The sequence below is a fragment of the Limnohabitans sp. Rim8 genome (assembly GCF_945901735.1).
GTDB lineage: Bacteria > Pseudomonadota > Gammaproteobacteria > Burkholderiales > Burkholderiaceae_C > Limnohabitans_A.
In genome coordinates, this window is record NZ_CAMDLM010000028.1 from 1 (window position 1) to 55,188 (window position 55,188).

The 55,188-nt window shown below is 59.9% G+C and carries 54 protein-coding genes and 2 tRNA genes (1 of these 56 only partly in view); 27 read left to right on the forward strand and 29 right to left on the reverse strand.

Annotation, left to right across the window (positions count from 1 at the left end):
- Nucleotides 1-50: 50 nt before the first annotated feature.
- From lspA to Q0O99_RS13315, 3 genes are all read right to left on the reverse strand, one after another.
- On the reverse strand, nt 51-551 hold the full coding sequence (gene lspA, locus Q0O99_RS13305; protein WP_293752326.1) for a signal peptidase II: 501 nt from the start codon (nt 549-551) through the stop codon (nt 51-53).
- Nucleotides 552-579: 28 nt separating this feature from the next.
- On the reverse strand, nt 580-3,459 hold the full coding sequence (ileS, locus tag Q0O99_RS13310) for an isoleucine--tRNA ligase (protein ID WP_293752328.1): 2,880 nt from the start codon (nt 3,457-3,459) through the stop codon (nt 580-582).
- 131 nt (nt 3,460-3,590) lie between these two features.
- Nucleotides 3,591-4,628, reverse strand: coding sequence for a bifunctional riboflavin kinase/FAD synthetase (locus tag Q0O99_RS13315; protein WP_293752330.1), 1,038 nt, complete (start codon nt 4,626-4,628; stop codon nt 3,591-3,593).
- 181 nt (nt 4,629-4,809) lie between these two features.
- Here Q0O99_RS13315 and Q0O99_RS13320 point away from each other — a divergent pair, with 181 nt between their 5' ends.
- Complete coding sequence (locus Q0O99_RS13320) at nt 4,810-5,367, forward strand: HNH endonuclease (protein ID WP_293752332.1); 558 nt, start codon at nt 4,810-4,812, stop codon at nt 5,365-5,367.
- Nucleotides 5,368-5,477: 110 nt separating this feature from the next.
- Nucleotides 5,478-6,446 carry a DNA ligase gene (locus tag Q0O99_RS13325; protein WP_293752334.1) on the forward strand — a complete coding sequence of 323 codons (969 nt, stop codon included), beginning with the start codon at nt 5,478-5,480 and terminating at the stop codon, nt 6,444-6,446.
- Nucleotides 6,447-6,491: 45 nt separating this feature from the next.
- Here the strand turns inward: Q0O99_RS13325 and Q0O99_RS13330 are convergent, their stop codons facing one another.
- Both Q0O99_RS13330 and Q0O99_RS13335 read right to left on the reverse strand, forming a co-directional pair.
- Nucleotides 6,492-7,607 (reverse strand): acyl-CoA dehydrogenase family protein, encoded by a 1,116-nt coding sequence (locus Q0O99_RS13330; RefSeq protein ID WP_293752336.1) that lies wholly within the window; start codon nt 7,605-7,607, stop codon nt 6,492-6,494.
- 10 nt (nt 7,608-7,617) lie between these two features.
- Nucleotides 7,618-8,799: an acyl-CoA dehydrogenase family protein gene (locus Q0O99_RS13335; protein WP_293752338.1), complete on the reverse strand. Its 1,182-nt coding sequence runs from the start codon at nt 8,797-8,799 to the stop codon at nt 7,618-7,620.
- Between the two features lie 119 nt (nt 8,800-8,918).
- Here Q0O99_RS13335 and purN point away from each other — a divergent pair, with 119 nt between their 5' ends.
- Nucleotides 8,919-9,503, forward strand: a complete 585-nt coding sequence (purN, locus tag Q0O99_RS13340) for a phosphoribosylglycinamide formyltransferase (protein ID WP_293752340.1) — start codon at nt 8,919-8,921, stop codon at nt 9,501-9,503.
- Nucleotides 9,504-9,586: 83 nt separating this feature from the next.
- Here the strand turns inward: purN and Q0O99_RS13345 are convergent, their stop codons facing one another.
- On the reverse strand, nt 9,587-9,823 hold the full coding sequence (locus Q0O99_RS13345) for a DUF1653 domain-containing protein (RefSeq protein WP_293752342.1): 237 nt from the start codon (nt 9,821-9,823) through the stop codon (nt 9,587-9,589).
- Between the two features lie 54 nt (nt 9,824-9,877).
- Between Q0O99_RS13345 and Q0O99_RS13350 the strand changes: the two genes are divergently transcribed.
- Nucleotides 9,878-11,176: an RsmB/NOP family class I SAM-dependent RNA methyltransferase gene (locus Q0O99_RS13350; RefSeq protein ID WP_293752344.1), complete on the forward strand. Its 1,299-nt coding sequence runs from the start codon at nt 9,878-9,880 to the stop codon at nt 11,174-11,176.
- Nucleotides 11,177-11,288: 112 nt separating this feature from the next.
- Nucleotides 11,289-12,500: a fatty acid desaturase gene (locus Q0O99_RS13355; protein WP_293752346.1), complete on the forward strand. Its 1,212-nt coding sequence runs from the start codon at nt 11,289-11,291 to the stop codon at nt 12,498-12,500.
- 121 nt (nt 12,501-12,621) lie between these two features.
- Here Q0O99_RS13355 and rpmG read toward each other — a convergent pair whose 3' ends face one another.
- From rpmG to trxB, 3 genes are all read right to left on the reverse strand, one after another.
- Nucleotides 12,622-12,792, reverse strand: a complete 171-nt coding sequence (gene rpmG, locus Q0O99_RS13360; protein WP_293752348.1) for a 50S ribosomal protein L33 — start codon at nt 12,790-12,792, stop codon at nt 12,622-12,624.
- A gap of 26 nt (nt 12,793-12,818) precedes the next feature.
- Nucleotides 12,819-13,052, reverse strand: coding sequence for a 50S ribosomal protein L28 (gene rpmB, locus Q0O99_RS13365; RefSeq protein ID WP_026039317.1), 234 nt, complete (start codon nt 13,050-13,052; stop codon nt 12,819-12,821).
- Nucleotides 13,053-13,434: 382 nt separating this feature from the next.
- Complete coding sequence (gene trxB, locus Q0O99_RS13370) at nt 13,435-14,394, reverse strand: thioredoxin-disulfide reductase (RefSeq protein WP_293752352.1); 960 nt, start codon at nt 14,392-14,394, stop codon at nt 13,435-13,437.
- A 194-nt stretch (nt 14,395-14,588) separates the two neighbouring features.
- Between trxB and Q0O99_RS13375 the strand changes: the two genes are divergently transcribed.
- From Q0O99_RS13375 to Q0O99_RS13405, 7 genes are all read left to right on the forward strand, one after another.
- Nucleotides 14,589-16,988, forward strand: coding sequence for a DNA translocase FtsK (locus Q0O99_RS13375; RefSeq protein WP_293752354.1), 2,400 nt, complete (start codon nt 14,589-14,591; stop codon nt 16,986-16,988).
- A 5-nt stretch (nt 16,989-16,993) separates the two neighbouring features.
- Complete coding sequence (gene lolA, locus Q0O99_RS13380; protein ID WP_293752356.1) at nt 16,994-17,680, forward strand: outer membrane lipoprotein chaperone LolA; 687 nt, start codon at nt 16,994-16,996, stop codon at nt 17,678-17,680.
- A 19-nt stretch (nt 17,681-17,699) separates the two neighbouring features.
- Nucleotides 17,700-18,998, forward strand: coding sequence for a replication-associated recombination protein A (locus Q0O99_RS13385; RefSeq protein WP_293752358.1), 1,299 nt, complete (start codon nt 17,700-17,702; stop codon nt 18,996-18,998).
- A 185-nt stretch (nt 18,999-19,183) separates the two neighbouring features.
- Entirely contained in the window at nt 19,184-20,113 is a 930-nt protein-coding gene (locus Q0O99_RS13390; protein WP_293752360.1) for a branched-chain amino acid ABC transporter permease, read from the forward strand.
- A gap of 11 nt (nt 20,114-20,124) precedes the next feature.
- A complete protein-coding gene (locus tag Q0O99_RS13395; protein WP_293752361.1) occupies nt 20,125-21,201 on the forward strand; it encodes an ABC transporter ATP-binding protein in 1,077 nt (358 codons plus the stop codon).
- Between the two features lie 11 nt (nt 21,202-21,212).
- Complete coding sequence (locus Q0O99_RS13400) at nt 21,213-21,998, forward strand: ABC transporter ATP-binding protein (protein WP_293752362.1); 786 nt, start codon at nt 21,213-21,215, stop codon at nt 21,996-21,998.
- Between the two features lies 1 nt (nt 21,999).
- Nucleotides 22,000-22,716 (forward strand): ABC transporter ATP-binding protein, encoded by a 717-nt coding sequence (locus Q0O99_RS13405; protein WP_293752363.1) that lies wholly within the window; start codon nt 22,000-22,002, stop codon nt 22,714-22,716.
- On the opposite strand, the gene Q0O99_RS13410 is transcribed toward Q0O99_RS13405, so the two are convergent.
- Both Q0O99_RS13410 and Q0O99_RS13415 read right to left on the reverse strand, forming a co-directional pair.
- Nucleotides 22,717-23,682 carry a tripartite tricarboxylate transporter substrate binding protein gene (locus Q0O99_RS13410; RefSeq protein ID WP_293752364.1) on the reverse strand — a complete coding sequence of 322 codons (966 nt, stop codon included), beginning with the start codon at nt 23,680-23,682 and terminating at the stop codon, nt 22,717-22,719.
- A 23-nt stretch (nt 23,683-23,705) separates the two neighbouring features.
- A complete protein-coding gene (locus Q0O99_RS13415) occupies nt 23,706-24,746 on the reverse strand; it encodes a CDP-6-deoxy-delta-3,4-glucoseen reductase (protein WP_293752365.1) in 1,041 nt (346 codons plus the stop codon).
- Between the two features lie 47 nt (nt 24,747-24,793).
- Here Q0O99_RS13415 and Q0O99_RS13420 point away from each other — a divergent pair, with 47 nt between their 5' ends.
- On the forward strand, nt 24,794-25,744 hold the full coding sequence (locus Q0O99_RS13420; protein WP_293752367.1) for an SDR family oxidoreductase: 951 nt from the start codon (nt 24,794-24,796) through the stop codon (nt 25,742-25,744).
- Nucleotides 25,745-25,764: 20 nt separating this feature from the next.
- Nucleotides 25,765-26,166: an RNA-binding S4 domain-containing protein gene (locus Q0O99_RS13425; RefSeq protein WP_293752369.1), complete on the forward strand. Its 402-nt coding sequence runs from the start codon at nt 25,765-25,767 to the stop codon at nt 26,164-26,166.
- A 67-nt stretch (nt 26,167-26,233) separates the two neighbouring features.
- On the opposite strand, the gene Q0O99_RS13430 is transcribed toward Q0O99_RS13425, so the two are convergent.
- Nucleotides 26,234-26,318: transfer RNA gene (locus tag Q0O99_RS13430), tRNA-Leu, on the reverse strand.
- Between the two features lie 38 nt (nt 26,319-26,356).
- Between Q0O99_RS13430 and cysM the strand changes: the two genes are divergently transcribed.
- Genes cysM through Q0O99_RS13445 form a run of 3 tightly spaced genes read left to right on the forward strand, consistent with a single transcriptional unit; the run spans nt 26,357 to nt 28,058 of the window.
- Entirely contained in the window at nt 26,357-27,259 is a 903-nt protein-coding gene (gene cysM / locus Q0O99_RS13435; protein ID WP_293752371.1) for a cysteine synthase CysM, read from the forward strand.
- Between the two features lie 14 nt (nt 27,260-27,273).
- Complete coding sequence (locus Q0O99_RS13440; protein ID WP_293752372.1) at nt 27,274-27,831, forward strand: NUDIX domain-containing protein; 558 nt, start codon at nt 27,274-27,276, stop codon at nt 27,829-27,831.
- Complete coding sequence (locus tag Q0O99_RS13445; RefSeq protein ID WP_293752419.1) at nt 27,831-28,058, forward strand: sulfurtransferase TusA family protein; 228 nt, start codon at nt 27,831-27,833, stop codon at nt 28,056-28,058. The genes Q0O99_RS13440 and Q0O99_RS13445 overlap by 1 nt, the downstream gene beginning before the upstream one ends.
- Before the next feature lie 6 nt (nt 28,059-28,064).
- On the opposite strand, the gene galU is transcribed toward Q0O99_RS13445, so the two are convergent.
- Both galU and Q0O99_RS13455 read right to left on the reverse strand, forming a co-directional pair.
- Complete coding sequence (galU, locus tag Q0O99_RS13450) at nt 28,065-28,943, reverse strand: UTP--glucose-1-phosphate uridylyltransferase GalU (protein WP_293752374.1); 879 nt, start codon at nt 28,941-28,943, stop codon at nt 28,065-28,067.
- 26 nt (nt 28,944-28,969) lie between these two features.
- Nucleotides 28,970-31,900, reverse strand: coding sequence for a valine--tRNA ligase (locus Q0O99_RS13455; RefSeq protein WP_293752376.1), 2,931 nt, complete (start codon nt 31,898-31,900; stop codon nt 28,970-28,972).
- Nucleotides 31,901-32,225: 325 nt separating this feature from the next.
- Between Q0O99_RS13455 and Q0O99_RS13460 the strand changes: the two genes are divergently transcribed.
- From Q0O99_RS13460 to Q0O99_RS13470, 3 genes are all read left to right on the forward strand, one after another.
- Nucleotides 32,226-32,648, forward strand: coding sequence for a rubrerythrin family protein (locus Q0O99_RS13460; RefSeq protein ID WP_108351487.1), 423 nt, complete (start codon nt 32,226-32,228; stop codon nt 32,646-32,648).
- 110 nt (nt 32,649-32,758) lie between these two features.
- The gene (locus Q0O99_RS13465) at nt 32,759-34,108 is read left to right on the forward strand and encodes a heterodisulfide reductase-related iron-sulfur binding cluster (protein ID WP_293752421.1); all 1,350 of its coding nucleotides are present in this window, start codon (nt 32,759-32,761) and stop codon (nt 34,106-34,108) included.
- Nucleotides 34,109-34,119: 11 nt separating this feature from the next.
- Entirely contained in the window at nt 34,120-34,710 is a 591-nt protein-coding gene (locus Q0O99_RS13470) for a DUF3501 family protein (protein WP_293752379.1), read from the forward strand.
- Between the two features lie 139 nt (nt 34,711-34,849).
- On the opposite strand, the gene Q0O99_RS13475 is transcribed toward Q0O99_RS13470, so the two are convergent.
- The 3 genes from Q0O99_RS13475 to Q0O99_RS13485 all read right to left on the reverse strand — a co-directional run bounded on the left by Q0O99_RS13475 (nt 34,850) and on the right by Q0O99_RS13485 (nt 37,301).
- Nucleotides 34,850-35,473, reverse strand: coding sequence for an L-threonylcarbamoyladenylate synthase (locus Q0O99_RS13475; RefSeq protein ID WP_293752381.1), 624 nt, complete (start codon nt 35,471-35,473; stop codon nt 34,850-34,852).
- 80 nt (nt 35,474-35,553) lie between these two features.
- Nucleotides 35,554-36,450 carry a DMT family transporter gene (locus Q0O99_RS13480; RefSeq protein ID WP_293752383.1) on the reverse strand — a complete coding sequence of 299 codons (897 nt, stop codon included), beginning with the start codon at nt 36,448-36,450 and terminating at the stop codon, nt 35,554-35,556.
- Nucleotides 36,447-37,301: a 3',5'-nucleoside bisphosphate phosphatase gene (locus Q0O99_RS13485; RefSeq protein ID WP_293752423.1), complete on the reverse strand. Its 855-nt coding sequence runs from the start codon at nt 37,299-37,301 to the stop codon at nt 36,447-36,449. The genes Q0O99_RS13480 and Q0O99_RS13485 overlap by 4 nt, the downstream gene beginning before the upstream one ends.
- 152 nt (nt 37,302-37,453) lie before the next feature.
- Here Q0O99_RS13485 and Q0O99_RS13490 point away from each other — a divergent pair, with 152 nt between their 5' ends.
- Nucleotides 37,454-37,702, forward strand: coding sequence for a YfhL family 4Fe-4S dicluster ferredoxin (locus tag Q0O99_RS13490; RefSeq protein WP_293752385.1), 249 nt, complete (start codon nt 37,454-37,456; stop codon nt 37,700-37,702).
- Nucleotides 37,703-37,712: 10 nt separating this feature from the next.
- On the opposite strand, the gene pth is transcribed toward Q0O99_RS13490, so the two are convergent.
- From pth to Q0O99_RS13525, 7 genes are all read right to left on the reverse strand, one after another.
- Nucleotides 37,713-38,357, reverse strand: a complete 645-nt coding sequence (gene pth / locus Q0O99_RS13495; protein ID WP_293752387.1) for an aminoacyl-tRNA hydrolase — start codon at nt 38,355-38,357, stop codon at nt 37,713-37,715.
- 113 nt (nt 38,358-38,470) lie between these two features.
- Nucleotides 38,471-39,097, reverse strand: coding sequence for a 50S ribosomal protein L25/general stress protein Ctc (locus Q0O99_RS13500; RefSeq protein ID WP_293752389.1), 627 nt, complete (start codon nt 39,095-39,097; stop codon nt 38,471-38,473).
- A 99-nt stretch (nt 39,098-39,196) separates the two neighbouring features.
- Nucleotides 39,197-40,174, reverse strand: a complete 978-nt coding sequence (locus Q0O99_RS13505) for a ribose-phosphate pyrophosphokinase (RefSeq protein ID WP_293752391.1) — start codon at nt 40,172-40,174, stop codon at nt 39,197-39,199.
- Nucleotides 40,175-40,215: 41 nt separating this feature from the next.
- A tRNA-Gln gene (locus tag Q0O99_RS13510) sits at nt 40,216-40,292 on the reverse strand.
- Between the two features lie 34 nt (nt 40,293-40,326).
- Nucleotides 40,327-41,172, reverse strand: a complete 846-nt coding sequence (gene ispE / locus Q0O99_RS13515; protein WP_293752393.1) for a 4-(cytidine 5'-diphospho)-2-C-methyl-D-erythritol kinase — start codon at nt 41,170-41,172, stop codon at nt 40,327-40,329.
- A 45-nt stretch (nt 41,173-41,217) separates the two neighbouring features.
- Nucleotides 41,218-41,739, reverse strand: coding sequence for an outer membrane lipoprotein LolB (locus tag Q0O99_RS13520; protein WP_293752395.1), 522 nt, complete (start codon nt 41,737-41,739; stop codon nt 41,218-41,220).
- Nucleotides 41,736-43,481 (reverse strand): tetratricopeptide repeat protein, encoded by a 1,746-nt coding sequence (locus Q0O99_RS13525; RefSeq protein ID WP_293752397.1) that lies wholly within the window; start codon nt 43,479-43,481, stop codon nt 41,736-41,738. The genes Q0O99_RS13520 and Q0O99_RS13525 overlap by 4 nt, the downstream gene beginning before the upstream one ends.
- A 70-nt stretch (nt 43,482-43,551) precedes the next feature.
- Here Q0O99_RS13525 and mutM point away from each other — a divergent pair, with 70 nt between their 5' ends.
- From mutM to Q0O99_RS13540, 3 genes are all read left to right on the forward strand, one after another.
- Entirely contained in the window at nt 43,552-44,367 is an 816-nt protein-coding gene (mutM, locus tag Q0O99_RS13530; protein WP_293752399.1) for a bifunctional DNA-formamidopyrimidine glycosylase/DNA-(apurinic or apyrimidinic site) lyase, read from the forward strand.
- Nucleotides 44,352-45,392 (forward strand): A/G-specific adenine glycosylase, encoded by a 1,041-nt coding sequence (mutY, locus tag Q0O99_RS13535; protein WP_293752401.1) that lies wholly within the window; start codon nt 44,352-44,354, stop codon nt 45,390-45,392. The genes mutM and mutY overlap by 16 nt, the downstream gene beginning before the upstream one ends.
- 91 nt (nt 45,393-45,483) lie before the next feature.
- Nucleotides 45,484-46,497, forward strand: a complete 1,014-nt coding sequence (locus tag Q0O99_RS13540; RefSeq protein ID WP_293752403.1) for an MBL fold metallo-hydrolase — start codon at nt 45,484-45,486, stop codon at nt 46,495-46,497.
- A gap of 27 nt (nt 46,498-46,524) precedes the next feature.
- Here Q0O99_RS13540 and Q0O99_RS13545 read toward each other — a convergent pair whose 3' ends face one another.
- Nucleotides 46,525-47,376: a DUF6279 family lipoprotein gene (locus Q0O99_RS13545; protein WP_293752405.1), complete on the reverse strand. Its 852-nt coding sequence runs from the start codon at nt 47,374-47,376 to the stop codon at nt 46,525-46,527.
- Entirely contained in the window at nt 47,373-47,846 is a 474-nt protein-coding gene (locus tag Q0O99_RS13550) for a proprotein convertase P-domain-containing protein (RefSeq protein ID WP_293752407.1), read from the reverse strand. Before Q0O99_RS13550 ends, Q0O99_RS13545 begins: the two co-directional genes overlap by 4 nt.
- 224 nt (nt 47,847-48,070) lie before the next feature.
- Between Q0O99_RS13550 and glmU the strand changes: the two genes are divergently transcribed.
- Nucleotides 48,071-49,474, forward strand: a complete 1,404-nt coding sequence (gene glmU, locus Q0O99_RS13555; protein WP_293752425.1) for a bifunctional UDP-N-acetylglucosamine diphosphorylase/glucosamine-1-phosphate N-acetyltransferase GlmU — start codon at nt 48,071-48,073, stop codon at nt 49,472-49,474.
- Nucleotides 49,475-49,495: 21 nt separating this feature from the next.
- Here the strand turns inward: glmU and Q0O99_RS13560 are convergent, their stop codons facing one another.
- Together Q0O99_RS13560 and Q0O99_RS13565 are read right to left on the reverse strand one after the other, a co-directional pair.
- Nucleotides 49,496-50,308: an SDR family oxidoreductase gene (locus Q0O99_RS13560; protein WP_293752409.1), complete on the reverse strand. Its 813-nt coding sequence runs from the start codon at nt 50,306-50,308 to the stop codon at nt 49,496-49,498.
- Between the two features lie 90 nt (nt 50,309-50,398).
- Nucleotides 50,399-50,884 (reverse strand): Lrp/AsnC family transcriptional regulator, encoded by a 486-nt coding sequence (locus Q0O99_RS13565; RefSeq protein WP_293752411.1) that lies wholly within the window; start codon nt 50,882-50,884, stop codon nt 50,399-50,401.
- Between the two features lie 148 nt (nt 50,885-51,032).
- Between Q0O99_RS13565 and glmS the strand changes: the two genes are divergently transcribed.
- The gene (gene glmS / locus Q0O99_RS13570; RefSeq protein ID WP_293752413.1) at nt 51,033-52,895 is read left to right on the forward strand and encodes a glutamine--fructose-6-phosphate transaminase (isomerizing); all 1,863 of its coding nucleotides are present in this window, start codon (nt 51,033-51,035) and stop codon (nt 52,893-52,895) included.
- Nucleotides 52,896-53,286: 391 nt separating this feature from the next.
- Here glmS and Q0O99_RS13575 read toward each other — a convergent pair whose 3' ends face one another.
- Nucleotides 53,287-53,721: a hypothetical protein gene (locus tag Q0O99_RS13575; protein WP_293752415.1), complete on the reverse strand. Its 435-nt coding sequence runs from the start codon at nt 53,719-53,721 to the stop codon at nt 53,287-53,289.
- A gap of 426 nt (nt 53,722-54,147) precedes the next feature.
- On the opposite strand from Q0O99_RS13575, the gene Q0O99_RS13580 reads away from it, so the two are divergent.
- Nucleotides 54,148-55,188 carry the 5' portion of a J domain-containing protein gene (locus Q0O99_RS13580; protein ID WP_293752417.1) on the forward strand. 312 nt of this gene lie beyond the right edge of the window, so only the first 1,041 of its 1,353 coding nucleotides appear in the window; its start codon is at nt 54,148-54,150; its stop codon lies off the right edge, out of view.

A 55,188-nucleotide genomic window follows, 5' to 3' on the forward strand; every position in this document is an offset into this window, starting at 1 on the left:
TACAAAAAGAAATCGTTTCATGGTCGACCCTGTTTTTAAAACCGTTAGCCTCAACGCCCGCGCCGCACGCGCAGGATTTCGTCCAGGATCAGCAGGGCCGCGCCCACGCTGATGCCGGCATCGGCCACGTTGAAGGCCGGGAAGTGCCAAGTGCCCCAGTAAAAGTCCAGAAAGTCGACCACATAGCCGTGCAGCAGGCGGTCGATCACGTTGCCAATCGCGCCGCCCAAAATCAGCGAGATGGCCAGACTGAACAGTTTTTGGCCCGCGTGTGAACGCAGCATCCAGACCATGAAGATGGCCGCTGCCACGCCAATGCCGGTAAAAAACCAGCGTTGCCAGCCACCTGCACCTGCCAGAAACGAAAATGCCGCGCCGTGGTTGTGCACCCGCACCAAGTTAAAAAACGAGGTGATGGGCGTGCTGTCGCCCAACTGGAAAGCACCCAGCACCAGCACCTTGGTGAACTGGTCGAGCAGCAGCACCAAGAGGGCAATGCCCAGCCAGACCCACAGGCTGGAGCGGTGGCTGTCTTTGAATTTGTTGGCCATGCTTGTGCGTCCTGTGGGTGCGGTGGGTTCAGGCCACTTGGCGGGTTTCGCCAGCGCCATGCAGGTTGCTCACGCAGCGCCCGCAAATGGTGGGGTGGTTGGCGTGGTGGCCCACGTCGTCGGCATAGTGCCAGCAGCGCTCGCATTTGGTGGCTTGGCTGACCGCCACTTGCACTGCAAGGCTGTCGCCCGCCTGCAAAGTCACTTTGGAGGTGATGAACACGAATTTGATGTCTGCGCCCAAACTGGCCAGCAGGGCGTGGTCGGCCGCAGGCGCCTGAAGCGATATCTCGGCTTGCAGCGATGCGCCCACTTGGCCATCGGCACGCAGGTTTTCGATGTCTTTGTTCACCAGGTCGCGGATCTCGCGGATGCGCGCCCACTTGGCCAGAAGCGTTGCATCGGCCGAACCGAAGTTGCTGAAGGTTTCCAGAAAAATGGATTCCGAGGTGCCGAAAGTTGTCCAAGCTTCTTCGGCCGTGAACGACAGGAACGGCGCCATCCAGCGCAGCATGCCGTGGGTGATGCGCCACAAAGCGGTTTGTGCGCTGCGGCGCGCCAGCGACTTGGGGGCGGTGGTGTACAGGCGGTCCTTGAGCACGTCCAGATAAAACGCGCCCAAGTCTTCCGAGCAATAAATTTGCAGCTTGCTGACGACAGGGTGGAATTCGTACATGTCGAAGTGGGCGCGGATGTCGGCTTGCAGCTGCGCGGCGCGGGCCAGCGCAAAGCGGTCGATCTCGAGCAATTGGTCTTCGGACACCGAGTCGGTTGCCGGGTCGAAGTCGCTCACGTTGGCCATCAAGAAGCGCAGCGTGTTGCGGATGCGGCGGTAGCTGTCCACCACGCGGGCCAGGATTTTGTCGTCGATGTTGAGGTCGCCCGAGTAGTCGGTGCTGGCCACCCACAGGCGCACAATTTCTGCGCCCATTTTGGAAGTGATGGTTTGCGGGTCCACCGTGTTGCCCAAGCTTTTGCTCATCTTGCGGCCTTGGCCATCGGTGGCAAAGCCGTGGGTCAAGAGGCCCCGGTAAGGCGCACGGCCATAAAGGGCGCAGCCCAACAGCAGCGAGCTGTGGAACCAGCCGCGGTGCTGGTCGTGACCTTCCAGATACAGGTCCGCCTCAGGGCCTTCGGTGTGGAAGGGCGGCACACCGTAAGCATCTTTGTGGCTGCCGCGCAGCACATGCTGGAAGGTGGAGCCGGAGTCGAACCAGACTTCCAGAATGTCGGTGCTCTTGGTGTAGTGCGGCGCGTCGGCCGCACCCAAAATCTCTTCCACCGTCACGCGGCTCCAGGCTTCGATGCCGCCTTTTTCGACGATGTCAGCGGCTTGGTCCAGGATGGCCATGGTGTTGGGGTGCAGTTCGCCCGAGTCTTTGTGCAGAAAGAACGGCACAGGCACGCCCCAGCTGCGCTGGCGCGAGATGCACCAGTCGGGGCGGTTGGCGATCATGTCGCGCAGGCGGGTCTTGCCGTTCTCGGGGTAGAACTGCGTTTGCTCGATCGCGTCGAGCGCCAGCTGGCGCAGGGTCTTGGGCGCTTTGTCTTGGGTGAAGACGCCCTCGCCCTCGTCCATGCGCACAAACCATTGGGCGGCAGCGCGGTAGATGACGGGCGTTTTGTGACGCCAGCAGTGCGGGTAGCTGTGGGTGATTTCCACCGTGGCCATCAGGCGGTCGCTTTGGCCCAGCACCTCAATTACGCGGGCGCAGGCTTTCCAGATGTGCTGGCCGCCGAAGAAAGGCAACTCTTCGGCATACACGCCATTGCCTTGCACCGGGTTGAGGATGTCGTCGTAGGCCAGACCGTTGGTGATACAGGAGTTGAAGTCGTCCACGCCGTAGGCGGGGGACGAGTGCACGATGCCGGTGCCGTCGGTGGCGGTCACGTACTCGGCCAGGTACAGCGGGGATGGGCGGCGGTAGCTGTATGGGCCACCTTCGTCAGCGCTCACGGTGTCGTGCAGTGGGTGGCGGAAAACCAAGCCGCGCAACTTTTCGCCTACCGCGGTGGCGATCACGGTGCCTTGCAGCTGGTAGCGCTCCAGGCATTTTTCGACCAGGCTGGCGGCCAGCAGCAGCACGCCGCGTGGTGTGTCCACCAAGGCATATTCCAGCTCGGGGTGGGCGTTGAGCGCTTGGTTGGCGGGAATCGTCCAGGCGGTGGTGGTCCAGATGACGGCGAAGGCTTTTTTACTGCCCTCGCCTGGCAGCTTGGGCAGGCCAAAGGCGGCAGCCAGCGCGGCGGTGTTGTCGGCTTCAAAGGCCACGTCCAGCGTGTCGCTCTTTTTGTCGGCGTATTCGATCTCGAATTCGGCGAGCGACGAGCCGCAGTCAAAGCACCAGTAAACGGGCTTGAGGCCACGGTAAACAAAGCCACGCTCGATCACGCGTTTGAAGGCGCGGATTTCACCGGCTTCGTTGGCGAAGTCCATGGTGCGGTAAGGGCGCTCCCAGTCGCCGAGCACGCCCAGGCGCTTGAAGTCTTCGCGTTGCTGGCCGATCTGCTCGGTGGCAAAAGCGCGGCTCTTGGCTTGCATGTCGTCTCTGGACAGCTTGCGGCCGTGCAGTTTTTCAATCGCGTTTTCGATCGGCAGGCCGTGGCAGTCCCAGCCGGGAATGTATTGCGCGTCAAAGCCCGCGAGTTGCTTGGATTTGACGATCATGTCTTTTAGCACCTTGTTCAGCGCATGGCCGATGTGCAGCTTACCGTTGGCATAAGGCGGGCCGTCGTGCAGCACGAACAGCGGGGCACCCTGGCGGGCGGCGCGCAGTTTTTTGTAGAGGCCGCCGTCGTTCCAGTCGCCCACCCAGCCCGGCTCGCGCTTGGGCAAGTCGCCGCGCATCGGGAACGGGGTGTCCATCATGTTGATGCGGGTGTCGGGGTTCTGGGTATTGTCGGTCATGGTGCGTCAAGTCGAGAGGGCTTCGACAAGCTCAGCCCGAGCGGCGGGCCGTTCGGAGAGATCAAGAGGGGGTGGGCCGTTGAGGTCGTTTGCCCTGAGCCTGTCGGAGGCGGCAAACGAGGGCCAGAGCGTTAAATTCGGTCGCGGGTGGTTTGGCGGCTGGTTTCACCATGACGCGAAGCAAACCACGCAAGTGCGTCGTCACAGTCTTTGGCAATGCCCTTGGTCAGGGCGTCCAGACCGTCGTATTTGAGCTCGTCGTGTAATTTATGCAGCAAGTCCACCCGGATGATTTTACCGTAGCCCCCCTCGGCCCCCAGATGGGCAGGCCAGTCGAAGGCATGCGTCTCCAGCAGCACGCGCCCGCCGTTGACATCATGAGGGTCCAAAGAGGGGCGGTTGCCCAGATTGGCCACGCCCCGCAAGGGCTGATCGGCCAGGCCCTGCACTTGGACGACAAAGATGCCACTGGCGGCCGGCCTGAGGTGGGTAAAGCGTAAATTCAGCGTGCGAAAGCCGTCGCTTGCGCCTTGGGTTGTTGCAGCCAATTCGCGACCCAGCTTGCGCCCGTGCACCACATGGCCACTGATGCTGTAAGGGCGGCCCAGCAGGGCCTGCACCGCGGGCAGGTCGCCTTTGGCCAGCGCCTCGCGCACGGCCGAGCTGGACACGCGCAGGCCGCGCACCTCGTAGCTGTTCATGCGGGCCACGTCAAAGCCCAGGGTTTGTCCGGCAGCGTCGAGCATGGCGTAGTCGCCCGCGCGCTTGGCACCAAAGCGGAAATCGTCACCTACCAACACATAGCGTACGCCCAGACCTTGCACCAGCACCTGCTCAATGAAGTCTTGGGGTGATTGGCTGGCCAGCCGGGCGTCAAAGGGCAGCACCACCACTTGGTCCACGCCGCAGCGCTCAAGTTCTTCCAGTTTGTCGCGCATCGTGGCGATGCGGGCCGGGGCCAGGTCGGGCTGGTGGAGGGCCTTGGCAAAATAGTCGCGCGGGTGGGGCTCGAAGGTCATCACGCAGCTGGGCACGCCCCGATGGGCCGCTTCGCTGCGCAGCAGGGCCAACATGGCCTGATGACCCCGGTGCACGCCGTCAAAGTTGCCGATGGTCAAGGCGCAAGCGGGGGCCAGATCGGGATGGTGGAAGCCTCGGTAAACCTTCATGTCGCTTGTGGTGTCTTGCCGTTGATCTGGACCCAGCGCCAGCTTTCACGGTGTTGTCAATGTAAGAGGGTATATTGTGACTGAGCCCGATCATCCCGGCCGCGGCACCCAGTCGCAGGGAACCCGATCGAGACGGGACTTTTCGTGTCAGTGGTCTTTGAACTGTTGGATGGAGGCGTCTGTGAAGGTTTTGAAACTCTCGGCCCAAGGCTTGCCGCAATCGTGGATCACGCTGGAGCAAGCCGTCACCCATTACGCCGCCCACGAGGTGCGTTGGGAGGCGGGTCAGCAGTTGGCGGTTTTTCACGGGGGTCACAACGCGCTCACAGGCCAGCAATCCATCATCACCGTCAACAGCATCATCGGCACCCAGGGCGTGCCGCGCATCAACCCCTTTGATTTGCGATCTGGCTTGACCAACACCAAGTTGTTTGTGCGTGACCGCCAGGTGTGCGCCTATTGCGGTGGGCATTTTCACGAGTCGGAACTGACCCGCGAGCACATCGTCCCGCTGGCGCAGCGGGGCCCTGACCACTGGATGAATGTGGTGACCGCCTGCCGTTCCTGCAACCACCGCAAAAGCAACCGCACGCCCGAGCAGGCGAGCATGCCCCTGTTGTATGCACCCTATGTGCCCAGCCTGTGGGAAGACTTCATCTTGCGCAACCGCCGTATCCTGAGTGACCAAATGGCCTTCTTGATGGCGCATGTGCCTAAGGGATCGCGCTTGACGGCCTGAGGGCAACCACTGCAGGTTTCGCTTGCACAGGTGCTCAAAGCACAGCATCATGGCTTCCTGAATACAAAAGGCCCAGATTCCATGGTCTGGAGCCCAAAGGGAGGCACCGCATGCAGACACAAATTCCAACCCCGTTGCGCGTTCATTTACCAGCCCAGTCGGTGAGGCTCGCCGTGGTGCCAAAACAGGCTTGGGTGATGGCGCAAAGCCGTTTGAAGGCGCCGCCACCTTCACGCCGCCATGTCTTGTTGGCACTGTTTGGGGTGGGTTGGTTGTCTCCCCTTGTGCGTGCCGATCAAGCCGCCACGGCCACCCAGGTTCAGCTGGCCCTGGTTTGGCCCCATGCACAGTCCCCGCAAGGTTTTTTGGTGAGTGAAAAGTTGGACGGCGTGCGGGCGGTCTGGGACGGTCAGGTTTTGCGCTTTCGCAGTGGGCGGGTCATTGCGGCCCCGCCTTGGTTCCTGTTGGCCTTGCCCAAGTTGGCTTTGGACGGTGAGCTTTGGATCGGGCGCGGGACGTTTGACAGGCTGTCGGGCGTGGTGCGTCAGTCTGAGCCTGACGACATGGCCTGGCGAGAGGTGAAGTACCTGGTGTTTGACGCTCCGGGGCATGCCGCCCCGTTTGCCGAGCGGTTGCATTTTTTGGCGTCCACCCTGGCGCAGGCGAATCAGCCTTGGCTGCTGCCCGTGGCGCAACATGAGGTCAAAGACGCCAGGGCTTTGCAAGCCCTGTTGCGCAGCACGGAGCAACAAGGGGGTGAGGGCCTCATGCTGCACCGGGCCGATGCCTTGTGGCGACCGGGGCGCAGCGATGCCCTGTACAAGCTCAAATCCGAGCAGGATGAGGAAGGCTTGGTGGTAGGGCACCAGTCTGGCAAGGGCCGTTTGGCGGGCATGACGGGTGCTTTACTGCTGCAGATGCCGTCCGGTCAGCGTTTTGCGTTGGGCTCGGGCCTGAGTGATGCGCTGCGCCGCAACCCACCCCCAGTGGGGGCATGGGTCACTTACCGCTTCCGTGATCGCACACCATCCGGTTTGCCGCGTTTTGCTTCTTTTTTGCGGGTGCGTGAGGCGGAGTGACCCGCGCCGCCCTCCCACCTTGCTCAGGTTCGAAGACCCTTCCCTTCAGGCGAACACGCCCGCCGTCTCCTGCATGCGGGCCGACACTTCGCCCAGCTGGTGCAAGGTGTCGCCAAACGTCATGTCCAGCTGTGTCAATTTCTTGAAGTAATGGCTCACGATGTACTCGTCCGTGACCGCAATGCCGCCGTGCAGCTGCACCGCTTGCTGGCCGATGAAACGCATGGAGGTGCCCAGCTGGTATTTGGCACGCGCCATGGCGCGGCGGCGTTCTTCGGCCGGGGCGTGCAGTTTGAGGCTGGCGTAGTAGCTCATGGAGCGGCCCAACTCCAGCTGCATTTTCATGTCGGCCACGCGGTGGCGCAGGGCCTGAAAGCTGGCAATGGCCACACCGAATTGCTTGCGGGTGTTCATGTAGTCCACGGTGATGGCCAAGGTCTTGTCCATCACGCCCACGGCTTCGGCACAGCTGCAGGCGATGCCGATGTCCACCGCTTCTTCCAAAGCGGCCAGGCCGTGCACGGTGATGAGCTGGGCCGAGGCTTGGCCCAAAACCACTTCGGCGGCGCGTGAGCCATCTTGCGTCAGGTAACCCTGGGTGCTCACGCCGCTGGCGCTGCGCTTGACCAAGAACAAAGCCAAAGTGCCCTGGGCCATGGCAGGAACAATGAAGGCATCGGCCTGGTCGCCTACGGCCACCACGCTCTTGGTACCGCTCACGGTCCAGGCGCCATCCGATTCAGTGGCCACAGCGGTGCAGCGGTTCAGTTGGTAGCGCGCAGCGCGTTCTTGGTGCGCCAGCACGACGATGGCTTCGCCTGCCGCCATGCGCGGCAGCCATGCCGCTTGCAGCGCAGTCGGGGCGTGGGTTTGCAGCGTGGCGCTCGAAATCAAGGTTTGGGTCAGGGGTTCGAGCACGATGCCGCGCCCCAACTCTTCCATGGTGACCATGGCTTCGGTCGGGCCCATGCCCATACCGCCGTGGTCTTCGCTCACATACAGGCCCGTCAGGCCCAGTTCGGCCAGCTCGGTGTAGGCGTCGCGGTCAAAGCCGCCGGCCGCCACGATGGCGCGGCGGCGCTCGAAGTCATAGCCTTTGTCCACCCATTTGCGCACCGCGTCGCGCAGTTGTTCTTGGTCGTCAGAAAAATCGAAATCCATGTGTCTCTCCTTAACCCAGAACTGTCTGGGCGACGATGTTGCGTTGCACTTCGTTGCTGCCGCCATAAATGGTGGTCTTGCGCATGTTGAAGTAATTGGCGGCCAAAGGCGCGTTGGCCAGGGTGCCGCCGGGGAAGTTGCCTTGCCAGCCCGCTTCCATGGCTTCAAAGATGCAGGGCACGGCAAAAGGCCCGGCGGCTTGCATCATCAGCTCGGTGTAGCGCTGCTGAATTTCGCTGCCCTTGATTTTGAGCAGACCGGCAATGTCGAGCGAGTTCTTGCCGGATTTCTCGGCCGACAGCACGCGCAGCACCAGCATTTCCAGCGCCACCACATCCACTTCGAGCTTGGCGATTTCGTCACGGAAGCGCAGGTCGTCGTACACACCCTCGGCTTTGGCAATCCGCTTCAAGCGCTCGAGTTCGCGCTTGGCGCGGTTCACGTCGGCGATGTTGGTGCGCTCGTGGGCCAGCAGGTGCTTGGCGTAGTTCCAGCCTTTGTTTTCTTCGCCCACCAAGTTTTCTACTGGCACTTCGACGTTGTCAAACCAGACTTCGTTGACCTCGCACTCGCCGTCGAGCAGCTTGATCGGGCGCACGGTGATGCCGGGCGACTTCATGTCGATCAACAAGAACGAGATGCCGGTTTGCGGCTTGCCTTCTGTGCTCGTGCGCACCAGGCAGAAGATCCATTCGCCGTATTGGCCCAGGGTGGTCCAGGTCTTTTGGCCGTTCACGATGTATTTGTCGCCCTGGCGCTCGGCGCGTGTTTTGAGCGAGGCCAGGTCCGAGCCGGAGCCCGGTTCGCTGTAGCCTTGGCTCCACCAGACTTCGCCGCTGGCGATGCCGGGCAAAAAGCGTTGCTGCTGCTCGGCATTGCCAAAAGCCATGATGACGGGGGCCACCATCACGGGGCCAAAAGGCACCACACGGGGGGCGCCGGCCAGGGCGCACTCTTCTTCAAACAAATGTTTTTGCACCGCGGTCCAGCCGGGGCCGCCAAACTGCTGGGGCCAGCCATAGCCCAGCCAACCTTTTTTGCCCAGAATTTTGGACCAGGCCTGCATGTCGTCACGCGTCAGGCGCATCGCGTTGTGCACTTTGTGGGACAACTCGGGAGGCAAGTTTGCCTTGACCCAGGTGTGAACTTCGTCGCGGAACGCGAGTTCTTCGGGTGTGAATGCCAAATCCATGGGGGTTTTCTTTCAAAATCAAACGACCGTGCTTTTTATCACGCCGCCCCCTGGCGTGCTTGTCCTGGGTGCGACAAAAAGCATTCGACCTCGATCGCGCAGGGATAATTCACAGCGTCATGAAAAACATCGTCATTTTGATTTCCGGCGCAGGCTCCAACATGGCGGCCATCGTGCAGGCCGCCCGGCAAGAGCAGTGGGCGCAGCGCCTGAACGTGCGCGTCGCGGCCGTGATCAGCAACAAGGCAGATGCCACTGGCCTGGCTTGGGCCCAGGCCCAGGGCATGGCCACAGCGGTGCTCAACCACCAAGGCTTTGCCAGCCGCGAGGCATTCGACACCGCCTTGATGGCCGAGATCGACCGTTTTGCCCCAGACTTGTTGGTGTTGGCGGGTTTCATGCGCATCCTCACGCCGGGTTTTGTGGCGCACTACGCCGGGCGCTTGCTCAATGTCCATCCGTCTTTGTTGCCCGCGTTCCCCGGGCTGAACACCCACCAGCGCGCCATCGATGCCGGTTGCCAATTTGCCGGGGCCACGGTGCACCAGGTCACGGCCGATTTGGACCACGGCCCCATCCTGGCGCAAGCGGTGGTGCCGGTGCTAACGGGCGACACCGCCGACACCCTGGCGGCGCGGGTGCTGACCCAAGAGCACATCATTTACCCTCTGGCGGTGGCTGAATTTCTGCGTGGCTTGCCTTAGTAAGTCGGTGGCTTCAGCTCTGACATGGGCTTCAGGCGAACGATCCCTGTCGGGGCTAAAGCCACCGACCTACCAGACCCTCGTCAGTCCCCGATCCGGGTGAAGCGCGTTTGAAGCTGGCCGTTGAATTCGGCCACTTCGGCAAACATGGCCGCAGGCCTGACCCACAGGCCTTGTTCGCCATAAAGCGCCTGGTACAGCGTCATGGGTTGCAGGTCTTCGCTGTGGCGCACAGTGCCCAGCACGCGGTATTGACCCCCCTTGTAGTGGCGGTAAAGGCCTTTGGGCGTTTCGATCATTGGTGGCAGGGGTTCGGACATGTCTTTCCTGGTGTGTGTCTGTCACAAGGGTCGGGGATGGGACAATGCGCCCCTATGCATCCAAAAGCCCTTTTAGACGCCTGCGCCGATTTGGTCAGGCTGGTCCTCCTATTTGAACATCCCGCCGACGCTGTCGTGTCGCGTTATTTCCGTGAACACCGTGCCTTGGGGCCACGCGAACGCGCCACCTTGGCGGAAACCGCTTTCTCCGTGTTGCGCAAAAAACTGTTGTTTGAGCAACTGGCCCGTTCGGGCTCGGGTGCCAAAGAGCGCAAGCTGGCCATTTTGGGCTTTTTGGGTCCGCGTGACTTTTTGTCCGCGGCCTTGAACGACACCGAAAAGCAGTGGCTGGCCACTTGCGATGCGATTCCCGCGGACGCGCTGATGGCCCCGCACCGCCACAATTTGCCCGAGTGGATGGCGCAAGCCTTGCAGGCCCAACTGGGCGATGACTTCTGGGCACTGGCCGAACACTTGCAGCAACCGGGTACGCTGGACTTGCGGGTGAACACTTTCCAGGCCAAGCGCAGCGAGATCCAAAAAGAGTTGGCGCAAGCAGGCATCCCCTCTGAGCCCACGCCGTATTCGCCTTGGGGCCTGCGCTTGCAAGGCAAGCCTGCGCTGCAAAAAACCGATGCCTTCACGCGGGGCGCCATCGAAGTGCAAGACGAAGGCTCGCAGCTCTTGGCCTTGCTGGTGGACGCCCACCGGGGTGAGATGGTGGTGGATTTTTGCGCCGGTGCAGGCGGCAAGACGCTGGCGCTGGGCGCGGCCATGCGCAGCACGGGCCGCTTGTACGCTTTCGATGTGTCCGGCCACCGCCTCGATGCGCTCAAGCCGCGCATGGCGCGCAGTGGCTTGTCCAACGTGCACCCGGCGGCCATTGCGCACGAGCGCGACGACCGCGTCAAACGATTGGCGGGCAAGATCGACCGTGTGCTGGTCGATGCGCCTTGCTCGGGCTTGGGCACCTTGCGCCGCAACCCCGACTTGAAATGGCGGCAAAAGCCCCAAGCTGTGCAGGAGTTGACCGAGAAGCAAAAAGCCATCTTGCAAAGTGCCTCACGCATGGTCAAGTCGGGCGGCCGCTTGGTGTATGCCACTTGCAGTATGCTGCCCGAAGAAAATGAGCTGATCGCGCAAGCTTTCAGTGCAGCCAACCCCGACTTTGTTTCCCTCAATGTGGCCCAAGAGCTTGAACGGCTCAAGGTGCCCGACGCCGCCAGCATGTGTTCTCCGACACTGTCGGGGGATGCGCCGGCGGGTGAGCATGCAGGCGGTACATTCCTGCGTTTGTGGCCTCACCGCCATGCCACGGACGGTTTTTTTGCTGCCGCTTGGGTTAAAAAGTAATAATTTTCAACTCTTGTATTCTCTTCTCGATTAAAATCGCTGTCCTTTTTGGGGCAGGAAACTTAAAATCGAACGATTGCCTGATGTCAGGCTCCAGTAGAAAGACGGACTCATGTTCTTGCCTGATTGGGCTTTTTTGGATGCGGTGATTCACTGGATGGGCTACGGCCTGTTCGAGTTGGCTTGGTGGCAAATGGTGTTGATCACCTTGGCCCTGACCCACATCACCATCGCCAGTGTCACGATTTTCCTGCACCGTCACCAAGCGCACCGCGCTTTGGACCTGCACGCGATTCCCTCTCACTTCTTTCGCTTCTGGTTGTGGCTGACCACCGGCCAGGTGACCAAGGAGTGGGCCGCTATCCACCGCAAACACCACGCCAAGTGCGAGCAATCCGAAGACCCGCACAGCCCGCATGTGCACGGCATCAAGACTGTGTTGTTCACGGGTGCTGAGTTGTACCGCAAGGAATCCAAGAACAAGGAAACGCTGCAGCGTTACGGTCACGGCACGCCCGATGACTGGATCGAGCGCAACCTGTACACCCGCTTTTCCTGGCAAGGCGTGGCCTTGATGCTGATCATTGATGTGGCGCTGTTTGGCTTTTTGGGCCTGACGGTTTGGGCGATTCAAATGGCCTGGATCCCGATCACGGCCGCCGGCATCATCAATGGTGCTGCCCATTACTGGGGTTACCGCAATTTCGAGGCGCACGACGCGAGCACCAACATCTCGCCTTGGGGCATCTTGATCGGTGGTGAAGAGTTGCACAACAACCACCACACTTATCCCACATCGGCCAAGTTGTCGGTCAAGCCTTACGAGTTCGACATCGGCTGGTTGTACATCCGCACGCTTGAAACCCTGGGCCTGGCGAATGTGAAAAAGACGCCCCCACGCCTGGCCTACGGCGACATCCGCCCTGTGGCTGACGAAAAGACCCTGGAAGCGCTGATTGCCAACCGCTACGAAGTCATGGCCGGATACGCCCGCAATGTGCGCGCTGTGATGCAGCAAGAGGCCGACAAGCTCAAGCTCGACGCCAACGTGGTGCAAGCGGCCAAGCGCTGGTTGCACCGCGACAGTGCCAAGGTGCCTGCATCTGCCCAGGCCCAGCTCAAGCAAGCCCGAGCCGCCAGCCCGGTGCTCGACAAAATGGTGCAAATGCGCGAAGAGCTCAGCCAAATCTGGCTCAACACCTCGCATTCACGCGAGCAATTGGCTGCGGATTTGCAAGCCTGGTGCCGCCGGGCCGAAGAAAGTGGCATTGCCGCTTTGCGTGACTTTTCGGTCAAGCTGCGTGCGGTACGTCAAACGGCCTGACCTGCATCCGAGCATATCCAAACAGGGCCTTCGGGCCCTGTTTGCTTGGGGTTGAGGGATGGAGCTGAGGCAACAAAAAACCCGCCAGAGGCGGGTTCTTTGTGAGGGAAATCAGGCTGAATCACTTCAGCTTGATTTCCTTGTATTGAACGTGCTTGCGAGCTTTGGGGTCGAACTTCATGATCGACATTTTCTCGGGCATGGTTTTCTTGTTTTTGCTGGTCGTGTAGAAGTGACCAGTGCCAGCTGTGGATTCCAGCTTGATTTTTTCGCGTCCGCCTTTGGTTGCCATGGTAGATGACTCCTAATGTTCTGGGTTTAGGCTTGACCGCGTGCGCGCAGATCTGCGAGCACGGCATCGATGCCGTTTTTGTCGATCAGGCGCAGAGCGGCACTGGAAACGCGCAAACGCACCCAGCGGTTTTCTGTTTCTACCCAGAAACGACGGTATTGCAGGTTCGGCAGGAACCGGCGCTTGGTTTTGTTGTTGGCGTGAGAAACGTTGTTTCCCGTCATTGGGCCTTTGCCCGTTACGTCGCAAACGCGTGCCATGTGGACACTCCGATACTTTTTAAACAGCCGGTGCCGATGGGTCTCGTGCAGATCTGCACGGGGCCTGGCGCTCCAGCCTCACCTCGCCAAGATGGGTGGCGGTATCCCAGATTGCTGTCACCGTGATCCCGAATGACAATCCAGGCGGCTCCAGCAAAGCCTTGAATTATAGCCAGAAACCGAGGGCTTTTTTGGGGGATTCCCTGAACCTTGGGAAGTTTTGCGCTCGGCGGGTGGGCACAGAGGGTGCCTGCTGAGGTTCAGAGGCGCTTCGCTTTGCCACATCACCCCGGCAGGCACTCCCTGCGCCCATTCGGCGTTCGTTGGCAGCCTCAGGGTCGCAAGGCTGAGGCTTCCTTTCGAGTGCTATGGCTTCAGTGCTTCAACCGTTGTGCTGTTCCAAAAAGCGCTGGGCATCGAGCGCGGCCATGCAGCCGGTCCCCGCGCTGGTGATGGCCTGGCGGTAAACGTGGTCTTGCACGTCACCCGCAGCGAACACGCCAGGTACGGAAGTTTGGGTGGCAAAACCCTTCAGGCCGCTTTGGGTCACGATGTAGCCGTTTTCCAGTTCGAGCTGGCCTTGGAAGATGTCGGTGTTGGGCGAGTGGCCAATGGCGATGAAGCAGCCTTTGAGTTCCACGTCTTGCAGACTGCCGTCTTTGGTGCTTTTCAGGCGCACGCCGGTCACGCCGGTGTTGTCGCCGAGCACCTCTTCCAGGGTCTGGAAGGTTTTCAGCACGATCTTGCCTGCGGCGACCTTGTCCATGAGTTTGTCGACCAGGATGGGCTCGGCTTTGAATTTGTCGCGGCGGTGGATCAAATAGACTTTGCTGGCGATGTTGGACAGGTACAGAGCTTCTTCGACGGCGGTGTTGCCGCCGCCCACCACGCAGCACAGCTGGTCGCGGTAAAAAAAGCCGTCGCAGGTGGCACAGCCGCTCACGCCGCGGCCCATGAAGGCGGTCTCTGACGGCAAGCCCAGGTACTTGGCCGAAGCGCCCGTGGCGATGATCAGGCTGTCGCAGGTGTAGGTGCCGCTGTCGCCGATCAGGGTGAAGGGGCGTTGCTCAAGGTTGACGGTATGGATGTGGTCAAAGACGATCTGGGTGTTGAAGCGCTCGGCATGCTCCTGGAAACGTTGCATCAGGTCCGGGCCTTGCACGCCGTGTACGTCAGCGGGCCAGTTGTCCACCTCGGTGGTGGTCATGAGCTGGCCGCCTTGCGCCATGCCGGTGATCAACAGGGGTTTGAGGTTAGCGCGGGCGGCGTAGACGGCGGCGGTGTAACCGGCGGGGCCAGAGCCGAGAATGAGAACGTTTGCGTGTTGGGTAGGGGTCGACATGAAAAGGGCCATCCGGTAAAAAGACAAAGAGGTGCGAAAAATGACACCACCCCGCATTGTAAGAAACACACAAACGCATCGGGCTTCAAGGCTTTGCTGTGGCTTTGACGGTCGTGGGGCAGCGCCCCCTGGCCAGAGGGATCAAGCCGATGCGCCTGGTTTGGCCTTGATCGGGTAAGCTTGAGTCTTGATTTATGACTTACTCACTGAACACCCTGACCCGAGATGGCACTGGCGCCGCCCCCGCTGCGCCTGTGACCTTGTGGTCACGTTTTGCCCAAGAAACCCTCTTGCTGCTGGGTGCGGGTCTGCTCGTCTTTTTGACGGTGGCCTTGTGGAGTTACCACCCGCAAGATCCGGCATGGTCCACTTCGGGCGGCAGCGCGGCTGTGCGCAATGGGGTGGGTCGTTGGGGCGCCTTGGTCGCGGATCTGGCTTATTTCATGTTGGGTTTTTCTGCTTGGTGGTGTGTGTTGGCCGGCTATCGGGCCTGGTTGGTGGCCTTGGCCCGTTGGTTGCGCGGCGTTGACCCACAGGATGATTTGTACAAGCCCAAGTGGCAGCGAAGTTTGTGGGTGTTTTGGATGGGTTTGGCCGTGTTGCTTTTGGCCAGTTGCGGGATGGAGTGGACGCGCTTGTACCGGCTCGAATCCGGCTTGCCTGGGCACAGCGGCGGTGTGCTGGGTTATTGGGTTGGCGCTGCCGCTGTGCGCGGATTGGGCTTTAACGGTTCGGCCCTTTTGGGCATTGTGCTGTCCTTGGTGGGCGTGGCCATGGTGTTCCGGTTTTCATGGGGTCAGTTGGCCGAAAAAATCGGTGCTCAGCTCGATGCCTTGATCCGATCACGGCATGAAAAGCGCGAGATTGAAGAAGACATGGCCTTGGGCCAACAGGCTTTGCGCGAGCGCCAACAGGCCCTTTCGCCTCAGGCCATCGATCCGCAGTGGGATGTGAGCCCGTCTGGTCTTGTTTCGCCAGAGGGTCAGCTGGATTTGCCGCCAGTGCCCGTCCCTGTGACCAAGGCCGTGCCAAGGGTCATTGAGTCTCCCGTGATGGATGTGCCACGCAGCGACCGCGTGATCAAAGAGCGACAGAAACCCTTGTTCAACGAATTGCCTGACAACAAGCTGCCTCAGGTGGATTTGCTCGACAGCCTGTCCATTCGGCAAGAAACCGTCTCAGCCGATACGCTGGAAATGACCAGTCGCCTGATCGAGAAAAAGCTCAAGGATTTTGGTGTCGAGGTGCGGGTGGTGGCCGCAGCCCCCGGCCCGGTGATCACGCGTTACGAAATCGAACCGGCGACCGGCGTCAAGGGCTCCCAGGTGGTGAATCTGGCCAAAGACCTGGCGCGTTCGCTCAGTCTGGTGTCGATCCGGGTGATCGAGACGATTCCGGGTAAGAACTTCATGGCACTGGAGTTGCCCAATGCCAAGCGCCAGTCGATCAAGCTCAGCGAAATTTTGGGCTCGCAGGTCTACAACGAAGCCAAGTCCATGTTGACCATGGGCTTGGGCAAGGACATCATCGGCAACCCGGTGGTGGCCGATCTGGCCAAGATGCCGCATGTGCTGGTGGCGGGCACCACGGGCTCGGGCAAGTCGGTCGGTATCAACGCCATGATCCTGTCGCTGCTGTACAAAGCCGAAGCGCGTGATGTGCGCCTTTTGATGATCGACCCCAAGATGCTGGAGATGTCGGTTTATGAAGGCATTCCACACCTGCTGGCCCCGGTGGTGACCGACATGCGCCAAGCTGCCAACGGTCTGAACTGGTGTGTGGGCGAGATGGAAAAGCGCTACAAGTTGATGAGCAAAATGGGCGTGCGCAACCTGGCCGGCTATAACCAGAAAATCGATGACGCCACCGCCCGCGAAGAGTTCATCTACAACCCCTTCAGCCTCACGCCGGACGATCCCGAACCGCTCAAGCGCCTGCCTCACATTGTGGTGGTGATCGACGAGTTGGCCGACCTGATGATGGTGGTGGGCAAGAAGATCGAAGAGCTGATTGCGCGGCTAGCCCAGAAGGCCCGTGCGGCGGGGATCCATTTGATTTTGGCGACTCAGCGACCCAGCGTGGACGTGATCACCGGCCTCATCAAGGCCAACATTCCGACCCGCATTGCGTTCCAGGTCTCCAGCAAGATCGACAGCCGCACCATCCTGGACCAAATGGGGGCCGAAGCCCTGTTGGGCATGGGTGACATGCTGTACATGCCTTCGGGCACGGGTTTCCCGATCCGGGTGCATGGCGCTTTTGTGAGTGACGAAGAAGTGCACCGCGTGGTGAATTACCTCAAGAGCCAGGGTGAGCCCGATTACATTGAAGGCGTGCTCGAAGGCGGCACCACCGACGACGACGGTGGCATGCTGGGGGAGGGTGACAACGCAGAAAAAGACCCGATGTATGACCAAGCTGTGGAGGTGGTGCTGAAGAACCGCAAGGCCAGCATCTCGCTGGTGCAGCGCCACCTCAAGATTGGCTACAACCGCGCCGCCCGCTTGGTGGAAGACATGGAAAAAGCCGGTCTGGTCAGCAGCATGAGCGGCAGTGGCCAGCGCGAAATTTTGGTGCCCGCACGGGCAGAGTGAATCGAATGACAAACAAAGTTGGGCTGCGCCGCACGGTGCTGGGTTGGGGTGGCAGGGCTGTGCTGGCCGCTGCGGTGTGGGCCCTGGCCCTGCCTGCACCAGCCGACAGCGTGGACCTGCTGGCCCAGTTCATGAAGCAAGCACGCAGCGGCCGCGCCGACTTCACACAGGTCGTCACTTCGCCGACCAGGGCGGGGCAGGTGGCGCGAACCAAGACATCGAGTGGTCGATTCGAGTTTCAACGGCCGGGCAAGTTTCGCTTTGATTACCGCAGGCCCTTTTTGCAAACCTTGGTGGCCGATGGTCAGACCCTGTGGTTGCACGATGTGGACTTGAACCAGGTGACGGCGCGCCCACAGTCTCAGGTGCTGGGGGCCACTCCGGCCGCGTTGTTGACCGCGGCTTCCGATTTGCAGGCCCTCAAAGCCGATTTCCAGTTCACCCCTGAGCCGACGCAGGATGGCCTTCATTGGGTGCGCGCGACGCCCGTGCAGCGTGAGGGCCCGATCCGCTCGGTCATGGTCGGTTTGCGTGCCAGCGCTGCTGGGCCCGAGCTGGCGGTGCTGGACGTGCAAGACAGCCTCGGTCAGCGCTCTTTGCTGAGCTTCTCCGCCTTCGAGCTCAACCCAGCTTTGTCCGCCAGTGCCTTCGTCTTCAAGCCCCCAGCGGGTGCCGACGTGATCAAACCCTGAAGTGGGCTGGGCTGGTGTCATGAAACCTGCTTCCATGTCACCCCAGGCGCCCCTGGCAGAGCGCTTGCGCCCGCGCCACTTGGGTGAGGTGATTGGCCAGCAGCATTTGTTGGGCGAAGGCATGGCCTTGCGCTTGGCGTTCGAGTCAGGCCAGCCGCACAGCTGCATTTTGTGGGGCCCGCCTGGCGTGGGCAAAACCACCATCGCCCGTTTGATGGCCGATGCGTTTGAGGCACAGTTTTTGAGCATCAGTGCGGTTTTGGGGGGCATCAAAGACATCCGCGAAGCCGTGGAGAAAGCCCAAGCCGCCCGCACGGGCTTGGACCCCCAACGCACCATCATGTTTGTGGACGAAGTGCACCGCTTCAACAAAAGCCAGCAAGACGCTTTTTTGCCGCATGTCGAAAGTGGGCTGTTCACCTTCATTGGGGCGACCACCGAGAACCCGTCTTTTGAGGTCAACTCGGCCTTGCTCTCCCGGGCGGCCGTGTACGTGCTGCAGCCCCTTTCCGAGGACGACTTGCAGCACATCGTGGTGCGGGCCCAGGCCATCCAGGCCATTCCCGCCATCGAGCCAGAGGCGCTGGCCCGCTTGCTGGCCTATGCCGATGGTGATGCCCGGCGCTTGCTCAACACCCTGGAAACCTTGGCCATGGCGGCCCAACAGGAAAGCATCGACCCAGTGACCGACGCTTGGTTGATGCGGGTGCTGGGCGAGCGCATGCGCCGCTACGACAAAGGCGGCGAGCAGTTCTACGACACCATCAGCGCGCTGCACAAATCGGTGCGTGGATCAGACCCGGATGCCGCCCTGTATTGGTTTGTGCGCATGCTCGACGGGGGTGCGGACCCGCGCTACATGGCCCGCCGCCTGATCCGCATGGCCAGTGAAGACATTGGTCTGGCCGATCCGCGTGCCCTGCGCATGGCGCTGGACGCTGCCGACGTGTACGAACGACTGGGCAGCCCCGAGGGTGAATTGACGCTGGCCCAATGCGTGATTTACCTGGCCATAGCACCCAAATCGAATGCGGCTTACAAAGCATTCAAGGAGGCCAAAGCCTGGGTCAAGCAAGATGGCACCCGCCCTGTGCCCATGCATTTGCGCAACGCGCCCACCCAACTCATGAAGCAGCTGGACTACGGCAAAGGCTACCGCTATGCCCATGACGAAGAAGATGGCTTTGCGGCGGGTGAGCGCTATTTGCCCGAGGGCATGCCCGAGCCCGGTTTTTATCGGCCTGTGCGCAGGGGGTTAGAAATCAAAATCGCTGACAAATTGGCAGAACTGCGAAAAAAAAATTCGACAGCAGGGTAAGTCCCGACTGCATGGAAGACTGAAGGGGGTCTTTCATTCACTACAATCCCGCTGCCCCGCCCGATCACGCACACATCTGGCGGGTTTTTTCTAGTGATCAGGATCCACTCACAAGGTGGGTCTTGGCAGGACAACAACAACCGCGCCAAGGCCTGGTAAGCGCAGGTCAAAACACGGAGAAATCTATGGACGTCTTTCTGCAGCAGGTCATCAACGGCCTGGTCATGGGCAGCATGTACGCCCTGGTGGCCTTGGGCTACACCATGGTGTACGGCATCATCAACCTGATCAACTTTGCGCACGGAGAAGTGCTGATGGTGGGCGCTTTGACGAGCTGGTCTGCCATCGGCATGATGCAAGGCGCCATGCCCGGTGCGCCGGGTTGGGTCATATTGATTTTGGCCACCTTGATCGCCTGTGTGGTGGCGGTGGTGCTCAACTTCACCATTGAAAAGATCGCTTACCGGCCGCTGCGCAACAGCCCCAAGTTGGCGCCCTTGATCACGGCGATTGGCATGAGCATTTTGCTGCAGACCCTGGCCATGATCATCTGGAAGCCCAACTACAAGGCTTACCCCACATTGCTGTCGAGCACCCCTATCAACATGGGGGGTGTGGTGATCACGCCCACCCAAATCATGATTTTGGGCGTCACGGCCGTGTCTTTGGCCGTCTTGATGTGGCTGGTCAATTACACCCGCTTGGGCCGCGCCATGCGGGCCACATCCGAGAACCCGCGTGTGGCTGCCTTGATGGGCGTCAAGCCCGACATGGTGATTTCAGCCACCTTCGTGATCGGTGCCGTGCTCGCCGCCATTGCCGGTGTGATGTACGCCTCCAACTACGGCACGGCGCAACACGCGATGGGCTTCTTGCCTGGCCTCAAGGCCTTCACCGCTGCGGTGTTTGGCGGCATTGGCAACCTGGCAGGTGCCGTCATTGGCGGTATTTTGCTGGGCCTGATCGAAGCCATTGGCTCGGGCTACATCGGTTACCTGACGGGGGGTGTATTGGGCAGTCACTACACCGATATTTTTGCGTTCATTGTCTTGATCATCGTGTTGACCCTGCGCCCCTCGGGCCTCATGGGTGAACGTGTGGCCGACCGCGCTTGATGGGGGTGAGCATGAAAAACAACAAGACACTTCAATACATCCTGATCGGTGCGGCGCTCATCGCCTTGCCCCTGATCCTGCAAATTTTCGGCAACGCCTGGGTGCGCATCGCCGACATGGCTTTGCTCTACATCCTGCTGGCAGTTGGGCTGAACATCGTGGTGGGCTACGCGGGTCTGCTGGACCTGGGTTATGTGGCTTTTTTCGCGGTGGGGGCCTACATGTACGGCCTGCTGTCGTCACCGCATCTGACCAACACCTTCGCATGGATTGCTGCCGCCTACCCCACGGGCATGCACATGCCCATTTGGCTGATTTTGCCTGTGGCTGCGGCTTTGGCGGGATTGTTCGGCATGCTGCTGGGGGCGCCCACGCTCAAGTTGCGTGGCGACTATTTGGCCATCGTGACCTTGGGTTTTGGTGAAATCATCCGTGTGTTCATGAACAACCTGGACCACCCGGTGAACATCACCAACGGCCCCAAGGGCTTATCCCAGATCGATCCCATTTCGATCTTTGGTGTGAACCTGGGTCAAAAACTGATGATTGGCGACTTCGAAATCGCCTCGGTCTCGCTGTACTACTACCTGTTCCTGAGTCTGGTGTTGATCACGGTTGTGATCTCGCACCGCCTGGAGGTCTCCCGCATCGGCCGCGCCTGGATGGCGATCCGTGAAGACGAAGTCGCCGCCAAGGCCATGGGGCTGAACACCCGCAACCTCAAGCTGCTGGCTTTTGGCATGGGTGCCACGTTTGGCGGCGTGTCGGGAGCCATGTTTGCAGGTTTTCAAGGCTTCATCTCGCCCGAGTCTTTCAGCCTGATGGAGTCGGTGATGATCGTGGCCATGGTGGTTTTGGGCGGCTTGGGCTATTTGCCCGGCGTGATTTTGGGCGCGATCTTGTTGTCGGCTTTGCCCGAGGTGTTGCGCTATGTGGCTGGCCCCTTGCAGGAGATGACCGGGGGGCGCCTCGACGCGGCCATCTTGCGTCAGTTGTTGGTGGCTCTGGCCATGATCGTGATCATGTTGATGCGGCCACGCGGGCTGTGGCCTTCGCCTGAGCATGGCAAATCGCTCACGACGAAATGAAGGAGCAGACCATGAATCCAACCGCCAACCAAGACACGGTCCTCCATGTTTCGGGCATTTCCAAGCGCTTCGGTGGTCTGCAAGCCCTGTCTGACGTGGGCATCACCATCCAGCGCGGTCAGGTCTATGGCCTGATCGGCCCCAACGGCGCAGGCAAGACCACGTTTTTCAATGTGATCACGGGCCTCTACACGCCAGACAGCGGCACTTTTGAGCTGGCAGGCAAGCCCTACCAACCTACGGCCGTGCACGAAGTGGCCAAGGCGGGCATTGCCCGCACGTTCCAGAACATCCGCTTGTTCGCCGAAATGACCGCCCTCGAAAACGTGATGGTGGGCCGCCATGTGCGCACCCATTCGGGTTTGCTGGGCGCGATTTTCCGCACGCCCGGCTTCAAGGCCGAAGAGGCTGCGATTGCAAAGCGTGCGCAAGAGTTGCTCGATTACGTGGGCATCGGCAAATACGCCGATTACAAAGCCCGCACGCTGTCCTATGGCGACCAGCGCCGCCTGGAAATCGCCCGCGCCTTGGCCACTGACCCGCAACTGATTGCGCTGGACGAACCCGCTGCCGGCATGAACGCGACCGAGAAAATTCAGTTGCGCGAGTTGATCGATCAGATCCGCAAAGACAACCGCACCATCTTGCTGATCGAGCACGATGTGAAGCTGGTGATGGGTTTGTGTGACCGCGTCACGGTGCTGGACTACGGCAAGCAGATTGCCGAAGGCACGCCTGCCGATGTGCAGAAAAATGACAAAGTGATTGAGGCCTATCTGGGCACGGGAGGGCACTGAGATGGCCAATGTTCTGTTGAAAGTCAAAGACCTGCAAGTCGGCTACGGCGGCATTCAGGCCGTCAAAGGCGTGAGCCTGGAGGTGCGGGAAGGTGAACTCGTCTCGCTGATTGGATCCAACGGTGCGGGCAAAACCACCACCATGAAAGCCATCACCGGCACCTTGCCTTTGCAGGCGGGGGACATTGAGTACTTGGGCAAAAGCATCAAAGGCCAAGGTCCTTGGGATTTGGTCAAACAAGGCCTGGCCATGGTGCCCGAGGGTCGTGGCGTGTTCACCCGCATGTCCATCACCGAGAACCTGCAAATGGGCGCGTACATCCGCTCAGACACCGCAGGCATTGCCGACGACATCGAGAAGACTTTCAACATCTTCCCGCGCCTGCGCGAGCGCAAAGACCAGCTGGCGGGCACCATGTCCGGTGGCGAGCAGCAAATGCTGGCCATGGGCCGTGCCCTGATGAGCCGCCCCAAGGTCTTGCTGCTGGACGAACCTTCCATGGGTTTGTCACCCATCATGGTCGACAAGATCTTCGAGGTGGTGCGCGATGTGTACGCCCAGGGCGTCACGGTGCTGCTGGTGGAGCAAAACGCCAGCCGTGCGCTGGCGATTGCCAATCGCGGTTATGTGATGGACTCGGGCCTCATCACTATGACCGGCGTGGGCAAGGACATGCTGGCAGACCCTAAAGTGCGCGCTGCTTATTTGGGCGAGTGATCAGTCCACCCGAGCGCCGCTGGCCTTGACCACTCTTTCGTAACGGGTCAATTCTGTTTTCATGAACGCCCCAAACTGCTCAGGCGTGTTGCCCACGGGTTCGGCCATCAGTTGGGCAAAGCGTGTTTTGGTCTCAGGGGTTTGCAGCGCGGCCACAAAAGCCTTGTTCAGGCGGTCCACCACATCGCGGGGCGTCGCCGCAGGCGCCACCAAACCCCACCAAGTGTCGATCGAAAAGTCTTTCAGGGTTTCGCTCATGCTCGGGATATCGGGCAGGGCGTTGCTGCGCTGAGTGGTGGTGACAGCCAAGGCTTTGAGGCGGCCAGCCTTGATGTTGGCCGCAGCCGTGGCCAGGTTGTCGAAGTTGAAGTCGACCTGCCCCGACAACAAGGCCAGCTGCGCGGGGTTGCCGCCGTTGTAGGGAATGTGCACCGCAAAAATGCCTGCAGCGCGTTTGAACATTTCACCCGCCAAATGCCCCGCGCTGCCGTTGCCACCGGAGCCAAAGTTCAGCTTGGCGGGATTGGCCTTGGCGTAAGCCACCAAGTCGGCCAGGGCGTTGATCTTCAGGCGCTGTGCGGTTTCGGCGTTCATCACCAGCACATTGGGCACGCGCAGCATTTGCGTGATGGGCGCAAAGTCGCGGCTGGCGTCGTAAGGCATCTTGGCAAACAGCCAGGGGTTGATGGCGTGCGTGGCGACGGCCGCTATACCGATCGTCAGGCCATCTGGCGCGGCTTTGGCCACCAGGTCCGCACCCAGATTGCCGCCCGCGCCGGGGCGGTTTTCAATGATCACCGTGCCCAGACTGTCTTTCACGCGTTCTGCCAAGGCGCGCGCCGTGACGTCGATGGGGCCACCCGGTGCATAGGGCACGATGATGCGGATCGTTTTGCCCTGAGCCCAGGCCGGAGCCGACAGGGCGATTGAGGCGGCAGTGAATTGGCGACGGGTAATCAAGGTCATGAGGGGCTCCAGGAAGAGGGGTTTCAGGCTTTGGCTTTGTCAGCCTCGGAGGTGAACGAGTCGGCGAAGAACGCTTCTTCAGGCAAACCGCCTTGCGCCGCATAGTCGCGCTTGGCCGAGTCCACCACGATGGGCGCGCCGCAGGCGTAGACCTGGTGGCCCGACAGATCGGGAAAGTCTTGCAGCACCGCCTGGTGCACAAAGCCGGTGCGGCCGCTCCACTGGTCTTGCGCTTCGGCATTCGAGATCACGGGCACATAGCGCAGCTGGGGCATCTCGGCCAGGCGGGCCTGCACCCAATCGGCCATGTACAGGTCGGCTGGACGGCGGCCGCCCCAATAAAGCGTGGCCGGGCGGGTGATGCCGCGGTGTTGCATGTGCTCGATCAGCGCCTTGATGGGCGCAAAGCCCGTGCCCGAGGCCAGCAGCACGATGGGTTTGTCGCTGTCCTCGCGCAGGTAAAAACTGCCGTATGGGCCTTCGGCCCGCAGGATGTCTTTTTCCTTCATGGTGCTGAACACCGGGTCGGTGAACTTGCCGCCGGGCATGTGGCGGATGTGCAGTTCCACCGTGGGCGGTGCCACCTCCAGGGTGTGCGGGGCGTTCGCCATGCTGTAGCTGCGGCGTGAACCGTCGCGTAGCAAAAACTCGATGTACTGACCGGCGTGGAACTTCATCACATCGTTGGCAGGCAGTTGCAGTTTCAGCACAATCACATCGTGTGATTTTTTCTCCAGGCTGACCACCCGCACAGGCATCTTTTTCACAGGCAATCCGCCTTCAGCGGTGACTTGTTTGGACTCGAGCACCACATCGCTTTGGGCCGTGGCGCAGCAGGTCAGCACCAAACCTTGGGCTTCCTCTTCGTCGCTCAGGGCTTTGGACTGGTGCGGCCCGTGCACCACCGTGCCCGAAACTTTTTTGCACTTGCATGAACCGCAAGCGCCGTCCTTGCAGCCATAAGGCAGGCCGATGCCCTGGCGGATGCCTGCGGCAAGCAGGGTTTCGTTGGCATCGGCGGTGAAGCTGCGGCCACTGGGCTGCACGGAAATCTGAAAGCTCATCTTTTGGGTATCCTTGAGGGGTTGCAATTGACCCGGAACCCCTGATTTTGCCTTCAAACCAAACCCCCCTGGGCGCATTGCCCGCACGCTTTCGCCGTCAGCGTGTTCTGATCGTGGGCTGTGGCGATGTGGGGCTGCGCACGGCGGGCCAGCTGGGGGCACCGCAAAGCCAACGTGTGCGCCTGATGGCGTTGACTTCTTCGCCTGATCGCGTGCGTTTGCTGCGCGCTTGCGGCATCACGCCTTTACAAGGCAACCTGGACGATCCCGCGAGCATTCAACGTTTGGCGGGCATCGCCCACCGCGTGATTCACCTGGCTCCACCGCCGACCGATCGTGCGGGCGCGTCCGAGCGTGATCCGCGCAGCTTGGTGCTGGTGCGCGCTTTGCGTTTGCGCACGCCCCCGTTGGCGCTGGTGTACGGTTCAACCACGGGTGTGTACGGTGACTGCGGCGGGCAGCGTGTGGATGAAACTCGGACTGTGAATCCCCACACGCCACGCGCCCAGCGCCGTGTGGATGCAGAAAACCTGATGCGGTTTTTGGGGCGCAGCGGTGTGCGGGTGAGCGTGTTGCGCATTCCCGGTATCTACGCGGCCGATCGAGAAGGCGGAACGCCCCGTGAGCGCTTGCTCAAGGGCACACCGGTGTTGGCGGCCAAAGACGATGTGTTCACCAACCACATCCACGCCAACGACCTGGCACGCGCTTGTGTGGCAGCGCTGTGGCGCGGCAAACCCCAGCGTGTGGTCAACGTCACGGACGACACCGATCTGAAAATGGGCGACTATTTTGATTTGGCCGCCGGCTTGTTCGGTCTGCCCAAACCGCCCCGCCTGCCGCGCGACCAAGCCAGCTCAACCCTGCCCTTGATGCTGCTGAGTTTCATGAGCGAGTCCCGGCGGTTGGACAACACGCGCATGAAGCAGGAGCTGCGGCTCAAACTGCAATACCCGCATGTGCGCGATGGCCTGAGCCCGCAAGGCCAGCTGATCTGATATTTTGTGGACCCTCTGCGATGAATTCCTTGCGCATTGACAAATGGCTGTGGGCCGCACGTTTTTTCAAGACCCGCAGCATCGCCAGCGAAGAAATCGGCAAGAACCGCGTGCAGGTCAATGGGCAGGACGCCAAGGCCTCGCGCGAAGTCAAAGCCGGCGACACAGTGCGCCTGCGCCAAGGCGCGCTGGAGCGCACGGTGCGGGTCCTGGGCGTGAGCGGTACGCGTGGCCCGGCACCTGTGGCCCAATTGCTGTACGAAGAAACGCCAGAAAGTACCGAGGCCCGCCAAAAAGCCACCGAGCAACACCGCTTGTCCCGCGAGCCAGCGCTGAGCATTGAGCAAGGCCGCCCCACCAAACGCGACCGTAGGCAGATTGAGCGCAACTGGAACGACCGGTGGAGTGCGGGGATCGATTGATGGGACGGCAAGCGTGTGAAGCGCCAAAGAAAAAAGCCGCAAGTTCGTTGAACTTGCGGCTTTGGTCTGGTGCCCGGGGCCGGACTCGAACCGGCACGCCTTGCGGCGGGGGATTTTGAGTCCCCTGAGTCTACCAATTTCACCACCCGGGCGGTATTTGTGAAGCCGTGAATTATGGCACATTAATGGGATGATTTATCCAACCATTGAAGATGCGATCGGCAAAACACCTTTGGTGGCTTTGCAACGCCTGGGGGCAGCCGATTGCGCTGCGCGTGGCAATGTGATTTTGGGCAAGCTCGAGGGCAACAACCCGGCGGGCTCGGTCAAGGACCGACCGGCTTTGTCCATGATCCGCCGGGCCGAAGAGCGCGGCGAGATCAAGCCGGGTGACACCCTGATTGAGGCGACGTCGGGCAACACCGGCATCGCCCTGGCCATGGCCGCAGCCATCAAGGGCTACCGCATGGTCTTGATAATGCCAGAGGACTTGTCCATCGAGCGGGCCCAGACCATGAAGGCCTTTGGTGCTGAGCTGATCCTCACGCCCAAAAGCGGGGGCATGGAATACGCCCGCGACCTGGCCGACAACATGGCAGCGCAAGGCAAGGGCCGCATCCTGGACCAGTTTGCCAACGCCGACAACCCGCGCATCCACTACGAAACCACGGGTCCCGAGATTTGGGAGCAGACGGGCGGCAAAGTGACCCATTTCGTGAGTGCCATGGGCACCACCGGCACCATCACGGGCGTGTCGCGTTTTCTGAAAGAAAAGAACCCGGCGATCCGCATCGTGGGCGCGCAGCCCAGCGAGGGCTCGCGCATTCCGGGCATCCGCAAGTGGCCGCAAGAGTACTTGCCCAAAATTTACGATCCCAGCCATGTGGATGAGCTGGTTTATGTCAGTCAAAACGATGCCGAAGAGACCTGCCGCCAGATGGCGCGGACCGAAGGCATTTTTGCGGGCATCTCCGCTGCAGGTGCTTGCTGGGTGGCCCAGCAGGTGGCCAAGACGGCGCAGAACGCCACCATTGTGTTCATCGTGTGCGACCGCGGTGACCGTTATTTGTCTACGGGCGTTTTCCCCGCCTGATTTGAGGATGCCCCATGGCTGAATACCGTTTTTGTCCGATGTGTGCCAGTCCTTTGGCCTGGCTCTCTCAAATGGAAGACGGAGGCGAAACGATGCGCCTGCGTTGCACCGCCTGCGACTTCACCCACTGGAACAACCCCACGCCCGTTTTGGCGGGCATTGTGCAGGTGGGTGACCAGATTTTGCTGGCCCGCAATGCGGCCTGGCCGGGCCGGCGCTTTGCGCTGATCACCGGCTTCATGGAGGCGGGCGAAACCCCCGAAGAAGGCATCTCGCGCGAGATCGCCGAAGAAACCAACCTGAAGGTGACGGCCCTCAAGCTGATCGGTGCGTACGATTTTCAGCGGATGAACCAGGTGATCATTGCTTACCATGCGGTGGCCGAGGGCGAGGTGCGTTTGTCGCCCGAGTTGGTCGAGTACAAGATGTTTGATTTTCAGGATTTGATTTGCTGGCCCGCGGGCACCGGTTACGCATTGGGCGATTGGCTGCGAACCATCGGCATTGAGCCGAAATTCATGACTTGGGAAGAGCGTGCTGCACAAAGCCAGGAAGTGAATCAGGGCACATGATGCACATTGACAAGGAAATTGACACCAGCGGGCTGAACTGCCCGTTGCCGATTTTGAAAGCCAAGAAGGCTTTGAATGAGATGGTCAGCGGCCAAGTGCTCAAGGTGATCGCCACCGACCCAGGTGCTTGGCGAGATTTCGAGGCTTTTGCCCGCCAGACGGGCAATGAGTTGGTGATGCAGGAAAAAACCGAAACCAGCTTTGTCTTTGGCCTCAAGCGCCGCTGATTCTTTTTACAGGCTCAAACCCTTGAGGTACTCACGGAAAGACGCGCCCACCTGCGGGTGCTGCAAAGCCAGCTCCACCGTGGCTTCCAAAAATCCTTCCTTGCTGCCGCAGTCGTAGCGCTTGCCTTCGTACTGGAAGGCATAGACCGCTTCGCGTTGCATCAAGCGGGCAATCGCATCGGTCAGCTGGATTTCCCCCCCCACGCCCGTGGGCTGGTTGCGGATCTCGTCAAAAATGCCCGGCGTCAGGATGTAACGACCGGCCACGCCCATGCGTGAGGGGGCTTTGTCGGGGCTGGGTTTTTCCACAATTTGCTCGACGCGAATCAGCTGGCGACCCGCAGATTCACCGGCCACGATGCCGTAGCGCCTGACCTGATCGAGCGCTACTTCTTGCACGGCCAAGACCGACCGGCCTTGCTTGGTGTAAGCGTCAACCATCTGGGACAAGATGGACGGGCCTGCATTGACCATCAAATCGTCGGCCAGCAGCACTGCAAACGGCTCGTTGCCCACCAGCGGCTCGGCGCACAGCACGGCGTGGCCCAGGCCCAGCATGCGGTTTTGCCGCACATAAGCGCAAACCATGTCGTCGGGTTGCACCGAACGAACCAAGGCAAGCAACTCGTCTTTGTGTGCCGCTTCAAGTTCGCTCTCGAGCTCGTAAGCGGTGTCAAAGTGGTCCTCAATGGCCCGCTTGCTGCGCCCCGTGACAAAAATCATGTGCCGTACGCCTGCCGTGTAGGCTTCTTCCACCGCGTACTGAATCAGCGGCTTGTCCACGATCGGCAGCATCTCTTTGGGTGCGGCTTTGGTGGCGGGCAAAAAGCGGGTGCCCAGGCCCGCGACGGGGAACACGGCTTTGCGGATGACGTTGTGGCTCATGGTCGGTTCCTTGTCCAAGTGGGGTTTCAGCCCAGGCGTTGCAGTTGCTGGCGGATTTTGTCGAGCGTGTCACCGAAGTCGGCGACGCGTTTCTTGGCTTCGTCGATCACCGCTGGTGGCGCTTTGGCCACAAAGGCTTCGTTGCCGAGCTTGGCGTTGGCCTTGGTGATTTCGCCTTCAAGGCGAGCGGCTTCTTTGGTCAGGCGAATTTTTTCTGCGGCGGCATCGACTTCGATGAACAGGCACAGGCGCGCTTCGCCCACCACGGCCACGGGGGCGGCTTGGGCTGCGGCCACCCACTCGGCTTCGGTGTCAAACACTTTGACTTCGCTCAGTTTGGCCAGTGACTGCAAGACCGGCGCGGCGCCTTGCATGAAGGCGGTGTCGCCCAGCACGTACAGGGGCATGCGGGTAGCGGGCGAGACGTTCATCTCACCGCGCAGGTTGCGGCAGGCGTCCACCAGTGTCTTGAGTTTGGCCACATGGGCCTCGGCGGCTTCGTCGATGCGATCGGGTTGGCCCACGGGGTAGGCCGCGATGCTGACCGACTCACCTGGAAGACCTGCGACCACCGACACTTTTTGCCAGAGCTCTTCGGTGATGAAAGGGATGATGGGGTGCGCCAAACGCATGATGGTCTCGAGTGTGCGGATCAGGGTGCGGCGAGTGGCGCGTTGCTGCGCCTCGTTGCCGGTGTTGATCTGCACCTTGGCGATTTCGAGGTACCAGTCGCAAAACTCGTTCCACACAAAGTCGTAGATCGTGTTGGCCACGTTGTCCAAGCGGTACTCGGCAAAACCTTTGGCTACTTCGGCTTCGACGCGCTGCAGTTGCGAGCTGATCCAGCGGTCGGCTTGGCTGAAGTCCATGTAGCCGTGCGCCGGGCCACCGGGTTGGCATTCTTCTTTGGTGTGCTTTTTCAAACCGCAGTCTTGGCCTTCGCAGTTCATCAGCACGAAGCGGGTGGCGTTCCACAGCTTGTTGCAGAAGTTGCGGTAGCCTTCGCAGCGCTTGGAGTCAAAGTTGATGCTGCGGCCCAGGCTGGCCAGCGCCGCAAAGGTGAAGCGCAGGGCATCCGCGCCATAGGCCGGAATGCCTTCGGGGAATTCTTTTTCAGTTTGCTTGCGCACCTTCGGTGCGGTCTCCGGCTTGCGCAAGCCTTGGGTGCGTTTGTCCAGCAGGGGTTCGAGCGTGATGCCATCGATCAAATCGACGGGGTCCAGCACGTTGCCCTCGGACTTGCTCATCTTTTTGCCTTGGGCGTCGAGCACCAGGCCATGGATGTAGACGTGTTTGAAGGGCACTTTGCCGGTGAAGTGGGTGGTCATCATGATCATCCGGGCGACCCAGAAGAAGATGATGTCGTAGCCTGTCACGAGGACGCTGCTGGGGAGGTAGAGGTCGTAGTCGCTTTGGCTGTTGTTGGCTTTGGCGTTGGCGTTCTCCCCGTCGTTGCCCCAACCCATGGTGCTGAAGGGAACCAGCGCGCTGGAGTACCAGGTGTCGAGCACGTCGTCGTCACGCCTCAGGGTCTTACCCGGCGCTTGGGCTTGCGCTTCTTCTTCGTTGCGCGCCACATAGACTTTGCCGTCTTCGTCGTACCAAGCGGGAATCTGGTGGCCCCACCACAGCTGGCGACTGATGCACCAGTCCTGGATGTTGTTCATCCACTGGTTGTAGGTGTTGACCCAGTTCTCGGGCACAAAGCGCACTTCGCCGGTTTGCACCGCGTCGATGGCTTTTTGCGCAATGCTTTTTCCGGTGGCGTCGCCTTGACCGACTTGGTTCATGGCCACGAACCACTGGTCGGTCAGCATGGGCTCGATCACCTGGCCGGTGCGGGCGCAACGGGGCACCATGAGCTTGTGTTTCTTCACCTCGACCAAAGCGCCTGCGGCTTCCAGGTCGGTCACCACGGCTTTGCGGGCCACAAAGCGGTCCATGCCGCGGTATTTCTCGGGCGCGTTGCTGTTGATCGTTGCATCGAGGTTGAGCACGCAAATCAGGTCCAGCTTGTGGCGCTGGCCGACTTGGTAGTCGTTGGTGTCGTGCGCGGGTGTGACCTTGACCACGCCGGTGCCGAAGGCTTTGTCCACGTAATCGTCGGCAATCACCGGGATGGTGCGACCGCACAAAGGCAGGTTGACCTGTTTGCCAATCAGGGCGCTGTAACGTTCGTCTTCAGGGTGCACCATCACGGCCACGTCGCCCAGCAGGGTTTCGGGCCGGGTGGTGGCCACGGTCACGCTGCCACTGCCATCGGCCAGGTCATAGCGGATGTGCCACATCGAGCCTTCTTCTTCCTCGCTCTCGACTTCCAGGTCAGACACCGCGCTCATCAGCACTGGGTCCCAGTTGACCAAGCGTTTGCCACGGTAGATCAGGCCTTGCTCGTACAGCTGCACAAAAGTTTCGGTCACGGTTTTGGACAGCTTGGGGTCCATCGTGAAGTATTCGCGGCTCCAGTCCACGCTGTCACCCATGCGGCGCATCTGGCTGGTGATGGTGCTGCCGGACTCTTCTTTCCATTCCCAGACCTTGCTCACAAAGTTCTTGCGTGCTTCGGCAGGTGTGGGGCCCATGTCGTGGCGGCTGATGCCTTGGGCCTGCAGCTGGCGCTCCACCACGATCTGCGTGGCAATGCCGGCGTGGTCGGTGCCTGGAATCCAGGCGGTGTTGAACCCTGACATGCGGTGGTAGCGGGTCAACGAGTCCATGATGGTCTGATTGAAGGCATGGCCCATGTGAAGGGTGCCGGTCACGTTGGGCGGCGGCAGCTGGATGGCAAAGGCCGGCGCTTGCGCCGCAGGTGCACCCGTGCCCCGGAAACCGGCCACGCCGTAGCCGCGTTTTTCCCATTCGGGGCCCCAATGGGCTTCCAGGGCGGCGGGTTCGAACGATTTGGACAGGCTGTTCAAGCCGGGTTGTTCGACGGGGACGGCGGGGGCGATGCTCATGGCGGACTTTGCAAAATGAAAACGGCAGCTCAGCAGATGCCGCGTGGGGCCTTGTTTGGCCCAAAGCGCTGATTTTACCCAGCCCTTCAAGCCTTATTTGTATCTGGCAGCCCGGTTTTCGGGATTGTCACCCGTGGGCGCTCTCGCAGAAAGACAGGGCATGCCTGATTAGCAGATATTTATCAAACAAGTCATTCAATAGCATTGGCCAATCAATGCCATTGCATCAATCTATTGGGCAGACTGGGTGGTACAGAGTTAACCTACGCCGTCTCTGGCGATTTTGCCAGGGCAACCTCACGTTTAACCCCACTAGGAGATATCCATGGCAGCACTCAAAGGCTCGCGCACGGAACAATGCCTGAAAGACGCCTTCGCAGGCGAATCACAGGCCAACCGTCGCTATTTGTACTTCGCGAACAAAGCTGACGTTGAAGGTCAGAACGACGTGGCAGCCCTGTTCCGTTCCACCGCTGAAGGTGAGACAGGTCACGCCCACGGTCACCTGGAGTTCTTGGAGCAATCCGGCGACCCAGCCACCGGCATGCCCATCGGCCCGACACGCGACAACCTGGCTTCGGCTGTGGCTGGCGAAACCCACGAGTACACCGACATGTACCCTGGCATGGCCAAAACCGCCCGCGAAGAAGGTTTCGACGAAGTCGCTGACTGGTTCGAGACTCTGGCCAAGGCTGAGCGTTCACACGCCAACCGCTTTCAGAAAGCTTTGAACGAAATGGTGGATTGATTCCCCCCGTTTCTTCAGCCCGCTGCGCTGAAAGGTGCAGCGGGTTTTTCTCAGGGCTCTGGCTGCAGAGTCTTCAGAAAAACCCGACAAAATTCCCTATGGAGCACCACATGGCCAAAGAAGGCAACCTCGAAGCCCCCACCCGGCACGCGCTGGCTTGGGAGACCCCGGACTTCTACAACGAAGAAAAGTGCTTTGACGAACTCGAGCGCATTTTTGACATCTGCCACGGTTGCCGTCGCTGCGTGAGCTTGTGTGGCTCTTTCCCTACCTTGTTTGACCTGGTGGACGAGAGCAGCACCATGGAAGTTGATGGTGTGGACAAGAAGGATTACTGGAAAGTGGTGGACCAGTGCTTCATGTGCGACCTGTGCTACATGACCAAGTGCCCCTACACGCCACCGCACGAGTGGAACCTAGACTTCCCGCACACCATGTTGCGCGCCAAAGCCATCAAGTTCAAAAAAGGCGAAGTGGGCGCGGCCGAAAAGTTTTTGGCCTCCACCGACACCCATGGCTCTTTTGCGGGCATCCCGATCGTGGTGCAAGCCATCAATGCCATCAACAAAACCGAAGTGGCGCGCAGCGTCATGGAAAGCGTGGCGGGCGTGGACAAAAACGCCTGGCTGCCTTCTTTGGCCACAAAAAAATTCCGTTCCAGTGCCCCTGATGCCCAGTCGGTCAACGTGGTGGATGGCGAGAAAACACCGGGCAAAGTGGCGATCTATTCCACTTGCTACATCAACTACAACGAGCCCGGCATCGGTCACGACTTGTTGAAGATTCTCGACCACAACGCCATTCCGTACGTGCTGGTCGAGAAAGAAAAATGCTGCGGCATGCCCAAGCTGGAGTTGGGCGATCTGGACTCGGTCAAGGACTCCAAAGAAGCCAATATCCCGGTGCTTGCCAAGTACGCCAAAGACGGCTTTGCCATCATGGCGGCGGTGCCCAGCTGCGCGCTCATGTTCAAGCAAGAGATTCCATTGATGTTCCCGGACTGCGCCGACACCCAATTGGTCAAAGACGCCATGTGGGACCCGTTTGAATACTTCATGGCCCGCAAGCGCGACGGCTTGCTCAAGACCGAATTCCCACAAAAACTGGGCAATGTGAGTTACCAAATCCCTTGCCACGGACGGGTGCAAAACATCGGCAAGAAAACTGAGGAAATGCTCAAGATGATCCCGGACACCCAGATCAACACCATAGAGCGCTGCTCGGGCCACGCTGGCACCTATGGCGTGAAAAAAGGCTCACACGAGATGGCCATGAAGATCGGTAAACCGGTGTTCAAGGCCATGGCCACCATGAAAGATGGCTCCAAGCCCGACTTCATCAGCTCCGACTGCCCGCTGGGCGGCCACCACATTGCCCAAGGCTTTGAGGTCAATGGCCTGGGCGCTCCAGAATTGAATCACCCCTTGACCTTGGTGCGCAAAGCCTACGGTCTGAAATAAGGAACACTGCCATGCAACTGACCGGAAAAATCACACCCGAGACCTTGATGTCTTTGGAGGCTTACACCAAGTGGCGCAAAGTCCACAAACCCGAGGTGATCGCTCACCGCAAACTGCGCAGCGTGCGGCTGGGCGAGCACATCAACATGCAGTTCGAGAGCGAAACCACCATCCGCTACCAGATTCAGGAAATGCTGCGCATTGAAAAAGTTTTCGAAGAAGAGGGCATCCTGCAAGAGATCGAGGCCTATGCCCCGCTGGTGCCAGACGGCACCAACTGGAAGGCCACCATGATGATCGAGTACACCGACATCAACGAACGCAAGCGCGAGCTGGCCAAGCTGATCGGTGTGGAAGACCGCATGTTTGTCGAGGTGGAAGGTCATGGGCGCGTCTATGCGATTGCCGACGAAGACTTGGACCGCGAGACCGATGAAAAAACCTCTGCGGTGCACTTTGTGCGCTTCGAACTGAGGCCTGACATGTCGGCTGCGGTCAAGGCCGGTGCTGGCGTCAAGATGGGCTGTGACCACACACACTACCCCTCTCACATCGATGTTTCCCCAGACACACTGGCCAGCTTGGCAGGTGACTTGAAGTAATTCTCGCAGTCCGTTCTGGCTTGACCCTGCTGTGGCCTCTGCGCTGCTGCAGGGTTTTTGTTTCTGGGATCAGTGACCGCTGTTCAGGCCTTTGGCGGTGCGCGGCAGGGTCCGTGTGGGCGCTGCCTGTTGCGCCAAGTCAAAGGCCCAGCAGTGCCGGGTCCCCTTGACCGAGCCTCAGCACTTCGGGTTCGTCGCCGGTGATGTCGATGACGGTGGTGGGCTCCAAAGAGCAGGCCCCAGCATCGATGACCGCACCCACTTGGTGTTCCAGCCGTTTTCGTATTTCTTCTGGGTCGTTCAGCGGCAGCGCTTCGCCGGGCATGATGAGTGTGGCGGCCAAAAGCGGCGCGCCGTGCAGGGACAGCAGTTCCTGCAGCACTTTGTGCTCGGGCACTCTCAGGCCGATGGTTTTGCGTTGCGGGTGGCTCAACCGGCGCGGCACTTCCTTGGTGGCTTCCAAAATGAAGGTGAAAGGCCCAGGAGTAGCTTGTTTGATGGCCCGAAACTGCCGGTTGTCCACCCGCGCATAGTTGGCCAACTCGCTCAGGTCGCGGCACAGCAGCGTCAGGTGGTGTTTCTCGTCCACAGCGCGGATGCGGCGCAATTGGTCGGCAGCGGTTTTATCGTCCAGGTGGCAGACCAAGGCGTAACTGGAGTCGGTGGGCACGGCCAGCACACTGCCTTGGTTGAGCAGTTGCACGGCTTGCTTGAGCAAACGCGCTTGCGGGTTGTCGGGGTGAACGCTGAAAAACTGGGCCATGGGTCACGACAGTCAAGGGTCGGTAATGAGCAGTATGCGATACAGAAGAGGCCAAAACCCCGCAATGCAAGAGCGAAGACTCAGGATTGTGCTGCCTGGATGGCGACGCGGTTCTCTCGCAGCGTGAGCCAAGCCCCCAAAGCCCCACACAGTGCGACCAGGCCCATGCCTGCAAAAGTCCATTGGTCGGGCAGGTGGTTAAACACCACCCAGCCGCCCAGCACGGCAAAACCAATCTGGCTGTACATGTAGGGCGTGAGGGTGGCTGCCGGGGCGCGGCCGTAGGCCAGAATCAACAGAAAGTGCCCAATCGAGGCGAGCAGGCCCATCAAGAGCAATTGGAGCCAGACGGTCCAGTCGCTGGGCATTTCCCAGACAAAAGGCAGCATGAGGGTGGCCAAGGCCGTGCCGATCCAGCCGGTGTAAAAGTGGGTGGTGATGGGGTCTTCGGTTTTGGACATTTTGCTGGTCAGCAGCTGAAATGCAGAGTTGGTACCTACCAACATCAGGGGCAAGAGCACAGTCCAGTCAAAATGCTGGCTGCCGGGACGGATGATGATCAGAGTGCCGATGAAGCCGCCCAGCACCAGCAACCAGCGCAGCGGGCGAATTCTTTCTTTGAGCATCCAGGCCGCCAGCAAGGTGATGACCAAGGGAGCCAGCAGCGTGATGGCGGTGAATTCGCCCACAGGCATGTACTTGAGGCTCAAAAAGGCCAGGATGCTGCAGGCAAACAGCAGCAGGCCTCGCGCCAATTGAAAGCGCGGGTGCTGGGTGCGCAAGATTTGGCGGCCACGACCTGGCAAGACGACAACCGTAGTGATGACGGCCTGAATGGCGTAGCGAAACCACAGCGCTACCAGCACCGACAGGCCCGCGCTGACATGCCGGGTGGTGGTGTCCAGCGTGGCAAAGCACGCGGTGGCCAGAACGGCAAAACCGATGCCGTGCAGCGCAGTGGCCTTGACCGAATTCACTGAACGCGGTCAGTCAGCAGTTCCCAAACAGGGGTCAGTTGGCCCGGCAAGAAGGGCAGGGTACCCAAGTCGATGCGGCTTTCGTCGGGGCTGTGAAAGTCACTGCCACGAGAGGCGGCCAAGTTGAATTCGAGTGCGGTTTCTGCGTAGCGCACTGCTTCAGGAGACGAGTGGCTCCCGGTGATGACTTCGACGCCGCGCCCACCGTGCGCTTTGAATTCACTGAACAGGGCGTACTCCTCGTTGGGACTGAAGCCGTAGCGCGCCGGGTGGGCGATGATGGCCATGCCGCCGGCATCGGTGATCCATTGCACCGCTTCCTGCAGGCGTGCCCAGCGGTGCGGCACGAAGCCGGGTTTGCCCTCGGTCAGGTATTTGCGAAACACTTCCGAGGTGTCGCTGCACACGCCTGTGTCGACCAGGTGCCGCGCAAAGTGGGTGCGTGAAATCAATTCAGGGTTGCCAACATAGCGCAGCGCGCCCTCGTAGCAGTTGAGGATGCCGACTTTGGCCAGGCCATCCGACATTTCCTGGGCGCGTTCACTGCGGCCGCCTCGGGTGCGGCGCAGGCCTGCCACCAAAGCGCTGTTGTGCGCGTCGAAACCCAGGCCCACAATGTGCACCGTCTGGTGGGCAAAGGTGACCGAAATTTCAGTGCCTGTGAGGTAGGGCAGACCTTGCGCTCGGGCAGCGGCCAAGGCGCGCTCCTGACCGCCCACCTCGTCGTGATCGGTCAGCGCCCACAGTTCCACGCCGTTGGTTTTGGCGCGTTCGGCAAGGGCTTCGGGGGTGAGGGTGCCGTCAGAGATGACGGAGTGGCAGTGCAGGTCGGCGTTCATCATGCCTTCCATTTTAGGCGCATGCTGCCGGGACGGTGCAGCTTGTGGGGTCATTGGGGATGCGAGGCCCAGGGGTCTGTAACAGCCCTGCACTTTCTCGGGCTCGGACCTGTGGCCGATAATCCGGGCATGACCCCGATGCAGACCTTTGCGGAGCCCCAGCCATGGCACTGATGATCACCGACGAATGCATCAACTGCGATGTGTGTGAGCCCGAATGCCCGAATCAGGCGATTTATCTGGGTGAAGAAATTTACGAAATCGATCCGTCCAAATGCACAGAATGCGTGGGTCATTTTGACGAGCCGCAATGTGTGCAGGTCTGCCCCGTGGCTTGTATTCCAATCAACCCGCAGCACGCAGAAAACCAAGAGTCGCTCTGGGCCAAATACCGACGGCTGCAGGGGCAGTGAGGCATAAGCTTCAGCGCTGCTCACCGGGTTCGGTCGTGGGTGCGGGTTCTGCTTTGGGCGGCCTGGGTGGTTTGGGCCTGGGGGGCTTGCTGGTATGAATTTTCACCATCGCTTTTTCCATCTCCCCCGTCAACAAAAGCGGCAAAGCCAACACCGCGCGGTGGATGCTGTCGTCGATGGCTTTGCGGTGCTCCAGCATCGGCTTCTTTAAAACCCAGCTGACCACTTCGGCCTTGTCGCCCGGGTGGCCCACGCCAATGCGCAGCCGCCAATAGTCGGCCGTGCCCAGTTGGGCATGGATGTCGCGCAGGCCGTTGTGGCCAGCGTGGCTGCCACCGAGTTTGAGTTTGGCCTCGCCCGGCACGATGTCGAGTTCGTCGTGTGCCACCAGAATCTCTTGCGGTTGGATTTTGAAGAACCTGGCCAGGGCGCTCACCGACTTGCCTGACAGGTTCATGTAGGTCTGCGGTTCCAGCAACCAAATGGTCTGGCCGCCAACCGTGGTGCGGGCCACCAGGCCGTGGTAGCTGCGCTCCGGCACCAACGAGACCTTGAGTTCGCGGGCGATGGCATCGATCCACCAAAAACCGGCGTTGTGCCGGGTGTCTTCGTATTCGTTGCCCGGGTTGCCCAGGCCGACAAGCAGTTTGATCATGGTGCGAGATTATCCTTGCTGCGGGCTACGCAGCGGCCACGCATGGGCACAAAGCAAAAGGCCCGCTTGCGCGGGCCTTGAAAGAGCAGGGCTTGAAAGCCCGAGCCAGAAGATTACTTCTTGCCTTTGCCCTTGCCTTTGGCTTCCACAGGAGCGGCCACGGGGGCTGCCACAACTTCTTCTACAGGCGCTACCACGGACACGAGGACCGGGTTTTTCTTGCCGTGGGTGACGGCCTTGCAGCCTGCAGGCAAGGTGATGTCGTTCAGATGCAAAGACACACCCTTGGTCAGGCCCTTCAGGTCCACCGCGATGAATTCGGGCAGGTTGGCGGGCAGGCAAGCGACTTCGATCTCAGTGGCCACATGGGTGATCGTGCACTTGTCGGTTTTGACCGCTTCAGACTCGTCTTGGCCACTGAAGTGCAATGGCACTTTCATGTGCAAAGTGGTGTTGGCGTCGACGCGCTGGAAGTCGATGTGTTGCACCAATTGTTTGTAGGGGTGCATTTGGTAGTCACGCAGCAACACTTTGCTGGACTGACCGTTGAATTCCATGTCCAGAATCGAAGCGTGGAAGGCTTCCTTTTTCAGGGCGTGCCACAAAGCGTTGTGGTCCAGCTCGATAAGTTGGGGCGCCGATGTGGAACCGTAAACGATGCCAGGTGTGCGACCGGAATTGCGGAGACGGCGGCTCGCACCCGTACCCTGCTTGGCGCGCTCAAAAGCGACGAATTTCATACATTTCTCCTTATGGGGTCCACCGCGACCAGTGCGACCCTGACTCAAAAAAGCCAGCCAGTCCATCAGGACGGCTGGCCGCTAAAGGCCTCTTTCCGATCAGGTTTGATCGGAAAAAAGGCTCATCACCGACTCGCCATGGGCAATCCGGTTGATCGTTTCGGCGATCAGCGGAGCCACGGAGAGTTGGCGAATCTTGGTGCACGCTGCGGCTTCTGACGTCAGCGGTATGGTGTTGGTGACCACGACTTCGTCGAGTGCTTCGCCCTTGGCGATGCGTTCGATGGCCGGACCCGAAAAGATCGGGTGTGTGCAATAGGCGTAAACTTTTTTGGCGCCGCGCTCTTTGAGCACTTCGGCGGCTTTGACCAAGGTGCCTGCGGTGTCGATCATGTCGTCCATGATCACGCAGTTGCGGCCTTCGATCTCGCCAATCACGTGCATGACTTCAGACACATTGGCTTTGGGGCGGCGTTTGTCGATGATGGCCAGGTCGCAACCGAGTTGCTTGGCCAGTGCGCGAGCGCGCACGACGCCGCCCACATCAGGGGAGACGACAATCAGGTCTTCGTAATTTTTCTGGCGCAGATCACCCAGTAGCACGGGGGACGCGTAAATGTTGTCGACCGGGATGTCAAAAAAGCCTTGAATTTGGTCAGCGTGCAAGTCCATGGTCAGGACGCGGTCCACACCCACAGCCTGCAGCATGTTGGCCACCACCTTGGCAGAGATCGGCACACGGGTCGAGCGTGGGCGACGGTCTTGGCGGGCGTAACCGAAATAAGGGATGACGGCACTGATGCGACCAGCCGATGCGCGTTTGAACGCGTCGACCATGATCAGCAGTTCCATCAGGTTTTCGTTGGTCGGTGCGCAGGTGGACTGAACCACAAACACTTCACGAGCACGGACGTTTTGCTTGAGTTCGACGGTGACTTCGCCGTCCGAGAAGCGGCCCACATCGACGGCACCGAGTTGTGTGCCCAGGCATTTGGCAATTTCGGCGGCCAACACGGGATTGGCATTGCCGGTGAACAGCATGAATTCTGGGGGGAGTGAAGCAGGCTGCATGGGCATTCCAGCGATCAGATAAAGGGGCCTGTACGAATGAACGTATTTGGCAGGGGAAGAAGGACTCGAACCTTCGCATGCTGGAATCAAAATCCAGTGCCTTAACCAACTTGGCGACTCCCCTACACGGGTTGACCACTGAAACAGCGATCGACCGATCAACTATCGCTGGATGCCCAAGCTTGCAAGGGATGAGCTTCCAAATTACTGCAAAGCCGGGCCAGAAAGAGGTCAGGGACCGTAACTTTCGTGGTGCTGTCCATGCAATGGGCAAACACGGCACTGCCGGAACCCGTCATTCTGGATTTGAGACCGGCTTGGTTGAGGGCTTGAAGGGCTTGCTCAACACCGGGGCACAAAGCCTGTGCAACGGATTGCAGGTCATTCTGACCGAAGTCATATGTCTCTGCAGCGAAGTTCGACATTGTAGCAGCGTTTGTGTCGCGTTTGAGGTCTGGGTGGGCAAAAATTTGAGAGGTATCGATGCCTTGGGGCGGCTTGACCACCCAAAACTGGGCGGCGGGCAGTTCGATGGGGGTGATTTTTTCTCCCACGCCTTCGACCCAGGCGTTGTGCCCGCGCAGGAAAAATGGCACGTCTGCGCCCAGTTGAAGTCCCAACTTTTCCAACGTGGGCAGTTTGATTTTCAAACCCCACAAGCGGTTGAGTGCCAGCAGGCAAGTGGCCGCATCGGAGGAGCCGCCGCCCATGCCCGCTTGCGCGGGGATTTGTTTTTCAACAGCAATGTGCACGCCATCGGTGCAGCCGGTGTGGTTCTGCAGCAGCTGCGCTGCGCGGGTGATCAGGTCCTGGGCGGGCAGGGCGAGGGTGAGGTCTTCGCGGCTGATGGCACCACCGGGCCGCTTTTCAAAATGAAGCGTGTCGCACCAGTCGATCAGCATGAAGACCGATTGCAGTTCATGGTACCCATCGGGGCGACGGCCCGTGACGTGCAAAAACAAATTCAGTTTGGCCGGTGCAGGCACATCGTGCAGCGATTTCATAGAGGGATTATCGCCAGGCTTGCGGTACCCGAAAAAAAGGCCAGCTCAGCGGTCCAGCGCGATCCGCAGCACCGCACCGGGGCTGGGTTCGCGCCGCTCTGCGCGGATGCGGCCTTGGGCGTGAGCCGACAAGTCGACTTGCCAGCCGGGCGCCTCGGCGGGGCGGCCCGCCAACCACTCGAACAAGGCCGCTATGGGCAGTTCCGTGCCCGTCAGGCGAGCCCCCAGCCTTTGCAGACTCGGGCTGTCCACTTGTTGCTGGCCTTGCGCCAGGCGTGCGCCTTGGGGCGTCCACTCCAAGCGGGCCAGAGTGGTGCCGATGGGGCTGAGCAAGACCATCTCACCGACCAGGGCCGAGCCTTGCAGTTCAAAACCTGCACTCAGCGATTCCGGGGGGTCCTTGAGCACCTGGATGGCCATGCGCCCGGACCAGTAGGCCTTGTCGTCCACCGGGATCATTCGGGGGGAGGCGCAGCCCGCGGCCAGCAAGGTGCAGGACATGGCCAGAGCCAAAACCCGTCGCCGACCGTCGCAGTGGGACTCTTTGGCGAGTGCGCAGGATTTCATGGCTTGAATTCGAAGCGCTTCAAGGTTTCGACCAAGGTGTCGTTGTCGGCTTTGAGCAGCAAACCTTCGCGCCAGATCGCCCCGGCTTCCTGACGCTGCCCCATGACCCACAGCACTTCACCCAGATGGGCTGCAATTTCTGCGTCAGGGCGGGTTTTGTAGGCTGCCTGCAATATTTTGAGTGCCTCGGCATATTGGCCTTGGCGAAACGCGACCCAGCCCAGGCTGTCCTGAATGTAGGCATCTTCGGGGGCCAGCTGCAGGGCCTGCGTGATCAGTTGGCGGGCTTCAACGAGACGGATGTTGCGATCGGCCAGGGAGTAACCCAGGGCGTTGAAGGCCTGGGGATCTTCGGGTTTGAGTTTGATGAGGTCGCGCAGCAAGCTTTCCATTTCGTCAAAGCGTTTGAGCTTTTCGTTGACCAAGGCCATCTCCGACATCAAGTCGGTGTTTTGCGGCTGTGCAATCAGGGCTTGCTTGACCATGGTGTGTGCCTCGTCCAATTGCTTGTTGTCCCGCAACCACATCGACTGCACCAGAATTTTGCGCGTGGCCTGCTCGGCATTGGTGGTTTTGATTTGTGCAAGCACCTGCCGTGCTTCTTCCTTGCGCCCTTGCTGTGTGAGCAAGTCGGCGCGGCGACTGGCCAGCTTGATGGGGTCGGCGCCCGGCGGCACCTGGGCCAGCCATTGCGCGGCTTGAGGCAGTTGACCTTGGCGCTGCGCCATTTGGGCCAACGCCATCAAGGCCTCGGACAAACCGTTTGGCGTTTCTTTGTCCTGACTGGCTTGGGCCAGTTCCACGTGCTTGCGCAGTTTTTCTTCAGCCCGGGCCAGCTGGCCAGTTTCCTGCAGCAGCAAACCATGCACCAGCCAGCCATCGGCGAAGGCGGGGTGCTCTGCGTTCAGGCGGGCGAGCTGGCGCAAGGCTTCGGCCTGCTGGGATTGGGAGATGAGGTGCCTTGCATAGCCCATTCTCAATTCAGGCTGCACCGGGCCTTGCATGGCTTGGGCCAACAAGGGCTTCATCTCGGCCGGTGCTGCACTGGCCAAGCTCAGTGCCAGGATCAGGGGCCCAGGGGCCGATGCATCGGCCGTGCGTCCCTGGCGCGTGGCTTCAACCGCCAGCGCCAATTGCCCAGCTTCGCGCCGCATGCGCCCCACGGTGGTCCAGGCAGCAGCGGCGGTGCTGCTTTGTTTCAAGGCCGCAGCCAGAGCTTTTTCGACCGTGTCGGCGGCGGCTTTTTTGTCTTGCACCCGGGCAAACACGCGGGGCACGGACGCAATGGCTGCATTTTGTTCGGCAGCAGGCAGCTCCCGGATCGAGACGCTCAGGGTTTGCCCTGCTTCGTCCACCCGGTTCAGGGCCAGCAAAATTTGCAACAGGTAACGGTTGGCTTCTGTAGCCCCGGGGATGGCGCTCTTCCAAGCCTGGGCCGCTTGCAAAGCCGATTCGCCAGAGCGTGATTGCAAGGCCAGGTCAACGGCGCGTTGGAACAGTGCCGGATCGCGGGTTTTGCGTGCAGCATCCAGGATGAAGGAAAACCCACTGCCCGGCGAGCCGCTTCGCACGTTCAATTCGCCCAACAGCAATTGGTAAAACAAAGCTGCATCCAGTGCGGATTGAGGCACAGGGGCTTTGTCGGCAGTGGGGGGTTGGGTGGCTTGGGCTGGCGTGGCCGGTTGCGCCCAAGCGCTCCAGACGCAAGAGGAGATGAGGGCAAGTCGAAACCAGAATTTCATGGCTTCATCATAATCCAGCCACCCCCTCGCGCGAACCGCGCGGCCCAAGCCCCTTTTTGCGCCAGAGCCCATGCCCGAACTCCCCGAAGTTGAAGTGACCCGACGCAGTTTTGCCGACCGCATCGCCTCGGCCCACATTTTGTCGCTGTACCTGGGAAAGCCCCTGCGCTGGCCGCTGGGCGTGCCTGCAGCCAGCCTGGTGGGGCGGCAAATCTGGGGCGTGCGCAGGCGCGGCAAATACCTGCTGCTGGACCTGGACCAAGGTCTGCTGCTGGTGCATTTGGGCATGTCGGGCAGCCTGAACTTCGCCCCTGAACAGCCTGAAGCTGGCCCGCACGACCACATGGATTTGGTGACCGACCGGGGCGTGTTGCGCCTGCACGACCCTCGTCGCTTCGGGGCGGTGGTTTGGGCGCCGTCCGAAGACTCTGCCCAAGCGCAAAAGTTGCTGGGGCGGCTGGGTGTGGAGCCCTTGGGCGGCCAGTTCGATGTGACGGCCTTTGCCAGGGCCCTTAAAAAACGCCAGTCGGCCATCAAACAGATTTTGCTGGCGGGGGGTGAGGTGGTGGGCGTGGGCAATATTTACGCCTCAGAGGCCTTGTTCATGGCGGGCATTCGTCCCACGACCAAAGCTTCGCGTCTGACCCAACCCCGGGTGGCCCGGCTGCATGCGGCCATCATTCAGGTGCTGAACCGCGCGGTGGAGCAGGGGGGCAGCTCGCTCAAGGATTTTGTGAGCGCCGAAGGTCGCACCGGTTACTTTCAGCTGGAAGCCGCGGTGTACGGTCGTGCGGGCGAGCCTTGCCGGGTATGCACCACAAGCATCAAGTCCATGCTGCAAGGCCAGCGCACCACTTTTTACTGCCCCACATGCCAGAAACCGTGATGACTTTGCCCGAAGGGTTTGCCCGCCGCATGGTCGATTGGCAGCGCCGGCACGGCCGCCAAAGCCTGCCCTGGCAAAACACCCAGGACCCTTACCGCGTGTGGCTGTCCGAGATCATGCTGCAGCAAACCCAGGTGAGCACGGTGCTGGACTACTTTCCCCGGTTCTTGACGCGCTTTCCCGATGTGGCTTGCCTCGCGGCTGCGCCGCAAGACGATGTGCTGGCGCTGTGGAGCGGCCTGGGTTATTACAGCCGCGCACGCAACCTGCACAAATGCGCCCAGGAGGTGATGGGGCGTTTTGGCGGGGCTTTTCCGCGCCGCGCCGAAGACCTGCAAACCTTGCCCGGCATTGGCCGATCCACCGCAGCGGCCATCGCGGCCTTTTGCTTTCAGGAGCGGGCCGCCATCTTGGACGGTAATGTTAAGCGCGTGTTGACCCGTGTGCTGGGCTATGGTGAGGATCTGGCGCTGGCCAAAAACGAAAAGGCTTTGTGGGCCTTGGCACAGGACCTATTGCCCAAGCAGGCGGTTGACATGCCACCTTACACCCAAGCCCTGATGGATTTGGGGGCCACCGTGTGTTTGCCGCGCAAGACCCAGTGTGAGGCTTGTCCTGTGAGCGCAGGGTGTCAGGCCAAAGCGCGGGGTGAGCCGCTGGCCTATCCCGTCAAAACCCGCAAACTCAAGCGCAGCAGCGCCACGTTGTGGCTGCTCTGGGCGGTCAATGCGCGAGGCCAGGTGTGGTTGCAAAAGCGGCCAGACACAGGCATTTGGGCCGGCTTGTTCAGTTTGCCGGTGTTTGAATCGGAAGCCCATTTGCTGGCTGCTTGGACACAGGGCGGGGAGCCGCGATACATCGCGTCCTGGAAGCATGTGCTCACGCACCTCGATCTGCACCTGCACCCGGTTCACATGCTGGGGTCTGAACAGTTACCCCCGGTTTGTGATGGACAGTGGGTGGATGCCCAGGTCTGGCCAAATTTGGGTTTGCCCGCACCCATTCGGGCCTTGCTGGGTTCTTGAAAGCAAACTCAGCGCGGGCTCTGAAATTCAACAATCCGTAATGCATTTCGTTTAGGTAAAATCGCTTTATTCATTGACCGGAGAAATTTCCATGTCCAAAGCACCCACCAAAACCCCAACCAAGGCTTTTGCCAGCCAGGCCGACCTGACCGAAAAGAAGATCACTTTCGAGCAACTCAGCCCACACTGCTGGGCCTACACCGCCGAGGGTGACCCCAACTCGGGCGTGATCATCGGGGACCGCTTCATCATGGTCAGCGACGCCACCGCCACCCCGGCCATGGCGCAAGACCTGATCAAGAAGATCCGCACCGTCAGCGACTTGCCCATCAAGTACGTGCTGCTGACCCACTACCACGCGGTGCGCGTGCTGGGTGCCTACGCCTACGCCGCCGAAGGTGCGACCGAGATCATCGCCAGCGAAGGCACTTTGGACTTGATCAAGGAGCGCGGCGCGCAAGACATGAAAAGCGAGATGGAGCGTTTTCCGCGCCTGTTCCGCGGCGCGGACAGCGTGCCCGGCCTGACCTGGCCCACCATGGTGGTCGGCGGCGGCAACCCCAACAAAGGCGAAGTGCCCGGCAAGCTGAGCATCAACCTGGGCGGCGTGGTGGTGCAAATCTGGCATCCGGGCCCAGGCCACACGCGTGGGGACACGATTGCCTGGGTGGAAGAAGAAAAAGTATTGTTCTCGGGCGACCTGGTCGAGTACGAAGCCGGTGTGTACACGGGCGACGCCCAGCTCGAAGAGTGGCCTGCCACCCTTGAAGCGCTGCGCGCCCTGAAGGCCGAGTTCATCGTGCCTGGCCGCGGCGAAGCCATGAAGGGCAACGCCAACGTGAACAAGGCGCTGGACTACACGAAGCGCTGGGTCGAGACCCTCTACAAAGCAGGCAAGGAAGCCGTGGCCGGCAAGATGGACCTGAAAGCCGCCATGGCCCACACCCGCCAAAGCATGGACCCGGTCTTTGGCCATGTGTTCATCTACGAGCACTGCCTGCCGTTTGACGTGACACGTGCCTACGACGAAGCCAGCGGCATCAAGAACCCCCGCATCTGGACCGCCGAGCGCGACATGGAGATGTGGAAGGCGCTGCAAAGCTGACAGCAAAGAGGGCCCCGAGGCGGTGCTTCAAGGCTTGATCAAGTCCCGCAAATCACGTTCGTAGGCGCGCATGCGGCGTGTGGCGCGCTGGCGCTGCTCGGAGCTGGTGGTGTTGTGCAGTTGGGTGAGGTTGTTGCAGGCCTGCAGAGACATGGCTTGCATCAAGGCAGCACCCGCGGCATCTGGCGGCTTAAGCCAGCGCTGCCAAACGCCCCACAACTCGGCTTCAGTTTGGGCCGCTGTCATTTGGTTTTGTGTCACTCTTTGTAAAGTGGCCAGCAGGTCCCTTTGGCGACGCTGGCGGTCTCGACGGCCCCACTCGGCAGTCCACTGTGACTGCGCCAATTGGGATTTGATCAAGCTGGTTTGTTCGGCACTGAGGCTGCCATAAAAATCGCTGTAGCGACCCGTCACGCGTTCCACACGGCGCTCGATGCGCGCTTGTTCATCGCCACGCAGCCAGTCTTTTTCCCATTCTTCGTTTTTGCTGTCCCACTGGCGTGCCAGGTGGCTAAGTTGGCGTGGCCCCAGCATCATGGCCACTGGTGCGGCTTGGTGTACGGCCTCGCGCATCAGACGGTCGAGCCGGGTTTGCACTTCGGTAAAGGCGCTGCACACCTGGGTGCTCTCCAAGGTGCCCTGACTCCACAAGGCCGATCGCTGCAAAAAGTCGGCGTAACTGGTCAACTCTTCTCGGCGGTGCCATTGGTGCAGTTGTTCCAGCGCCTCTTTTGCGCGCACCGACTGTTCGCTGTTGAACGAGATGGCGCTGTCCAGCCACCAATACGACAGCGTAGGCAGCTGTTGGTAGCCCAGCTTGATGGCGCTGCAGCCTTGCAGCAGGAGCAAGCCAAATAAGCAAATGAGCGTGCGGATCATCTGTTGCCAGTAAGCTGAATTGACCAACCTACAAAGTACCCAATGTTGTTTTGTGTGTTGTCGGTGTCAGTGATTGAAAACTTCCACGACCCATTGGTCTGGTTGATTGAGGCTGCAGGGACGGAGAAAGTCCTCAGAGTTCCGCTGGTCAAACAGGAAGGCGATGTATTTACTGGGGTCAGGGCGACGCTGATTTCGGTGTTGTCAGGTTGAATCAGTTTTGCAGTCAACTCGTTCAGTACCACGTCTTTCAGGCATAAATCCACAGTCACAGAGGAAAGTGTGGTGATGTTGCATTGGGAAATGGGTTGCGGCTCGGCGATTGCCGTCAAGTTGATGGGTCTACCGCTGGTGATTCCGTCAGCGTATTTCGGTATAAAACCGCAGGACACTTGGTTGGGTGGCGGGTTTGGAGTGGCATCGCTGCCCCCACCCCCGCACCCGGCCATAAAACAAGTCATACCGAGCATGGCCACAGTCCAAAGGGGTGATCTCATTCAGGGCTCCGTAAGGTGTTTCTGGTGACTGGGTTCAAGTGAAGAAAGTGGGCATCTACATGAACAATTGTCCATGCATTGTGAAGCCCTTCTTCTGAGGGGGCTCAAGCACAGCAGGATCGTTGCACAGTCTGGCGATAATCGCACTTTCTATGCTGCGTCGATCAGCAGTCTGCTTTAGAAAGATGCCCATGAGTATGAGTACCCCCCACCCCATCGACGTCGTCATCATGGCTGCCGGCAAAGGCACCCGCATGAAAAGCCGTCTGCCCAAGGTTCTGCAACGCCTGGCCGGGGTGCCGCTGGTGCAGCATGTGCTGAACACAGCGGCGCAACTCAATGCACGTTCGGCTGTGGTCATCACGGGCCATGGTGCCGACCAGGTGGAGCCTCTGGTGCTGGCCCCGGGCCAGCTGCTGGCGGTGCAATGCGTGCGCCAGGAGCCGCAGTTGGGCACCGGCCATGCCGTGCAACAAGCCGTGCCCTTGCTGCCCGACGATGGGGTGGTGGTGGTCTTGTCGGGCGATGTGCCGTTGACCCAGGCGGACACGTTGCAAGCGCTGATCGACCAATGCGGCGGCCAACACCTGGCGCTGCTGACCATCGACATGGCCGACCCCACGGGCTACGGCCGCATCGTGCGCGAGGGCGCCCAGGTGCAAGCCATCGTCGAGCACAAAGACGCCAGCGATGTGCAGCGCCAGATCAGCGAGGTGTACAGCGGCATCATGGCCGTGCCCGCCCGCCTGCTCAAAATCTGGCTGGGCCTCATCGACAACCAAAACGTGCAGGGTGAGTACTACCTAACTGACGTGGTCAAACTGGCTGTGGCTGAAGGTGTGCCCGTGGTAGGGCACAAGATCGCCGATGCGCTGCAAGTGGCGGGCATCAACAGCCCGGTGCAACTGGCCGAGCTGGAGTGCGCTCACCAACATCGCCTAGCGATCCAATTCATGGAGCAAGGCGTGCGATTGAAAGACCCGGCCCGTTTTGATGTGCGTGGCCAGCTGGTCTGTGCCCAAGACGTCGAGATCGACGTGAACTGCATTTTTGAAGGCCAAGTTTCATTGGGTGAAGGCGTGAAGATCGGTGCCAACTGCGTCATTGCCAACTGCACCATTGCCGCAGGCGCGGTGATTTACCCCTTCACCCACATCGACGGCGAAAAACTCGGTGTGTCGGTAGGCGAGGGTGCACTCATTGGCCCCTTTGCCCGCCTGCGCCCCGGTGCGCAGTTGGGGCCCGAAGTGCACATCGGCAATTTTGTCGAGGTCAAAAACTCAACGATGGCCAAGGGTGCCAAGGCCAACCACCTGGCCTATTTGGGCGACGCCTCCGTGGGCGAGCGGGTTAACTACGGTGCGGGCAGCATCACCGCCAATTACGACGGGGCCAACAAGCACCGCACCGTGATCGAGGCCGATGTGCACATCGGCAGCAACTGCGTCTTGGTGGCTCCGGTCACCATCGGTGCAGGCGGCACCGTGGGCGGCGGCTCGACCATCACCAAGAGCACCGAGCCAGGTAGCCTGAGCGTGGCGCGCGGCAAGCAGGTCAGCATCCCGAACTGGGCGCGGCCAGAGAAGCAGCCCAAAGCCTAGGGGCCTGCTCAGCGGCGCTGTTCATCGCGTTGTATCGGATTTTTTCAGGGCAGCCCAGGCCATGCGGTCTACCCGACTTGGGGCGAGTAACTTGAGCCAGCGACCGAGATGTGCGATGGGGCTCATGAGCACATCGCGCTGGCGTCGCTCGGTGCCTTGCAAGATTTTTTGCACGCACTCGTCGACGGGCATGGCTTTGTCTTCGCTCAGGCCGCTGGAGCCTGCAGGCTGGCCCAGGGCATTGAAGCCACGGCGGCGGATGTCGGTGGCCACCACGCCGGGGTAGGCAATCGTCACCGACACCCCATCGCTCATCAATTCGGTGCGCAGCGCCTCCATGAAGCCATTCATCGCAAATTTGCTGGTGCAGTAAGCCGTGCGACCGGGTACGCCCACCAAGCCCGCCAACGACGAAACCGCCACGATGCGGCCTCGTGCGGCTTTGAGGTGCGGCAGCGCGGCATGCGTGCACCAAATGGTGCCCCACAGGTTCACACGCATCAGCTCTTCGTACCAGTCCAGGTGTGCGGCGTCCACCTCATGGAGCAAGGCGTGTGCAGAAATACCAGCGTTGTTGATCAGCGTGTCGATCCGGCCGAATTGCTGCACGGTCTGTGCGATCAGGGCTTCGCAGTCTGCACGCACGCTGACGTCGCTGGGCAAGCACATCACCTGCGCCCCGTGTTGGCGGCACACATGGGCTACCGCGTCGAGCTTGGCCGCTTGGCGGGCGGCCAGAACCAGCGCCACGGAGGCACCTTTTGTGCGGGCCAGCTGGGTGGCCATTTCGGCCCCAATGCCTTCAGATGCGCCCGTGATGATGATCACATTCATGCCAGTTTTCCTTGTGGTGGGCTTGCCGAAGATGTGCATGCTCAGCTTGCCCGGAGATTCTTTCACACCTGTGCTGTTCGCCTGTGACACTCACGGCAACACCGGCCAAGCCGTCGTGAACTTGGCCCGTTTGGTGGCAAAAAACGCCTTCACATTGCGCACATTGGCGTCTTGTGTGAACAGTGTTTGGCTGATCGCCAAATAGTGCGGCATATCGCGGGCCTGCACAACCAGCATGAAGTCGGGGCCGGGCGACACCCGCCAGCACTGCTGCACCGCATCGTGCGCCACGGCGCGGGCCTCAAAGGCGTCCAGGTGTTCGCTGCCTTGTCGGTCCAGAGAGACTTCGATCAATGCGCTCAAGCCGTGGCCTAGGCTGGCGGCCAGTTTGTCGGTGCTCAGCACGGCCACCTGGCGCTCAATCCAGCCCCCCCCGGTCAGCCGTTTGACGCGGCGAAGGCAGGTCGGTGGCGACACGTTCACCCTCTCGGCCAGTGCCACATTGCTGATGCTGGCATCGCGCTGCAGGGCGTCAAGCAGTTGCAGGTCGATGGCGTCGAGTTCGTTGTATTCCATAAATCGAATTTTATTGAAATTTAATTTCAATATTCGATTTGGAAGAAATTTTTAAGCCAAATAGCGTTAAATATTGATCTGAAATTTTTGGATTGCAGGCCTAATATCGCACCAATTTTGTGAAAACACCCCATTCAGGAGCTTCAACATGTGTGGCATCGTCGGCGCAGTCTCTTCCCGCAACATCGTTCCCATCCTCGTGCAAGGCCTGCAACGGCTCGAATACCGGGGCTATGACTCCTGCGGCGTGGCCGTGCACGCAGCCAGCTTGAACGGTGGCACGGGCGGCCTGCAACGTGCCCGCAGCACCTCGCGTGTGGCTGAACTCATGGACCAGGTCACCGCCGACCACATCGCAGGCGGCACCGGCATTGCCCACACCCGTTGGGCCACACACGGCGCGCCTGCCGTGCACAACGCGCACCCGCACTTTAGCCACGGCACCGGCGCAGCCGACACCAAGCCTGGCAAAGTGGCGCTGGTGCACAACGGCATCATCGAAAACCACGAAGAGCTGCGCGCCGCCCTGCAAGCCAAGGGCTATGTGTTTTTGAGCCAGACCGACACCGAGGTCATCTCGCACTTGGTCGACAGCGTGTACGAGGGCGACCTGTTTGAAGCCGTCAAAACCGCCACCCGCCAGCTGCACGGCGCGTACGCGATTGCCGTGTTCCACAAAGACGAGCCGCAGCGCGTGATCGGTGCGCGTGCGGGCTCGCCGCTGATTCTGGGTGTGGGCCAAGGCGAAACCTTTTTGGCCAGCGACGCGATGGCATTGGCCGGCGTGACCGACCAGATCGTGTACCTGGAAGAGGGCGACGTGGTCGACATTCAGTTGGGCAAATACTGGGTGGTGGACCGCGATCACAAGGCCGTGACCCGCGCCGTGAAAACCGTGCACGCCCACAGCGGCGCGGCCGAGCTGGGGCCGTACCGCCATTACATGCAAAAGGAAATCTTCGAGCAGCCCCGCGCCATTGCCGACACGCTCGAAGGCGTCGAAGGCATCACGCCCGAGCTGTTTGGCGACGGCGCGTACAGCACCTTCAAGGCCATCGACAGTGTGCTGATCCTGGCCTGCGGCACCAGTTACTACAGCGGCTGCGTGGCCAAGTACTGGATCGAAGCGATCGCCAAAGTGCCTTGCCAGGTCGAGATTGCCAGCGAATACCGCTACCGCGAATCGGTGCCCAACCCCAACACACTCATCGTCACCATCACCCAAAGCGGCGAGACTGCCGATACCCTTGCCGCGCTGCGCCACGCGCAAAGTCTGGGCATGACGCACACGCTGACCATTTGCAACGTGACCACCAGCGCCATGGTGCGCGAGTGCAAACACGCTTATGTGACGCGTGCCGGGGTCGAGATCGGCGTGGCCTCCACCAAAGCTTTCACCACGCAGCTGGCAGGCTTGTTCTTGCTCACGCTGGCGCTGGCGCAGACCAAGGGGCGCCTCAGCGACGAAGAAGAAGCCGGGCACATCAAGGCCATGCGCCACCTGCCCGCCGCGCTGCAGGCCGTGCTGGCGCTGGAGCCGCAGATCATCGCCTGGGCGCAAGAATTTGCCAGCAAAGAAAACGCGCTGTTCTTGGGCCGGGGTACGCACTATCCGATCGCGCTGGAAGGCGCGCTCAAGCTCAAAGAGATCACCTACATCCACGCCGAAGCCTATTCTGCGGGCGAGCTGAAACACGGCCCGCTGGCCCTGGTGACCAGCGCCATGCCCGTGGTGACGGTGGCCCCCAACGACCAATTGCTGGAAAAGCTCAAGAGCAATATGCAGGAAGTGCGGGCGCGCGGCGGCGTGCTCTATGTGCTGGCCGACGGCGACACGAAGATCGAAAGCAGCGAAGGCGTCAACGTGATCCGCATGCCCGAGCACTACGGCGTGCTTTCACCCATCTTGCATGTGGTGCCGCTGCAGCTGCTGAGTTACCACACGGCTTGTGCGCGGGGGACGGACGTGGACAAGCCACGTAATCTGGCGAAGAGCGTGACGGTGGAGTAATTTCCTTTTGACCTTTTTCGGGGTCAAAGTCCAGCCGTCCGCATGCCTTTGTGTTCAAGTTCGGATTGAAACCAAGGCGCTGTCGTGGGTGTATCTTGACCCTGCTCATCAAGCTCTAATAGACCGCATCCTGAGGCTTCACCAAGACGGTATGAATTGCCGCCAGATTGGAGACCACCTGAATGAGTTGGGGGTGACCTCTTGGGGCGGGAAACGGTTCTATCCGGAACTGGTGTTTGGAGTGGTCAGGAAGGCTAGGATCAAGGCTGAACGGATATCTGATGCTTTGATGGAGGTACAGTGTGAACTTGTTTCAAATTGATTTGCCAGATGCGAAACTTTGCAAATCGATCAAGAAATTTGAAGCATTAGAGACCTGTTGGATCGCTGGTTAACTTGCTAAAAATGCACGCCTGACACGCCACAAAAAGTAGCAAAATAAGAAGCTAGCAAGCGCACCAGACAAGCCCAATGCCGCACTGACCACATCGCCTTCAACTCTGTATTCGTGTAAACCCAAGGCAGCGAACAAAAGAAGGAAAAAAGCCCCTCCGAGAAATGCTGTAACTAGATAGAGCTGGACAACGCTCAACATCAATCGCCGAGCCATCGACGGCACAGGGATGGATTTCTGTTTTAGATATATCGATACAACAGTGGGCAACAAAGCAAGAAAATACGCCGTCAATTTGATGTGGTCGGGGTAAGGAATGTTGCCCCATCGTTCGTATGCGTACATCGACCAGCGAATGTCTTCAACAACCAACGAAACTATCATCAGAACAGAAGCCCCAATCAAAAAAGTGTGTAAGGTTATGCGTTTCATATTTTGAGTCGTACAGGGCAATCTCAAAGGACTTGAGGCTTCTGTTTTCGTTGGAAGCCTCGCTTGATAAAATAAATTGGCATTCCCTGTCCAAGGACTACGGGAAGTAGCCCTAGCCCCGCCACGATTGGTAAATCTTTAGACGAGGCTCTAAAAATAGCTGTGATGTAGCCATCTCCATGAGAATCTTCAAGGGTTCCACCGCCATTCAACAAAATGCTGTCAAATTCTGGTTAAAAAACCGCACCCAGGTCATACAACCAATACCGCTTATTTTGAGTAGTTAGCACGCCAAGACCGAGAACGAAATCAAAAAAATCATCAAAGTCTCACGTCGAACCAAAAACCCTAATTTTCACATCACCGGTAATAAATTCAAGCGTTCCACTTACACATTACCTTAAGATTGAGAAAAAAAGGACATTGATGAGTACAAACGATTCGCTTGGTTTTTACAGCACTCTCGGTGTGACGCAGCAAGCTTCCCAGTCAGAAATCAAGGCGGCGTACCGTACCAAGGCAATGGAGTTTCATCCTGACAGGAACCCTGACAGAGATACGACCTCAGAGTTCCAAGCCCTACAGGCAGCGTACGACGTACTCTCTAACGAGAAACTGCGCCAGCAATATGATGCAGACAGTTCCATCCCCTCAAGTTCCACTAGTGATGACGAAGGCAGATATAGGCCGCTCGACCCAATTTATTGCTCTAAATGCAGCTCGGTCTCGGCGCAACCCCGATACAAGGTTTTTTACTCCGTCTACGGGTACATTTTTGGGGCTTATAAGAAGCCACATCAAGGTATTTTTTGTTCGAAATGCGAAATCAAAGAAGGACTTAAGGCATCTGCTTTAACTATGGTTGCTGGCTGGTGGAGTATTGCAGGCTTTCTGTGGACCATACAGACGCTGATTCAGAACCTTGTAGGCGGTAGGTTTAGCGAACAAAATGCCCGACTGCAGGGCTATCAAGCTATGTATTTCGCCCAAATCGGCAAGCTTGATCTTGCCAGAGCTATTGCGGTTGAAGCCTTGAAACTGGCTCAAAAAGCGACAAAAGAAAACGGGAAAAGTTTCTCCTTCAAGAAGAACCTTGGTTATGAAACTCCAGATCCACTCAAAGAATTACGAGACTCGCTAACAAAGTTTATTGACTCACTCTCAGAGGACACAAAGCTTGTTGAACTCAAGAACAAAAATGAGATTTTCAACAAACGATTCGCCTATCAGCTCCTTCTTCTGGTCTCCTTTGCAGGGCTAATTTCTGGTGAGCTCTATCGACAAGAACTAGAGACTCAAGAGAAGGAACGCATACGCCTTGAACAACAGGGAATTGAAAGAGAAAGAGCTGCTGCAATCGCTGCGCAGCAGCAAGAGGAACTGAGGAAATCTGAGCTACCCCTTCCTAGAAGTGGACTGTTTCGAGGCTTCAGTCCCGTCAATGCACCTCCATTAAAAGTAACCAAT

Bases quoted from the DNA above. Each gene is read 5' to 3' on its own strand.
- lspA (WP_293752326.1), bottom strand. From the start codon at position 551: ATGGCCAACAAATTCAAAGACAGCCACCGCTCCAGCCTGTGGGTCTGG.
- ileS (WP_293752328.1), bottom strand. From the start codon at position 3,459: ATGACCGACAATACCCAGAACCCCGACACCCGCATCAACATGATGGAC.
- Q0O99_RS13315 (WP_293752330.1), bottom strand. From the start codon at position 4,628: ATGAAGGTTTACCGAGGCTTCCACCATCCCGATCTGGCCCCCGCTTGC.
- Q0O99_RS13325 (WP_293752334.1), top strand. From the start codon at position 5,478: ATGCAGACACAAATTCCAACCCCGTTGCGCGTTCATTTACCAGCCCAG.
- Q0O99_RS13330 (WP_293752336.1), bottom strand. From the start codon at position 7,607: ATGGATTTCGATTTTTCTGACGACCAAGAACAACTGCGCGACGCGGTG.
- Q0O99_RS13335 (WP_293752338.1), bottom strand. From the start codon at position 8,799: ATGGATTTGGCATTCACACCCGAAGAACTCGCGTTCCGCGACGAAGTT.
- purN (WP_293752340.1), top strand. From the start codon at position 8,919: ATGAAAAACATCGTCATTTTGATTTCCGGCGCAGGCTCCAACATGGCG.
- Q0O99_RS13345 (WP_293752342.1), bottom strand. From the start codon at position 9,823: ATGTCCGAACCCCTGCCACCAATGATCGAAACGCCCAAAGGCCTTTAC.
- Q0O99_RS13350 (WP_293752344.1), top strand. From the start codon at position 9,878: ATGCATCCAAAAGCCCTTTTAGACGCCTGCGCCGATTTGGTCAGGCTG.
- Q0O99_RS13355 (WP_293752346.1), top strand. From the start codon at position 11,289: ATGTTCTTGCCTGATTGGGCTTTTTTGGATGCGGTGATTCACTGGATG.
- rpmG (WP_293752348.1), bottom strand. From the start codon at position 12,792: ATGGCAACCAAAGGCGGACGCGAAAAAATCAAGCTGGAATCCACAGCT.
- rpmB (WP_026039317.1), bottom strand. From the start codon at position 13,052: ATGGCACGCGTTTGCGACGTAACGGGCAAAGGCCCAATGACGGGAAAC.
- trxB (WP_293752352.1), bottom strand. From the start codon at position 14,394: ATGTCGACCCCTACCCAACACGCAAACGTTCTCATTCTCGGCTCTGGC.
- Q0O99_RS13375 (WP_293752354.1), top strand. From the start codon at position 14,589: ATGACTTACTCACTGAACACCCTGACCCGAGATGGCACTGGCGCCGCC.
- lolA (WP_293752356.1), top strand. From the start codon at position 16,994: ATGACAAACAAAGTTGGGCTGCGCCGCACGGTGCTGGGTTGGGGTGGC.
- Q0O99_RS13385 (WP_293752358.1), top strand. From the start codon at position 17,700: ATGAAACCTGCTTCCATGTCACCCCAGGCGCCCCTGGCAGAGCGCTTG.
- Q0O99_RS13390 (WP_293752360.1), top strand. From the start codon at position 19,184: ATGGACGTCTTTCTGCAGCAGGTCATCAACGGCCTGGTCATGGGCAGC.
- Q0O99_RS13395 (WP_293752361.1), top strand. From the start codon at position 20,125: ATGAAAAACAACAAGACACTTCAATACATCCTGATCGGTGCGGCGCTC.
- Q0O99_RS13400 (WP_293752362.1), top strand. From the start codon at position 21,213: ATGAATCCAACCGCCAACCAAGACACGGTCCTCCATGTTTCGGGCATT.
- Q0O99_RS13405 (WP_293752363.1), top strand. From the start codon at position 22,000: ATGGCCAATGTTCTGTTGAAAGTCAAAGACCTGCAAGTCGGCTACGGC.
- Q0O99_RS13410 (WP_293752364.1), bottom strand. From the start codon at position 23,682: ATGACCTTGATTACCCGTCGCCAATTCACTGCCGCCTCAATCGCCCTG.
- Q0O99_RS13415 (WP_293752365.1), bottom strand. From the start codon at position 24,746: ATGAGCTTTCAGATTTCCGTGCAGCCCAGTGGCCGCAGCTTCACCGCC.
- Q0O99_RS13425 (WP_293752369.1), top strand. From the start codon at position 25,765: ATGAATTCCTTGCGCATTGACAAATGGCTGTGGGCCGCACGTTTTTTC.
- cysM (WP_293752371.1), top strand. From the start codon at position 26,357: ATGATTTATCCAACCATTGAAGATGCGATCGGCAAAACACCTTTGGTG.
- Q0O99_RS13440 (WP_293752372.1), top strand. From the start codon at position 27,274: ATGGCTGAATACCGTTTTTGTCCGATGTGTGCCAGTCCTTTGGCCTGG.
- Q0O99_RS13445 (WP_293752419.1), top strand. From the start codon at position 27,831: ATGCACATTGACAAGGAAATTGACACCAGCGGGCTGAACTGCCCGTTG.
- galU (WP_293752374.1), bottom strand. From the start codon at position 28,943: ATGAGCCACAACGTCATCCGCAAAGCCGTGTTCCCCGTCGCGGGCCTG.
- Q0O99_RS13455 (WP_293752376.1), bottom strand. From the start codon at position 31,900: ATGAGCATCGCCCCCGCCGTCCCCGTCGAACAACCCGGCTTGAACAGC.
- Q0O99_RS13460 (WP_108351487.1), top strand. From the start codon at position 32,226: ATGGCAGCACTCAAAGGCTCGCGCACGGAACAATGCCTGAAAGACGCC.
- Q0O99_RS13465 (WP_293752421.1), top strand. From the start codon at position 32,759: ATGGCCAAAGAAGGCAACCTCGAAGCCCCCACCCGGCACGCGCTGGCT.
- Q0O99_RS13470 (WP_293752379.1), top strand. From the start codon at position 34,120: ATGCAACTGACCGGAAAAATCACACCCGAGACCTTGATGTCTTTGGAG.
- Q0O99_RS13475 (WP_293752381.1), bottom strand. From the start codon at position 35,473: ATGGCCCAGTTTTTCAGCGTTCACCCCGACAACCCGCAAGCGCGTTTG.
- Q0O99_RS13485 (WP_293752423.1), bottom strand. From the start codon at position 37,301: ATGGAAGGCATGATGAACGCCGACCTGCACTGCCACTCCGTCATCTCT.
- Q0O99_RS13490 (WP_293752385.1), top strand. From the start codon at position 37,454: ATGGCACTGATGATCACCGACGAATGCATCAACTGCGATGTGTGTGAG.
- pth (WP_293752387.1), bottom strand. From the start codon at position 38,357: ATGATCAAACTGCTTGTCGGCCTGGGCAACCCGGGCAACGAATACGAA.
- Q0O99_RS13500 (WP_293752389.1), bottom strand. From the start codon at position 39,097: ATGAAATTCGTCGCTTTTGAGCGCGCCAAGCAGGGTACGGGTGCGAGC.
- Q0O99_RS13505 (WP_293752391.1), bottom strand. From the start codon at position 40,174: ATGCCCATGCAGCCTGCTTCACTCCCCCCAGAATTCATGCTGTTCACC.
- ispE (WP_293752393.1), bottom strand. From the start codon at position 41,172: ATGAAATCGCTGCACGATGTGCCTGCACCGGCCAAACTGAATTTGTTT.
- Q0O99_RS13520 (WP_293752395.1), bottom strand. From the start codon at position 41,739: ATGAAATCCTGCGCACTCGCCAAAGAGTCCCACTGCGACGGTCGGCGA.
- Q0O99_RS13525 (WP_293752397.1), bottom strand. From the start codon at position 43,481: ATGAAATTCTGGTTTCGACTTGCCCTCATCTCCTCTTGCGTCTGGAGC.
- mutM (WP_293752399.1), top strand. From the start codon at position 43,552: ATGCCCGAACTCCCCGAAGTTGAAGTGACCCGACGCAGTTTTGCCGAC.
- mutY (WP_293752401.1), top strand. From the start codon at position 44,352: ATGCCAGAAACCGTGATGACTTTGCCCGAAGGGTTTGCCCGCCGCATG.
- Q0O99_RS13540 (WP_293752403.1), top strand. From the start codon at position 45,484: ATGTCCAAAGCACCCACCAAAACCCCAACCAAGGCTTTTGCCAGCCAG.
- Q0O99_RS13545 (WP_293752405.1), bottom strand. From the start codon at position 47,376: ATGATCCGCACGCTCATTTGCTTATTTGGCTTGCTCCTGCTGCAAGGC.
- Q0O99_RS13550 (WP_293752407.1), bottom strand. From the start codon at position 47,846: ATGCTCGGTATGACTTGTTTTATGGCCGGGTGCGGGGGTGGGGGCAGC.
- glmU (WP_293752425.1), top strand. From the start codon at position 48,071: ATGAGTACCCCCCACCCCATCGACGTCGTCATCATGGCTGCCGGCAAA.
- Q0O99_RS13560 (WP_293752409.1), bottom strand. From the start codon at position 50,308: ATGAATGTGATCATCATCACGGGCGCATCTGAAGGCATTGGGGCCGAA.
- Q0O99_RS13565 (WP_293752411.1), bottom strand. From the start codon at position 50,884: ATGGAATACAACGAACTCGACGCCATCGACCTGCAACTGCTTGACGCC.
- glmS (WP_293752413.1), top strand. From the start codon at position 51,033: ATGTGTGGCATCGTCGGCGCAGTCTCTTCCCGCAACATCGTTCCCATC.
- Q0O99_RS13575 (WP_293752415.1), bottom strand. From the start codon at position 53,721: ATGAAACGCATAACCTTACACACTTTTTTGATTGGGGCTTCTGTTCTG.